The sequence below is a fragment of the Pseudoclavibacter sp. RFBJ3 genome (assembly GCF_002931375.1).
In the GTDB taxonomy this organism is placed as follows: Bacteria; Actinomycetota; Actinomycetes; order Actinomycetales; family Microbacteriaceae; genus Pseudoclavibacter.
Genome location: NZ_PSXZ01000028.1, coordinates 1 through 43,964, shown reverse-complemented (window position 1 = coordinate 43,964; position 43,964 = coordinate 1). Strand labels below are relative to the sequence as shown.

The window sequence follows — 43,964 nt, the reverse complement described above, 5'->3', positions numbered from 1 at the left end:
GGCTTCCACTTCTACACCCGCGAGAAAGCCGTCACCAGCCGCTGGCTCGACCCCGCCAAGCACGGCGGCATCAACCTCGGCTTCCCCGAAAACGACTAGGAGGCGGGGCGCCCGCCCTGCGGGCGCCCCGTGTCCGCTTCGCGCCCGCCCCATGCCCGCTTCCCCGCGCAGGAGTTGTGGCGAGATGCGCTTCGGTACCGCGGCAGCAGCATCAAGCCACACCGCTGTCGCGGACGGGCGAGACGTGCAGGTGCCGCGCGGAGACACGAGGGAGGATGCACACGTGCGAATCCTCCTCAAGCTCGAGCTCGACTGCCCAACCGAACTGCTCGCCGACGCCCTCCAGCGGCCGGAAGCCTTCCGCGCAGTGGCGGGCCCACTCGCGGAAGTGCGCTCGCTCGAACCCGGCGGCTTCCCCGAACGCTGGTCGCCCGAGCGCCCGCACCGCGTCGAGATCCGCCTGCTCGGCGTGGTTCCGCTCGGCACGCAGGTCATCGACGGCCAGTACCGCGACCTGGGAGACGGGATGCACGAGCTCCGCGACCGCGGGTACCCGGAGTCGGGACTCATGGCCGTCATGACGACGTTCGAGCACACGATGGTCGTCTCGCCGCTGCCCGGCGGTCGCACGCTCTACCGCGACCAGCTCAAGCTGGGTGCTGGCCTCCTGACCCCGTTCGTGTGGTTCGGGATGTGGACCTTCTGGCAGAAGCGCGCCTTCAGCATGCGGCAGCTCGCAGACCGGCTCCGGAACGGGCAGTAGCCGCCGCGCGGAGTCAGGCGTCGTCGAGGAGGCGCATCGCCGACCACACCTCGGCCCGCCCGGCGAAGGACTGCAGGTCGATGCCGAGGAGCTGCTCTGCCGTGGTCACGCGGCTGCGAAGCGTGTGCCGGTGGATGCCGAGTGACTTCGCGACCGGGTCCCACGCGCAGTTCCCCTCCGTCCAGGCGGCGAGCGTGTCGAGCAGCAGGCGGCCCTGCTCCCCATGCTCGAGCAGGGGCTGCAGGACGCGGCGCGCGGTGACTCGGCCGTCGGCCGCTTCGAGCGCGCCGAGCATCCCCGTCGTGGCGAGGTCCTCGAACCGCACGGACGGCCGGTTCGGCGTGCTGCGCTCCGCGGCCTTGCGCGCCTCCGCGAGCAGTCGCGGCAGCTCAGGCCAGTCCCCGGGCGCGGAGGCGCCGGCCGAGAAGCCAGCTTCTGTGAGCGCCTCGAGCAGTGCCGCGCCCCCTCGTGCCGGCACGATCGCCACGAGGTCGTGGTCCCGTGCGGCGAAGAAGATCGGCTCAGGACCGGACCCCGCGAGCCGCTCGAGCCGGTCGAGCAGCGCCTGCCCTGGTTCGCCGCCCCGCGCCTGCATGACCCGGATCGGAGCCGCGGGGAGCTTGCCCCACACCGTCTCGGCAGTGCGCGTCGCCACCTCCATCTCGCCGGCGAGGAGCAGCTCCAGGAGGCCGACACGCAGGTGCCCGCGGGCCGCATCCAGCTCCCGATTCTGCTCGAGCGCGATCGACGCGTGACCGATCGCGCTCGCGACGAGGTCGTTGCCCGCCAGATCAAGCGGGGCTCGCCCGCCGACCGCGAGCACCCCGCGGAGCTGGCCGTGCTGGCCGACGGTCTGCAGGGTCACGTCACCGCTCTCGCCGTGCAGGTGCGCCCCCGAGCGACCGCCGCGCGCGAGGAGGCTCTGCACCATCCGCTCGATCTCAGGGGCTTCGCTCTCCGGCACCCGGATGCGCGTCTGCGCGTCCACGCGGAGCCCCGTCGAGTCGTAGAGCGCCACCCAGCTCTCCAGCTGCCGTTCGAGCTCGACGAGGATCGCGCCGAGACCGCCGGGCCTGAGGGCGGCCCTCGCGAGCTTGCGCTGCGCCTGCAGCGACCATTCGAGCCGTGCTCGCTGCTCGAGGGCGCGCTGGTCCGCGAGGTAGCGGATGATGCCGATGAACGGGGTGCGTTCGGCGACCTCGACGAGCGTCAGGCCGTGGCGCTCGCAGGCGGCGACGAGGGCAGCGGGCACCTCCGCGTGGATGACCTCGGTTGCGAAGCCGAGCGCCGCGATGTCGGCCGCCCGCAGTCGGGCGACATACGCGTCGAAGACGTCCTCGCTGGCAAGCGCTTGGAACCGAACGGTCGCGGTCGCGGACACCGGCGAGCGCAGTCCGTTCGCGGCGCTCTGCGGCTGCGCTCCGGGGTCCGGCGCCTCGGACACCGCGAACTGCATGCCGTCGGTGAGCAGGAGCTGGCCGGCTTCGAGCCACGGTGTCGGGTCGCCGAGGTCGGAGCTGTGCGCCCACACGAGCTCGCGGTCCAGTGCGCTCGCGTCCGCGGCGTGCAGCACCCGCAGCTTGAACTCGGTCTCCTCCACGAGCTCGCGCAGCGTGACACTCACGCCAGCCCCCTGTGCGCGGAACCATGCTGACGCTTTTGTCGAGTCATGGCACCCATTCTCACCGATTTGACCACGAACGCGGCGCATGCGGGGCCGCAGAGTGGAGACATGACCGCTCCCACCCTCAGCACCCACCTCAGCAACACGGACGTTCGCGAGCGCGACCTCGCCTCGGTGTTCCACTCCTGGTCAGCTCAGGGGAAGATCTCGCCGCTGCCCATCGCCCGCGGCGAAGGCGCGAGCCTGTGGGACTTCGACGGCAACGAGTACCTCGATTTCTCGAGCCAGCTCGTGAACGTCACGATCGGCTACCAGCACCCGAAGGTCATCGCGGCCATCCAGGAGCAGGCCGCGAAGCTCGTGACGATCGCCCCGGCGCACGCCAACGAGACCAGGGCGAAGGCGGCGGAGCTGATCCTGTCGCACGCACCAGAGAGCTTCTCGAAGGTGTTCTTCACGAACGGCGGTGCGGATGCGGTCGAGAACGCGATTCGCATGGCCCGCCTCTCGACGGGGCGCGACAAGGTCGTGTCCCTGTACCGCAGCTACCACGGCAACACGGGAGCCGCGATCGTCGCGACCGGCGACTGGCGACGCATCCCCAACGAGTACGCGCGCGGCCACGTGCACGCCTTCGGCCCGTACCTGTACCGCTCGGAGTTCTGGGCCGAGACGCCCGAGCAGGAGAGCGCACGGGCACTTCGACACCTCGAGCGCGTCGTCCAGGCGGAGGGCCCCGCGTCCGTCGCGGCCATCCTCATCGAGAGCATCCCAGGAACCGCTGGCGTGCTCGTGCCGCCGCCCGGGTACCTTGCCGGCGTGCGGGAGATCTGCGACCGCTACGGCGTCCTGCTCATCCTCGACGAGGTCATGGCCGGGTTCGGGCGGACCGGCGAGTGGTTCGCATTCGATGCCTACGATGTCCGTCCCGACCTCATCACCTTCGCGAAGGGCGTCAACTCGGGCTACGTGCCGGTCGGCGGGGTCGTCATCTCCGAGGAGATCGCCGCGCGCTTCGACGAGGAGGTCTTCCCAGGCGGGCTCACGTACTCGGGGCATCCACTGGCCGCCGCATCCATCGTCGCGACCCTCGAGACCATGGAGGAGGAGGGCATCGTCGAGAACGCGGCCCGCCTCGGACGCGAGGTCATCGGCCCCGCACTGCACGAGCTTGCCGCACGTCACGACGTCGTCGGCGAGGTGCGCGGCAAGGGCGTCTTCTGGGCGGTCGAGCTGGTCAGCGACCCGCTGACGCGCGCCCCGCTCGCCGCGGCCGACATGGCGACCATCAAGTCGCAGCTCGTGGCCCGCGGCCTGCTGCCGTTCGTCGCCGACAACCGCATCCACGTCGTGCCACCCGCGGTCATCACCGACGCCGATGCGCTCCGCGGCATTGCCATCATCGACGAGGTGCTCGCCGGATTCTGAGCGCTGGGCCTCGGCGCCGCCGCGCTCATGCACGACTGGACTGCTGCGGCAATGGGCGTCGCCGCGAACGGAATCGCGTTTCCTGTCCAACTTCCGTGACGATTCGGCATCGGCGGACCACCGGGGCGTCAGCGCAAGCACGGCGTCACGGAAGTTGGACAGCCGCGGCTTCGCGCCGCAGGGAACGCCCGCGGCCGAGGGCCTACTTGTCCTCGGGCGGCGGAATCAGCGCCATGAGCGCGGTGAGGCCACCGATCACGAGGCCCGTCTTGGTGTGCGCGGCCGTCACCCCGCGGCTGGCGCGACGCTCGCCGAAGCGGTAGATCCACCGCTCGCCGGCGACAGCGGCGAGGATCGCCCCGGCTCCAGCAGCCGTGGCGAGCCCGCCGAGGGCGACCCGGCTCGCCGGAGAGAGCGAGATCCAGAACTGGGAGAAGCTCTGCGGCTTCCCGTCTGCACCGTCTTCACCGTTCGGTCGCTCGACCGACGCCGGGTGTGGCGCATCAGCCTGCTCGCCTGGGCCGCCGATGAGCTCGCCCGGTGCCTGCGCCGCCGGCTGCACGAGCAGCTCGGTGTCTTCGGTGCGGCCTCGCTTGCCGATCTTCAGCTCGTCGTACTCCGACGCCGCGAGCCCGCCGACGCCGAGGGCCAGCATCGTCTTCGCGACTCCGCGACCAGCCCTCGACGAGATCACGTCAGGGGTGGCGTAGTAGAGGGCGGTCAGCGCGCCCTGTCCCGCTGCCAGGATCGCGCGCTTGCGGAGGTCGGTTCTCGGAGAAGTCATGCCCCCATTGTCCCGATTCGGTCTGATCAGAGCCTCAGCGGCGAACCGCAGCGCGGCTAGGCCGCGCCTCCACCTGCGGCCATGCGCATGAGGTCGGAGTTCAGCTGGATGCCGAGCTCGGTTCCGCCTGCGCTGCCGAGCTCGTGCTGGTAGCCGCCCCAGTTGTCGCCGCGGATCGTTTGCTCGACGCCAGCCTCCATCAGAGCGAGGAGCTCGACGGATGCGCGCTCGATGCGGGACCCGAGGCCCGCATCCTGCCAGTCCTCGGTTGAGGCGAAGAGCGACGTGGGCACGGTCATGGTGCGCAGGTACGCGAACATCGACCGCATCTGCTCGTCCACGACAAGCGCGTGACGAGCAGTGCCAGCGGTTGCGGCGAGCACGACGGGCTTGGCGATGAGGAGGTCGTTGTCGAGGGTCTGGAAGAACGACGTGAAGAGTCCGCTCGGCCCGGCCTTGTAGACGGGGGCGGCCGCGACGATGCCGTCGGCGTCGCGGAGCGCCGCGATGGCGCGCTCGAACTGGGGGCCGAAGCTCTGCGAGCCGAGGGCTGCTGGCAGTTCGGGGAGGAGCATCCGCAGATCGATGTGCGTCGATACGACGTCACGGCCTCGTGTCGCCGCGAGCTTGGAGACGCCACGCTCGATGCGGTCTGCGAGCAGCTTCGTCGACGACGGGTCGCTGATACCGGCGTTGACGACGGCGACGCGGTAGGCGCCTTGTGCGTTGGTCATGGAAGTCCTTCCGAACGGGTTGGAGCTGAGGAGAGAGCGAAAAGGAGAGGCGAGGAGCCGAACGGATGCGCGGGGCCGGTCGAATGGGCCGGCCCCGCGCACTCGCTTCGCGGTCGCTAGGCGACGAGCGCGGTGTCCTGGTAGGGCGAGGAGCCGGTGACGTTGTCGCCGCGGTTCTCGTTGGGGCGCGGCTGGCGCGGCGCGGCGTCGCCGTACTTCGCGAGGACAAGCGACTCGTGCGTGGGCGCGTCTGGGACCTCGGCGGGGCGGAGCGCCTCGAGCTCGCGGCGCAGCACGGGAACCACTTCGGAGCCGAGGAGCTCGAGCTGGTCGAGCACCATGCCGAGCGGCAGGCCTGCGTGGTCCATGAGGAACAGCTGGCGCTGGTAGTCGCCGAAGTGCTCGCGGAACGTCAGGGTCTTGTCGATGACCTCCTGCGGGCTGCCGACCGAGAGCGGGGTCTGCTGCATGAAGTCCTCCATCCGCGGCCCGTGGCCGTAGACGGGTGCCTCGTTGAAGTAGGGGCGGAACTGGTCCTTCGCATCCTGCGAGTTCTTGGCGATGAACGCCTGCCCGCCGAGGCCGACGATCGCCTGCGATGCCTTGCCGTGGCCGTAGTGCTCGTAGCGCTGGCGGTAGAAGTCGATGAGGCGCATGTAGTGCTCCTTCGGCCAGAAGATGTTGTTCGCGAAGAACCCGTCGCCGTAGAAGGCGGCCTGCTCGGCGATCTCCGGGGTGCGGATGGATCCGTGCCACACGAACGGTGCCACGTCGTCGAGGGGGCGGGGCGTCGAGGTGAAGCCCTGCAGGGGAGTGCGGAACTTGCCTTCCCAGTCGACGACGTCCTCGCGCCAGAGGCGGTGGAGCAGATTGTAGTTCTCGAGGGCGAGGGGCAGGCCAGAGCGGATGTCCTTGCCGAACCACGGGTAGACGGGGGCGGTGTTGCCGCGGCCGAGCATGAGGTCCATGCGGCCCTTGGAGAGGTGCTGCAGCATCGCGTATTCCTCGGCGATGCGCACGGGGTCGTTGGTCGTGATGAGGGTCGTCGATGTGGAGACGCGCAGCGTCTTCGTGAGTGCCGCGATGTGCGAGAGGAGCACGGCGGGCGAGGAGGAGAAGAAGGGCGGGTTGTGGTGCTCGCCGATGGCGAAGACGTCGAGGCCGACCTCTTCGGTCTTCTGGGCGATCTTGACGATCGCGTCGATGCGCTCGGCCTCGCTCGGCGTCTCGCCGGTGACCGGGTTGCGTGTGATGTCGCTGACGGAGAAGATTCCGAACTGCATGTTCAGCCCTTTCGTTGTGGATGCACGGGCCGGGTCGGTCCTGCTTCTGGATTCCCAACTCCATGCATATGCATACAACGTAGCGCGTACGGATCTATTCCCGCGTGCTCGACTCCACTGGCAGCACACCTTCGACGGGAGCAGCGACAGGGGCGGCGACGGCGGTTCGAGCCCGCATCTCTGGCACGCGCCCCTGGCTCGCGAGCACCCCGACCACAACGATCAGACCGCCGAGCGGCTGGTTCCAGTGCACCGACTCCCCCAGCACCACGACCCCCAGGATGACGCCGACAACTGGCGAGAGATAGGTGACGGTGGATGCGCGGGCCGGACCCCAGTCGCGCAGGATGCGGTTGTACCAGATGTAGGCGAGTCCGGTCCCGAGCACGCCGAGCCCCGCGACGGCCAGGAGCACCGGCAGGTCGATCGCGACCTCGCCCCGCGCGGTGAGGGGCGCGAGGAGCCACACGATGACGGCGGCCAGGCCGATCTGGACGGTCGACAGGGTGATCGTGTCGTATCCCGAGCTCGTGAGGAACCGGCGCATGTAGAGCCCGGCGAATCCGTAGGAGATGGTGGCGCCGAGGCAGGCGAGCTGGGCGGGAAGCAGCTCGGGCACCTGGCCCGTGCCGATGAGCTGCCAGGGACCCGCGAGCACGACGACCCCGCTCAGGCCGACCACGAGGCCGACGATCTGCGTGCGCGTGAGTCGCTCGCCGACGAGCACAAGCGGCATGAGCAGGAGCGTCATGATGGGTGTCGTCGCGTTGTAGATGCTCGAGAGGCTGCTCGGCATGTACTGCCCAGCCCAGGCGAAGAGCGAATAGGGCACAACCGCGAGCGCGAGGGACACGACGAGCATGTGCACCCAGATCTTCCGACCCCTGGGCCAGCGTCGCCGAGTGACCAGCATGATCGCGACGAGTGCCGCGGCCCCCAGCGTGAGCCGTCCCAACACGAGCTGCGCTGGACTGAGCCCCTCGAGCCCGACTTTCATGAAGAGGAAGCTCGCACCCCAGACGAGGGAGAGGACGACAAAGGCGGCGACGGTGCCGCGGGTGTTGCCGGTAGGTCTCATGGGACTTATTGTTGGCGGCACCCCGACATGAGGCAAATGCATCTGCTTCATCCCCACATGAGGAGACCTCATGAGCGTCACCATCGCCCAGCTCCGTGCGCTGGTCACGGTCGTGGATCGCGCGTCCTTCACCGTTGCCGCCACCGAGCTGGGGGTCAGCCAGTCGGCGATCTCGCACTCCGTGACGGGCCTCGAGAAGGCTGTCGGCGGCCGGGTCCTGCGCCGCGACGGCGGGATCACCCTCACCGCGCTCGGCCTCGGCGTGATCGAGCACGCGCGAGCCGCGCTGGCCTCCGTCTCAGCGCTGGAGAGCGCCGTGCGCCGCGACGAGACCCTGTCCGGCACCGTCCGACTCGGGGCCGTCGCGACGGTCTGCCAGGGACTGGTCCCTGACCTGCTGGCCCTGTGGTCCGCGCGGCTGCCCAACATCGCCGTGTCGATCTACGAGGGCGACGACGAGGAGATGCCCGAGTGGCTCGAAGCGGGACTCGTGGACGCCGCGGTCCTCGTCGAGCCATCCCCCGCGCCGCCAGGCGGGCTCCTCGTCGCCACGGACGAGTTCGCCGCGCTTGTGCCTGCCGACCACCCGCTCGCGCAGCAGGACTCAATCCCGCTCGACGAGCTCGACGACGACGGCCTCATCGTGTCGACGGGCGGATGCGAGACGCACGTCAGGAAGATGCACGACGAGCTCGGGCTCCCCTACGTCTTCTCGCACCGCGTCCGCGAGATGAGCACGATGTTCCGCATGGTGCAGCAGGGCATGGGTGTCGCCGTCATCCCGTCCCTGGGGCGCGGGATGCTCCCGGACGACCTCGTGATGCGCCCGCTCACGGCACGCAGGCCGCGGCAGCTCGTGCTGTCCGGGCCCAACACTCGCCCATGGCACCCGCTTGTGGGGGCACTCGTCGATGCGACTGGCGTCGACTTCGCGAGCACGGTGAAGGTCGAGCTCTGACGGCCCCTCAGGCTTCGGAGGGTTCGGCTCCTTCGAGGTACGCGACGATCGCGTCCACGATCTCGGCTGGCGTGCCCGCGACGGGAACCACGACCCCCGCCTCCCAGGGCGCGAGCGGTTCGAGCACCTCGAACTGACTGTCGAGCAGCGTCGTCGGCATGAACTCGTGCTGTCGCGTTGCGAGGCGTGAGGCGACGAGGTCGCGCTGGCCTGACAGGTGGATGAAGCGCAGCTCTGGCACGCTCGAGCGCAGCAGCTCCCGATACCAGCGCTTGAGCGCCGAGCAGGCGACGATCGTCACGCGCCCTTCGGCGGCGTTCGCGGCGATCGTCGCGCCGATGACCTTGAGCCAGGGCACGCGGTCTTCGTCGTCGAGGGGGTTCCCTGCCGCCATCTTCGCCTTGTTGGCGGGCGGGTGCAGGTCGTCGCTGTCGATGAAGGTCACGTCGAGTCGTGCCGCCAGTGCCGAGCCGATCGTGGTCTTGCCCGTGCCCTGCACCCCCATGACGACCATGGGCGGATGCGCAGGAGCGGGACGCGCGGCGCCTTCGGCCTCCGCAGCGCTCACGACGCGGCCCCGTCCACGCGAGCGTCGGCGTCGGCCTCGGCCTCGGCGAACGAGAGCAGCACCTTCGACGACCTGGAGGCATCACCGGCCACGGCAAACGCCTCGAGCGCCTGCTCGACCGGGAACTCGTGCGTGAGCACTGCATCCACGACCAGTGAGCCGTCGGCGAGCGCGCCGATCACGGCGTCGATCTCGTCGGTGAAGCGGAACGAGCCGACGAGGGTCAGCTCGCGAGTGATCGCGAGCGACAGCAGGGCGGGGACCTCACCGCTGCGCTGCAGACCGAGCAGGACGACGCGGCCCGCGCGACCGGCGCCACGGATGGCGCTGGCGAGCCCCGGCACCGTGCCAGACGACTCGATGACGACGTCGGCGTGCACGGCGGCGATCGCCGCCGCATCGCGCGCGTCGATGACGCGATTTGCCCCGAGCTCGGTGGCGACGGCGAGCGGCAGCTCGTGGAGGTCGCTCGCGATGATCTCGGCGGCGCCGTGGTGCTTCAGCACGGCGACGACGAGCGCACCGATCGGGCCGGCGCCGATGACGAGCACGCGCTTGCCTCGCACGTCTCCAGCCTGCCCGACTCCATGCCAGGCGACGGAGGCCGGCTCGGCGAGGGATGCCAGCTTGAGGTCGAGGCCCGCTGGCAGCACGCGGAGCATGCGTGCTGGCAGGGCGACGCGACGCGCGAACGCCCCCTGGGTGTGCGGGATGCGCGCGGCAGAGCCGAGATAGGTGCCGGCAGGAGAGAGGTTCGGTCGCTCGGCCGGGTAGGGCGTCACGCCATCCTCACCCTGCGTGGCGGGGTGGACGGCGACTTGCTGGCCGACCCGAGGGCCGCTCCCGTCAGCCGCTGCCTCGAGCACGGTGCCGACGATCTCGTGGCCGAGGAGGAGCGGGTCACGCAGGATCGACTCCCCCGCGGCCCCGTGCATCCAGTAGTGCAGATCCGATCCGCACACGCCGCCATACGCGATCGCGACGACGGCCTGATCCGGGGTCGGCTCCGGTTCCGGCAGCGCATCGAGCCGCAGGTCGTCCTTGCCGTGGGCGACGACTCCGAGGTTCTCCTGGGTCACTTGCGATCTCCTTGCACGTCGAATGGTTCGTGAGTCAGACGCACGGCGTCACCAGCGGCACGCCCGCGACGGTGATCTCGATGAGGTCCCCGGGTTCGGCTGCGAACCCCGACTTCGGGGCGCCCGTCATGATGATGTCGCCGGGGCCGAGCGGCACCCAGCTCGTGACGTAGGCGACGCACTCGGCGATGCCCGCTGGCAGCTCCTGGCTTCCGGTGAGCACCTTCCGCTCGCCGTTGATGCGCACCTCGAGCTCGGCGGCGGCGAGGTCCGCTCCCGTCTCGATCCAGGGGCCGAGCGGCGTGTAGCCGACGCCGCCCTTGCCCTCGAAGTTCCGGGGGTCGATGCTGCCCCGGTCTGGGTTCGAGATGTCGTTCACGGCGGTGAGACCGAGGATCACGGTGTGCGCGTCCTCCGCAGACACGTCGACCGCGTCACGGCCGATGACGACGCACACCTCGCCCTCGATGACGACCTTGCCGACGCCTCGGCGCAGCGCCACCGGGGTTCCGCTCGGCACGACCGTGCGGGGGCTCTTCAGCCAGGCCTGCACCGGAGAGGGATGCTCTGGGCCGTTCTGCGCGATCCCGACGACGATGCGCGGCTCGCTCGGAGCGAGCAGCGTCGCACCCGCGACATCCTCGCCCTCGCGCGTCGGCTCGACGCCGCGTGCGAACGCCTCGTAGGGGTCGCTGCAGGGCACCCACGAGTCGCCATCGGCGAACGCGTGCGTGACGGTGCCGTCACTGGTCTGGATCCTGGAGATTCGCATCACACAACCGCCGTCATTCCGCCATCGACATAGATCGTCTGGCCGTTCACGAACGCCGAAGCGTCACTGGAGAGGAACACGAGCGTGCCGACGAGCTCGTCGACCTGCCCCCAGCGCCCGGCGGGCGTCCTCTGGGCCACCCAGGCCGAGAACTGGGCGTCGTCGACGAGCGCCTTCGTGAGCTCGGTCGCGAAGTAGCCGGGCGCAAGCGCGTTCACGGTGATCCCCGCCGGCGCGAGGTCGGCGCAGAGCCCCTTCGTGAGCATCACGATGGCGCCCTTCGTCGCACTGTACGGCGCGATCGAGGGGCGGGCGATCTGCGACTGCACGCTCCCGATGTTCACGATCTTGCCGGTGCCGCGCTCGAGCATGCCGCGAGCCACGCGGCGCGAGAGCAGGAAAGCGCTCGTGAGGTTCGTGGCCAGCAGCTCATGCCAGTCGGAGTCGGTGAACTCGGCGATGGGGGCGCGCCGCTGGATGCCCGCGTTGTTGACGAGGATGTCGACCGTTCCGATGCTCGCCTCGAGTTCGCCGATGCCGGCATCGACGGCTGACGCATCCGTCACGTCGAAGGTCGAGACGATCGGCTCGGCCGTCGTTCCCTCGAGGCCGAGGGCCTCGGCGATGGACGCCGCCGCGCGCTCGGCTTTCGCCCGGTCCCGTCCGTGCACCACGACCCTGGCCCCCGCGGCGGCGAGACCGCCCGCGAGTGCCCGGCCGATGCCCTGGCTCGACCCCGTGACGAGGGCTGTCCGACCCGTGAGGTCGAACGCCTTCAGCCCGGCGGGGAGGCTCACGACTTGGCCCCCACCGCGGCGGATGCGCTGCTCGCGGTGCCTGCGGCAGCTGCGGCCTCGTAGATGTCCTGCAGGTCGATCAGGCCGGTGTCCTCCTCGTCGGTGGAGACGCGAATGGCGTCTTCCTTGCGGAGCAGGTCGCGGCCCTTCGTCTCTGGAACGAGGAACGTCGCTGCAGTGGTGATCGCGGCGAGCGTCGCGAGGTAGAGCCCCATGACCACCCAGTTGCCGCCGGTGAGCGTGAGCAGCCACGTGCCGACCACGCCGGCCAGGCCGCCGGCGAGCACGGCAGAGAGCTCTCGGGCCATGGCCACGCCGAGGTAGCGGTGCTTGTTGCCGAACAGCTCAGGGAGCATGGCGCACTGCGGCCCGAGCATCGAGTTGACGGCCACACCGATACCGACGGCGATGACGGCGATCGTGAGGGGTCCGTTGCCGAGCGAGAGCATCCACCATGCGGGGAATGCGAAGAGCAGCATGAAGACGGCGCCGAACCGGTAGACGGCGCGGCGGCCGAGCTTGTCGGAGAGGTGACCTGTGAGCGGCACCGAGAAGATGCCGATGAGCGAGCCGATCGTGACACCCCAGGTCGCGATGCCGCGGTCGACGGGGTTCGCGATGAACGTGCCGGCGACGAACGCCAGCGACACGTTCTGGAAGATGTACGAGCCGCCGTTCTCGGCCATGCGCAGGCCGATGCCCGTGATGACGCCCGGCATGCCGCGGGTGAAGATCTCACGGATCGGGTGGTCGGCGACCTGGTCGCTCTTCTCGAGCTCGACGAACGTCGGGGTCTCACGGAGGCGCATGCGGATGAACAGCGCGACGAGGATGAGGGCGAAGGACCCGAGGAACGGGATCCGCCAGCCCCACGACAGGAACGCCTCATCCGGCATGAGCGTCAGCAGGCTGAAGACCACGGCCGCGAGGAGCGTGCCGGCCTGGATGCCGACGAACGGGAGCGCGGAGAAGAACCCGCGTCGCTTCACGGGCGCGTACTCGGCCATGAGCACCGTGGCACCGGCCTGCTCGGCGCCGGCGCCGAAGCCCTGTGCGAGACGCAGGAGAACGAGCAGCGCCGGGGCCCACAGCCCGATCGTCTCGTAGGTGGGGAGGAGGCCGATGGCGGTGGATGCGCCGCCCATGAGCACGATCGTGATGACAAGCACGCCCTTGCGGCCGAGGCGGTCACCCATCGTGCCGAAGAAGAGCCCGCCGAAGGGTCGGGCGACGAAGCCGACGCCGTAGATGGCGAAGGCCCCGATGACGGCGACGGCCGGGTCGCTCTGGTCGAAGAAGAGCTTGTTGAAGACGAGCGCGGTCATGAGGCCGTAGAGCGCGAAGTCGAAGTACTCGAGGGCGGAGCCGATGCTCGAGGCCAACGTCGCGCGGCGCAGGTTGTCTGCGTACTCCGGGTCGTCGGTCGGCACTGGAGGCCGGGTGTTCTCAGTCACGAAACATCTCCTTTGATGTGCGGTGCACCGAGGCCGTGGTGAGCCCGTCGGTGCATGCTTGCTGACCACAAGCTAACACTCCAGTGGACGACGTTCAACACTTTGAACGCACGAGATGTTGCCGAGGCCTGAGCTACCGCCCTGCCAGCGGGTTCGTGAGCTCCCGCGCAGCCTCGACGAGCGCCGCACCGACGCGAGCGACGTGCTCAGCATCCGCGAGCTCCGTCGGCAGAGCCGCCCCGAGCGCAAACGGGGGATCACTCGGCGACCAGGAGGCGAGCGGCACCGCGACGCCCGTCACTCCCCCGACCGAGCCGTTCGAGTCGATCGAGTAGCCGCGCTCCCGAGCGACGGCGAGGCAGTCGAGCAGCTCCCGCGTCGTCCCGATGCTCTGCGGCGTCAGCTTCGGGAAGGAGGCGGAGGCGCCGACGAGCTCCACGACCTCCTCGTCGTCGAGACGCATGAGCAGCGCACGACCCGAGGCCGTGAGCGCCGCCGGCAGGCGCGAACCCAGCGGCGTGCCCAGCTGGTAGCGCCGTCGACCCTCGTGACGAGCGAGGTAGACCGTGTCCGGGCCGTCCAGCATGACCACCTGCACGAGCTCGCTGCGAAGCACGGGAGACGCATCGCATACCCCGAAGAACTCTCTGATCTGGTTGAACTGCTGCGCGAACGCGCCGCCGAGCTCGGCCGTGCGCCTGCCCAGCTGGTACCCCTGCGGCACACGCTGCAGCATCCGCCCGTCTTCGAGCACGGCGACCAGATTGGCGGTCGACGATTTCGCGATACCGAGCGCCCTGGCGATATCGCTCAGCGTCATGGGCGCGCCATCAGCGTCGGCCAGCAGCGACAGGATGCGCAGCGAGCGCGTCACCGCCGGCGCGAGGTCGCGCTCCGGCGCGTCCTGCGCGCCCGCCTTCGTTGATGCATCCGCAGCTTCTGGCACGGTGCCGCTCCTCGCCTCGTCACTCCTGCTGGCCCGTTGACGTCGCAACGGGCCCACAGGTGGGAAATCAGTAGAACTCGACGATATCGACAACGTTCTTGAGCGGCTCACCGTCGAGGAGCCGGCGCGCGTTCTCGGCGAAGAGCTTCGCTATTCGGGGCTCCTCCGCGCTCGAGAGCGCGGCCGTGTGCGGGCTGACGAGCACGTTCGGGTGCGCCCAGAGCGGGCTCTCGGCTGGCAGCGGCTCCACCTCGAAGACGTCGAGGGCCGCGAACCCGACGCGGCCGTCGTCGAGGGCCGCGAGAAGCGCGGATTCGTCGATGACCGTGCCGCGCCCGACGTTGGAGACGATGACACCCGGCTTCACGTTCGCGAAGACCTCCTCACCGAGGAGTCCCGTCGTTGCATCGGTGCCGGGGAGCGTGACAACGATGGCGTCAGCCTCGGACACGGCCGAGGCGAGCTGGTCGATGGGCACGAGCCTGTCGACACCCTCGACAGCCTCGCCACTGCGCGTCGTGCCGAGCACGGTGGCACCGAGGGCCGAGAACTTCAGCGCCGCCGCCTTGCCGATGCCGCCGAGGCCCACGATGAGCACGGTCATCTCATCGAGCTGGCGCATCTCCCAGCGGCCCGTCCACTGCCGGGCCGACTGCTGCTGCTGCAGGCGCGGAAGATCCTTCGCCCCGGCGAGCACGCCGAAGAGCGCGAACTCGGCGAGGGTCCCGCCGTGGACTCCGGCACTCGTCGTGAAGACGATTCGCTCGAGCGCATCCTGGCCGAGGGCCGCCGCCTTCACCTGCCCTCCACCGCCCGCCGCCGTCGCATGCACCCAGCGGAGTCGCGGGTTGGCCGCGACCGTGCGCGCGAGGGAGGCGGAGTCGACATCCGGGAGCCCGAAGAGGACGTCGGCCGAGTCGATCAGCTCGTCGAACGCGGCCTGCTGCTCGGGAGTTCGAGTCACGCTCGGATCTCCGGACCAGTCGGCGGGCCCTCGCATAGGCCGGTAGAACGTGTGGTCCCGCACGACTTCGAGTCGAGGCTCGAGGCGCTCGACGAGCTGGCAGAGCTCCTCGCTCAGGTCGACGGCGACGACCGCGCGCAGTTTCTGGGGGCTGTCAGTCATGGGATCCTCTTCGATTCGTGGCGACAGGTGCAGTCTCTCGTGGTGAAGTCTACGTCGATTCAACACTGTGGACACTGTCCTACACAATGATCAGCAGGCTAGGGTGTGCTCATGACCACTGCTGCTCACACTCCTCGCGTCGGCGTACTCGGCCTCGGCGCCATGGGTCTCCCGATGGCCGGCCACCTGCTCGCCACGCACGGCACCCTCCAGCTCACGGGGCGCCGCCCCGACCGGGCAACCGCCCTCATCGAAGCGGGCGCCACCTGGCACGAGTCGCCACGCCAACTCGCCGCGGCCAGCGACGCGATCCTCGTCATGCTCCCCGACCTCCCAGAGCTCGAGGCCGTGCTCGCCGGGGACGACGGCCTGCTCGCTGGCGCAGGAGAGCTGCTCATCATGGTCGGCTCCACCGTGTCGCCAACCGGGCTCCGCGAGCTCGCGGAGCGCCTGGCCAGCGAGAGCGAGGGTCGCGTTCGCGTCATCGACTCCCCCGTCTCCGGAGGCGAAGACGGCGCGAAGGCTGGCACGCTCTCGATCATGCTCGGCGGAGGTGACGACGAGGTCGCGACGGCCACGAGCATCCTGAACCCCTGCGGACGCCCCGTGCACCTCGGGCCGCTCGGCGCCGGCGAGGTCGCGAAGGCCTGCAACCAGATGATCGTGTCGTCCACGATCCTGGCACTCGGCGAGGCGAGCGTGCTCGCCGAGCGCAGCGGCATCGATCTCGCCGTGCTCTGGGACCTGCTCGGCGGCGGCTACGCCGGATCCAAGCTGCTCGAGAGCAGGCGCGAGAAGCTCGTCACGGGAGACGACTCCCCCTCCGGCGTCGCCAAGTACATGGTGAAGGACCTCACCTTCGCAGCCGACGTCGCCGACGCGACCGGCACGCACCCAGTGCTGCTCCCCACCCTGCGGGCCGCCTTCGACGAACTCGTGGATGCTGGCCTGGGCGAGCGGGACATCGCCGTCACCAGACGCTTCGTCGCGGAACGCTCCGAGAACTAGACCGCGAGCGACGTCCGCGGCGCGAGGAACTGGATGTCCTCGCGAGGAACGCGCTGCTTCCCGCCGCGCAGGTAGCCGTAGGCGAGCGAGGTGACCACGCCCTCCTCGGCGTTCGGGCCCGCTGAGAACGTGAAGTCGAGGGTGAGCGTCGAGCCGACGGGAACCTCCTGCGTCGTGGTCCACACCTTGCTCGGCGCCGTGGCCCAGCCCTCTTCGTTCAGGAAGCCGGGGCGAGCAGCCCCGTCGATCGCCACCGTGGCGACGTCGAACGCGGTAATGAAGTCGGTCGGCTGGCTCGCGAACGAGTACTCGATGGTCTCGCCGGCAGGGATCGGGTTGGGTCCGGTGGACGTGATCGTGAGCTGCCGCGGGAAGGAGTAGGTGTACTCGCTTCCATCGATCGTGACCGGATGCACTCCCCACACGGTCGAGAGCGTCGCATCCCACGGCTCGATGTCCTCGATCTGGGACGTGTACGTGACGGTGTTGTTGCTCAGGTCCGGGTCTCCGCTGGTGATCACCTCGACCTTCCAGGGCGCGAGGTCGGGGAGCATCTCCGTCAGCGCGCTCGGTTGAGTGGGAAGGACACGGAGCCGACCCTCCGCCCCAGCCGCAATCGGCTCCGGGTGCTCGGCCGACTGGGTCGAGACGTTCCCGACCGTCGTGATCGGCCCCGGAACCGAGCCTTCGGTCCATTCGACTGCCGTCGCCCAGCGGGCGTCCCAGCTCGCGCGCGCCGTGAATCCCGTCGGCGCTGGCGCCGTGCTCAGATTCGTGACGGAGAACATGGTCCCGACCGTGAGCGACTGGAGCTGCAGGCCGTCCTCGCTGTACCAGGAGTCGGTGTAGCCGGCTCCGTTCGTGAGCTGGAGGTCTGCGCCGGTCGCGCCACTCGCGGAGGAGGCCGGGGCGGCACTGGCCAGAGCGATGACCGGAAGAGACCAGGCTGCTCCGGTGAGGATGCTGCGGCGTCCGATCTCGCGTCGCTCGCTGTTCGAGGCGCCGGCGGCGTGTGTGGAGGGTGTGGTGCGGGGCATGGCGGGGGTCCAATCTGCGGAAGCCATCGGGGAGGTCGTACGGCTGCGGCTCTCGCACCGAGGTGCGGAGAAGAGGCGCTTACGATACCCGGATTTCCCCGGTGAATTCCCGCTATCGCCCGGGGAGTTCTCCCCGGGCGAGAGCACTACCAGGAGAACGGCACGGCAGACAGAATGGTGACGCACTGCTGACCGGCCGGTGGCGTGAAGGTCACCGTGCTGCCGACTCGGCTCCCCAGGATGGCCTCCCCGAGGGGCGAGTCCGACGAGTAGACGTCGATCGCGACGCTCGGGTCCAACCCGGCGAGCACCCTGCTTCCGAGCAGGAAGGTCGCCTCGCGCCCGGCGTCGTCGAAGCGCACCGTGACCTGCATACCAGCCTCGACGAGCCCATCGTCGGGCTTGGCGGCGACCTCGGCATGATCGATGAGCTTTCGAATCTCCCTGCCTCGCGCCGACGAGTCGGCGCCCCCGCGCAGCAGCGCCTCGAGCTCGTCCTGCAGGGCACGCAATGCCGTCGGCGTCATCCAGACCGTTTCCACGGGAACCTCCTCTTTCATGTCGCGAGGCGACAAAAGGGTAAACGATCATGATAGCCCAAAAGCCCCCAGAAAAGGCATTTACCCCGAGGATGAGAACGCGCAGGAAATGGACTATGGTCGTCCGGATACCCGCCAGCTGAGAAAAGGGAAGCGAGTAAGAGAATGGCAGACAGAAAGTCCAAGGAAAACGCGAAGAAGGCACCACAGCTCACGCTGAAGGAGCGACGCGCACTCAAGCGAGACAAGACCCAGGCAGAGGACCCGTTCAAGCGAAAGAGCTAGAACGACAGGCCACACGGGACACCTGAGACCACCGGAGGCTCCCATGCGCCTCCTTCGCAGCTCTGAACGAGGTATCAAGCCATGTTTTCGTCGAACCCCGGCGCCTTTTCGGCGCCGGGGCATCGTCACGCAGGAAAAGCAGCCAAGGAGATCGTGCCCAAGCTCATTCTTCGGGGCGACGCCTTACCGTGCCTTGCCGCCCTTGATCCACGTTTTCGGTCAGATGAAAACGGAGCCTCGACATTCGAGGGACTGGCGGATTCTCCTGTCTCCCTGGTTATCGGAAGAGACGCCTCTCGAAGAGAGAATCGCCGAAGCTTGTCCGACCTCCTCCAGGAGGTCATGCACGACTGCGTCGCGCTCTCCTCGAAGCTGCCGAAGCTGCGCCACGTCATCGTGGTGCTCGCGAACCCGGGCCTCAGTGATTCGATCGTTCTCACCGCCTGCGAGCAGGCCGCCTCGCGACTCTGCGAACGGGTCGCGAGAGAACACGGCGACTACCTGGTCACGACATTTCTCCTCGTCGCCGATTGCGACGACCCTGAGTTGCTCGCTCGACGCATCCGCGACCGAGCCGCGCAGCCACCGGCGACCGATTCCGCCTGCGCACTCACCTGGGACGACATCAGGGACGTCTCCATCGAGTTCGCGGCCATGAATCGCTACGTCTGACACCGGCGCAGTCACTCAGGGGCGTCCGCCTCCTCTGGGAGGCCGACGCGCAGCAGCCGGCGACCCCAGGCTCGCAGCGCGTCGACGAGTTCAGGTGGTCCGACGACCTCGCACCGGGCATCGAGCCTGGCGAGCAGGTAGACGACGTAGTCGAGGTCGTCCGTGCGCATCCGCACCTCGCTCCACCCTTCTTCGAGCTCGAGGACCACACCCCACTGACCGACCTCCGCCCGTGCCTGCTCGGCTGGCACCTCGACTCGCACGACCGCCTCGTAGCGGGTGGGCAGGTTGCGGATGCTCGACTGCACGAACGCGTCAGCATCGCCTCCCGGAATGGGCCGCGAGCCGAAGCTCTTCGGCAGGGACTCGACGCCGCGCATCCGGTCGAGGCGGAACGTGCGCCAGCCGCCCGCCCCCTCGTCGAACGCGACGAGGTACCAGCGGCGGGCGACCGGGACGAGCGCGTGCGGCTCGACGAGCCGACTCGAGAGGGCACCATCGCGCTTCTCGTAGTCGAACGCCAGCATCGTGCGGTCCCGGCAGGCCGTCGCGACGCTGGCGAGCACGGCGACCTCGACCTGGGGCGCCCCCTCGCGCGCCTGCCCGGCACCGACCGTCGAGCCGATACCAGCAGCGAGCTTGCGCACGTGCATCGGCAGCACTGGCACGATCTTCGCGAGCGCGCCGACCGCCGCGTCCTGCACCCCTTGGACCCCACTGGCAGTCACGGCCCTGAGTCCGAGCACGATCGCCAGGGCCTCCTCGTCGCTGACCATGAGTGGCGGGAGCGAACCGCCAGCGCTCAGCCGGTACCCGCCCCCGACGCCGCGCGTCGTCTCAACCGGGTAGCCGAGCTCCCGGAGCTGCTCGACGTCACGCCGCAGCGTGCGCGGGCTCACCCGGAGCTTCGCGGAGAGCTCATCGCCGGTCCAGAACCGGTGGTTCTGGAGGAGCGTGAGCAGCGTGAGCATGCGGGATCCGGTGGACATGATCCCATCGTAGGGAGATAGCGGCCAGCATCCGTCCGCAATTACCGTCATCGTGAATCCTGCAAGCATCACCCGACCCGCTTCCGAATGTCGGAGGACAGGTGGATGATGAGAACACCGATTCAGGAAATCAGGGATACGCATGGCCGACACCACACCCCCGTCCACACCTGAAGAACGCTCCTCGGCTCCAGAGGCCTCGCCGCGAGCGCTGCCGCATCAGGACGTGCCGACGCTGGCGACCCTGCGCAGCTTCTACCAGGTGCTCGTCAACACGCTCATCGCCAACGTCACGACGAGTTACCTGTGGTTCGCGCTCACCTTCTGGGCGTACCTCGAAACGGGTTCGGTGCTGGCGACGTCCATCATCGGCGGCAGCTACATGCTGCTCGTGGCGGTCTTCGGCATGATCTTCGGCGCGATCGTCGATCACATGAAGAAGAAGGCCGTCATGCTCATCTCGAGCGCGGTGACCCTCATCACCTACCTGCTCGCCGGCGTGCTCTACCTGAGCTTCCCGGAGGAGGCGCTCGTCGACTGGAACGGCATCTGGTTCTGGCTCTTCGCCGGCGTCATCCTGGTCGGCGGGGTCGTCGAGAACCTGCGCAACATCGCGCTGTCGACCACCGTCACGCTGCTGGTGCCCGCCGACCGGCGCGACCGGGCGAACGGCCTGGTCGGCACGGTGCAGGGCATCGCGTTCATGGTCACCAGCGTGTTCTCCGGCCTGTCGATCGGCCTGCTCGGCATGGGGCCGACCGTGCTCATCGCGATCGTCGCGACCGCAGTCTCGTTCGCTCACCTCCTCTTCGTGTCGATCCCCGAACGCGGCATCGCCCACGACCCAGAAGGAGGCGCTGCGAAGGTCAACTTCCGCGGCGCGATTCCCGCCGTCATGCTCGTGCCCGGCCTGCTCGCGCTCATCCTCTTCACGACGCTCAACAACCTCGTCGGCGGCGTCTTCATGGCGCTCATGGACCCGTATGGCCTCACCCTCTTCTCGGTCGAGATGTGGGGAGTCTGGCTCGGCGTCACGAGCATCGGCTTCATCGTGGGCGGCGGCCTCGTCGCGAAGTTCGGCCTCGGGAAGAACCCCGTCCGCACCCTCCTCATCGTCAACATCGGCGTCGCCCTGCTCGGCGCGACGTTCACCATACGCGAGTACGGCTGGCTGTTCATCGTCGGCATGTTCATCTTCATGGCGATCATGCCCATCGCGGAGGCGGCAGAGCAGACCGTCATCCAACGCGTGGTGCCGTTCGAGAAGCAGGGACGCGTGTTCGGCTTCGCGGCCACCGTCGAGTCGGCCTCGACGCCCATCAGCGCGTTCATGATCGGCCCCATCGCGGAGTTCTGGCTCATCCCATACATGGAGTCCCGCGAGGGCCAGGAGTCGCTGGGGTGGATGCTCGGCGACGGCGATGCCCGCGGGATCGCGCTGGTGTTCCTGGTCGCGAGCGTCCTGCTGCTCGGCCTCGTCATCGTCGCGTTCGCATCCCCGCAGTACCGTCTCCTCTCGAAGTCGTACGCGGAGACTCCGCCGCCGAACTCGGAGGCAGCCGAGGCGGCTGAAGGGGCCGTCGTCGCGGAGGCACCGGAGGAGGCCGAGCGGCAGCGTTAGGCGTCGCGCCAGGTCTTCGCCACGACCCGAAAATCACCGTCGATGTTGGCGAGCGACAGGTGGTCCTCGAAGACCTGGTCGAGGATCCTCAGCCGCACCTTCGCGACGACCAGGTCGGCGGAGAGGAAGTCGAGCGACAGCAGCTCGTCCTCGCGCGCCTGCCCGACCGACTGCGGCGACGGTCGATTGGCGACGATCTCGCGCCACTCGGCGAAGGGCATGGCGGTGAACGTCCCGTCGGTGACGTCGTACAGGCTCGCGGAGCTGTCGAAGACCCGGTCGAGCTTGGTGACATCGCACTCGTGCAGCGCTTGGAAGTAGAGGTCGACGGCGGAGGTCACGGCGGGGACTGCGTGGAGTGACATGAGGGCGGATCCTTCGGTTGTTGGTGTGCCATCCATTCAATCCGGGGCTGCGCGGAGAGTGAAGGCTCACTCAACGGCCCTCCGCTCTCGAGGGAACGGATTCCACGGTAGTTTCGGGCTCATGCCACCCGATCAACGGTCCAGCCTCGACGGCACCGATCATGCGATCCTGGCGCACCTGCAATCGGACGGTCGCGCCAGCATCGCCGACGTCGCCAGGTCGGTCCTGCTGTCGCCCAGCGCGACGGCGGAGCGGGTGCGCCGCCTCACGGACACCGGCGTGATCACCGGCTACGCGGTCACCGTCGACGCGGAGGCGCTCGGGTACACGGTCATGGCGTTCGTGCGACTCGCCTACCCCTCCGGCAACTACAAGCCGTTCCACGACCTCGTCGCGACGACGCCGGAGATCGTGGAAGCCCACCATGTGACCGGGGCGGACTGCTTCATCATCAAGGTGCTCGCCAGGTCGATGCGGGACCTCGAGCGGATCACGAGCCGCCTGGCGATGCTCGGGGGCATCACGACGAACGTCGTCTACTCCAGCCCGCTCCCCGCTCGCCACATCTCACCGGCATAACTCACCCGCTTCGGCGAGAATCGCCGTCATGAGCGATCGAGTCTCCCCCAGACAATTTCGGCAAGCGGACGGCACCGCCGACTGGCGGGTCGTGGGCGACGGCGCCCGCGCGAACTTCACGACCGGCGGCTTCGCGAAAGGTGCCGCGTTCGTTGCTGAGATCGCCCGCGCCGCCGACGAAGCCGATCATCACCCCGACGTGGACCTCCGCTACGGCTCGGTCATGGTGCGCCTCATCAGCCACGACGTGGGCGATATCAGCGAACGAGACACCGCCCTCGCCGCACGCATCTCCGAGATCGCCCGCGGGCTGGGCATCGAGGCGAGCACGGGCGCCGTGCAGAGCATCCAGATCGCGATCGACGTCGTCGACGTCGATGCCGCGCTCCCCTTCTGGGAAGCAGTCCTCGCGTACGAGCGGCGCGGTGGCGAAGACCTCGCCGACCCGATCGCCGTCGGACCGAACGTCTGGCTGCAGCAGATCGACGCGCCCCGCGCCGAGCGGAACACGATGCACGTCGACGTGTACGTTCCACGCGACCAGGCTGACGCTCGCGTCGCAGCGGCGCTCGCCGCCGGCGGGCGCATCGTCGACGACACCAACGCCCCGGAGCACTGGACGCTCGCCGACCCGGAGGGCAACGAAGTCGACGTCGCCCCGTGGCGCGACGACAGCCCATGGAAGCCCGAGTAGCGCGCATCCGCCACCGCAGCGCAGTGCGACGGAAAGTTCAGACCCGAGACGCCCCGAGTCAGCGACCGTTTCGCAGCTGACGACGCCCGCATAGCTTGGCCCGAATACGCCAGGTACCAGCGAGGTGAGGAGTCCCGATGTCCGCGCAACCCAAACCCTCAGCAGTGATGTCGATGGGCACGCTCCGGCTCGTGGAGGCGGGCGAGCAGGTCGAGCCACGAAGGCTCGCGCACGCCAGGACCGACGCGCAGCTCCTCCAAGAGCTGCGCGCACTCCGCCGGGAGAACAGCGACCTCGCCGAGAGACTCCACGAGAGTGAGGCGCGGCTCCGGGGCGTTCAGAAGCGACTCCGAGTCCTCCAGAAGGCCCGGGATGAGGGCGTGCCGAGCATCGACTTCGCCGACCAGGAGGAATGGGCTCGCCACCAGATCCACGTCAGCTGGCTGCAGAACTCCTCCGCGTTCGACCGGGCCGCGCATCCGCTCGGCGAGTACCTCGTGGGCCCCGCCTTCGCCGCCTCGGTCAGATCACTCGCGCCGCAGCTCCAGGCGAAAGCGTGGCGTGCGGCCGTCGACGTCGTGACCGGACGCGGTCGGCACCTGCACTCGAGGGGCGCGCATCCGCTGCGCAGCGGCAATGGCGCGCACGCCCACGACGTCGTCCGCGACGACGGCGCGAGGTGCTTCCGCTACTCCGTCGGCTTCAAGGCGGCGGGTGCCAGACGCCTGCACGCCTGGCACCTGCCGGACGGGCGAGTGGAGCTCTGCCGCGTCGTCGCCCACGGCGACATGTCACCGTGAGCCGTGGCCGACACCCCGGCCCGGCGGCTCAGACGGCAGCCGCGACATCGAGCACCCAGGTCACTCCGAAGCGGTCGCGGAGCATCCCGAAGCCCGCTGACCATGCCGAGGCGGCGAGCGGCTCGATGACGGCGGCCCCCACGGACAGGGCATCCCAGTAGGCGGTGATCTCGTCGAGCGTGTCCCCGCTCGCCGCGAGGAAGAAGGGCTGGGTCGTCACGGTGGCGCCCTGCTCCCGCCGCGTCTCCCCCACCGCGCCCGCGAGCCCCTCGGCAGCTTCGCCGAGGGTGTCGTAGGCGAGCACGCGGAAGCCGTTGGGGGCATCCACTCTGCCGAACACGACATTGGATGCGCCCGGCAGCTCGGCGGGCATCCCGAACTGCGCATAGGTGGCGATCGAGACCTCGCCGCCGAAGACGCCCGCGTAGAACTCGAGTGCCTCGCGCGCGGTGCCGGCGAAGTTGAGGTGGGTCGTCGTGGTGATGCTCATGGTGTTCCCGCTTCCTGACTGGATTCGATGGTGCGCGGCTCGTGCCGCTGCGGCGAGGATGACAGCAGTAGCGGACGGGTTCGGTCCTCTACTCGGGGGACACTGATCGCATGACCTCGGCAACCTCCTCGCGCATCCTCACCCTGCTGTCGCTGTTGCAGACTCGGCGAGAATGGTCGGGCCTGGAGCTCGCCGAGCGTCTCGACGTGACCCCGCGCACCGTTCGCCGCGACATCGACCGGCTGCGCGAGCTCGACTATCGGATCGAGGCATGGAAAGGGCCCGCGGGCGGCTACCGCCTCGCGGCTGGCTCGGAGCTGCCACCGCTGCGGTTCGACGACGAGCAGGCCGTCGCGATCGCGGTGGCACTGCGCGGTGCGCCCGCGCTGGGAGTCGATATCGACGATGCCGCCGCGCGTGCCCTGGAGACGGTGCGACAGGTCATGCCGTCGAGGTTGCGGCACCGGGTCGATGGCATCCGCTTCACGGGGTCGGCCGGCGCGCGGGCCGGGGAGCTCGTCGACCCAGACGTGCTCGAGCTCGTGAGCCGAGCGGCCCAGGAGCACCGCACGCTTGGGTTCGACTATGCGGGCGACTCGTCGCACGCCGCCGTCGGCGCGGCGACCCCGACGCCCCCTCGGCGGTTCGAACCGCACACGGTGCTCGCACGGAACGGGCGCTGGTACCTCGTCGCCTGGAACCTCGACCGGAGTGAGTGGCGCGTCTACCGAGTGGACCGGATCGTGCCGCGGAGCCAGCTGGGCGCCCACTTCGAGGAGCGGCAGCTGCCGAGCGGCGACGCCGCCGCCTTCCTCGCGGCGCGGTTCTCAGGCTCGAGCGCGGAAGACCGGTGGCCGTGCACGGGCGACCTGCTCCTCCGCGTTCCAGCGAGCGAAGCCACGAAGTGGTTACCGGATGCGGTGGTCACCGAAGTCGACGACTCCTCCTGTCGGGTGCTGCTCGGCTCGTGGTCGTGGACCGGCGTCCTCGCGTCGATCACGAGGTTCGATGCCGACTTCACGGTGCTCGGCCCGCAGCAGCTCGTCGAAGCATCCACGGCTCTCGCCGAGCGCCTTGCAGCGGCGAGCCGGCGTCCCTGAGCGTGGTCGGAGGTGGGACCCCGAGAATGATCGGATGCCTACGCTCATCGTGACCGCGCATCCCGACGAAGATTCCCTGACCCACGCCGCGGCGCTGCAGCTGCGCGAACGCCTCGAAGCAGACGGCGTGGAGGTGGAGCTCGCGCACCTCGCGCAGGAGGGCTTCGACCCGCGGTTCACCGCGCGCGACCGCGCAGATTACAAGGACGGGGCGATCACAGGTCCGGACGTGCTCGCCGAGCAGGCGCGACTCGACCGCGCGAGCGATGTCGTCCTTGTGTTCCCCGTCTTCTGGTGGTCGATGCCGGCGCTGCTGAAGGGGTGGATTGACCGCGTCTTCATCACGGGGTGGGCCTTCGAGCTTGGCGACGACGGCCGCGTGCTGGGGAAGCTCGGGCACCTGACGGCGCACCTGCTGCCGGTCTCCGGCTTCTCGGAGGCGTCCTTCGCGCGGCACGGCTACGAGGAGTCGTTCAGCACGCAGATCGAGCACGGCGTCTTCGACTACTGCGGCATGCCGCGCGGGGCGAAGGCCTTCATCCGCGAGTCGGAGGATGCGGCTTCGGTGAAGCTGGGCCTCGAGGCCGCCGTCGCAACGGTAGCCGCGGCGGTCGGCCTTCGACCTTAGAAGCCGGATTCGAATATCCCCGGACGTTGTGGGGATTCGCCTAGGGCTGGTTGCATCTCTTCATGAGCATGAATGAGACGTCCTTTCCCGCCGGTTGGTACCCGGACCCTATTCAGCAGTTCGAACATCGGTACTGGGATGGCGCCCGATGGACGGAACACGTGCAGCGCGGTGGACAGCAAACGACAAGCGCCCTGCATGGTCCGGCAGCGGATACACCTCGGGTCGTCTCGCAACTCGCGGACGCGAAGATCCCGGTCTTGGGGACTCGTCGTCACGCTGAATTGATGCGCGAGGAACTCAAACGACTTGCGGGGCTGGTCGAGCACCATGGCTTACTGGAAGTCGAAGAACGCGCCGCAGCGGTGGATGCGCTCTTGGCAGAGGAAGAGCAGGTAAGATCCCGGATCCGGGGAGCTCAAAACGAACTAGCTCAACGACAACACGAGGCCTCGGCCTTGAACACGAGACTCTTAGATCTTCGGGGAGCAGTCGAGATTCAAGAGAATGGGCTCTACGACTTCGAACATCCCGCCGAGGACTCGATCGTCCTTGCGAGTCGCTTGGAGGCTGTTCGATCACGAATCAAGATCACGGTCCGTGATGGTGGAGCAACCCAGGCCTCCACCAACTTTACGTTCAACAACAGTGAGGCCCAGGGGCGCAAGTTCGTTCGAGACATGTCCAAGCTCATGCTTCGGTCCTACAACGCCGAGGCGGAGAACTGTGTCAAGGCGGTGAGGGCCGGCAATCTCCACACCGCCCAGTCCCGCCTCAGTAAGGCCGTAGAACAGATCGAACGCCTTGGCACGATGATCTCACTCCGCATGTCACCACACTTTCACGCCCTGCGCCTCGAGGAACTTGAGCTCGCCAACCGCCACCTGCGCGCCCAACAGGCTGAAAAAGAGGCGGAGCGCGCGCACAAGGAAGAACTTCGTGAGCAGCGGAAAGCAGAGAAGGAACTGCAAGCAGAGAAGGCGCGCCTAGAGAAGGAGCGCAGCCACTACGCCAATACCATCGCAGCACTTGACGCGAAGGGCGATTTTGCCGGGGCCGAACGAATGCGCGCGCGGCTCGATGACGTTGTCCACGCCATAGAGAACGTGGACTACCGAGCAGCAAACATCCGTGCGGGCTACGTCTACGTGATCAGCAACGTTGGCTCCTTCGGACCTGAAGTCGTCAAGATTGGCCTCACCCGAAGACTCGAGCCCATGGATCGAGTGCACGAACTTGGCGATGCCTCCGTCCCATTTCGCTTCGATGTCCACGCGCTCTTCTTCGCCGACGACGCTGTCACAATCGAGGCTCAGCTCCACAGGCACTTCGCAGATCGAAGGATCAACAAGGTCAACTTCAGACGTGAGTACTTCCGAGCGACACCAACCGAGGTTCGTGATGCTCTGCAAGAACAACGCGTCGAACTCTTGGACTTCAGGTTGGATCCGCAGGCCGAGGAGTTCAACGCCTCGCGGGCACTCGAGGCCAGTGCTTAGGGGGCGTCACCCCACCACGAATGCAAAACGAGCCCGACGACGCGCGCTGACCCACGGAAGTACAAGAGCAGAAGCTACGCTCACCCCATGACCGACAAGCTCGTCTTCAGTGGTGAAATCGTGAATCCGGAATGGATGCCCTCGTGGTCCGTCATCGAGGTGCCCGGCTCCAAGGAGTTCTTTGGCACCGGCAAGTCGGTGAAGGCCGACACGACCGTCGACGGGGTGGCCGTGACCTCCGCGCTCATGCCGACCGGGCAGGGCGACCACTTCATCTCGGTGAGCGCGGCGCTCAGGAAGAAACTCAAGAAGGACGTCGGCGACCGCGTCGACGTGGTGATCGGGCACCTCGCGGCGAAGTAGGCCCCGCTACTTCGATCTCGCCTGGTAGGCGGCGCCGATGATGATGCCGACGAGCATCCCGAGGCCTGCGCCGAGCGCGAGGTTGTCGAGCAGGAGCATCCCGATCGCCGCGCCGAACGGCAGGCCGAGCGCGATCCCGATCCCGACCGCGTTCGCGGACTTCCTGCCTGAGCCTTCCGAGCGTTCCGGTTCCGTCATGCGCCCAGGTTAGGGGCCTCATCTCCACAGACACCGGTTGGGTCGCATTCGGACACCCGGGGAGCGTTCCCGAGGCTGCCGCACTTTACGATGACCACACGGAGCAACGCCGATGACGCACTGCAAGGAGAACTGACGTGCACGAGATCACCTGCCCCCACTGCCACAAGGCGTTCAAGGTCGACGAGGCCGGATACGCGGATATCGCGAAGCAGGTCCGCGACGGCGAATTCGAGAAGGACCTCCACGAGCGGCTCGAGCTCGCCGAGCAGGCGAAGCGCGCCGAGATCGAACTGGCCGAGTCGAGGGTCGTGCAGGAGTTCGAGGCGGCCGCGGCGAAGAAGAACGCCGAGCTGCAGGAGCTGAAGGCGAAGCTCGAGGCGGGTGAGGTCTCGCAGAAGCTGGCGATCGCCGAAGCGCTGCAGAAGATCGAGAAGGAGCGCGACACACTCGCGAACGAACTCGCGACGGCACGACAGGAGCGCGAGGCCGCAGAGCAGCTCGCGGAGGCGCGGCGTGCCAGCGAGCTGCAGCAGGCCGCATCCGCCAAGGAGACCGAGATCCAGGAGCTGAAAGCGAAGCTCGGCGCGCTCGAGACGCAGAAGAAGCTGGCCGTGAACGAAGCCGTGGGACGCGTCGAGAAGGAACGCGACGAGCTGAAGAACGGCCTGCAGCGGGCGGAGCTCGAACGCCAGCTCGTCGAGAACTCCCTCAAGGACAAGTACGAGACGCAGCTGCGCGACCGCGACGACGCCATCGAGCGCCTCAAGGACATGAAGGCACGCCTGTCCACGAAGATGCTCGGGGAGACCCTCGAGCAGCACTGCGAGACGCTCTTCAACCAGCTCCGCGCCACCGCCTTCCCGAACGCGTACTTCGAGAAGGACAACGACGCTCGCAGCGGCAGCAAGGGCGACTACATCTTCCGCGACTCCGACACCGACGGCACGGAGATCGTGTCGATCATGTTCGAGATGAAGAACGAAGCAGACGGCACGGCCACGAAGAAGCGCAACGAGGACTTCCTCAAGGAGCTCGACAAGGACCGCACCGAGAAGGGCTGCGAGTACGCCGTCCTCGTCTCCCTCCTCGAGCCCGACAGCGAGCTGTACAACACGGGCATCGTCGACGTCTCCCACCGCTACCCGAAGATGTACGTCGTTCGGCCGCAGTTCTTCATCCCCCTCATCAGCCTCCTGCGCACGGCTGCAACGGGTGCCCTCAAGTACAAGGCGGAGCTCGCGTCGGTGAAGGCGCAGAACGTCGACGTCACGAACTTCGAGGAGCGACTCGACGAGTTCCAGCACGCCTTCGGCCGCAACTACGAGCTCGCATCCCGCCGCTTCGGGGAGGCGATCGACGAGATCGACAAGGCCATCGCCCGGCTCCAGAAGGTGAAGGATGCGCTCCTCGGCTCCGAACGCAACCTGCGCCTCGCGAACGACAAGGCGCAGGACGTCACCATCAAGAAGCTCACTCGCGGCAACCCGACGATGACGCAGAAGTTCGCGGAGCTGGGCGGCGGCGGCGACAGTTCCCAGGACGCCGCAGAGGCGAGCGCCTAGGCTCGACGCTCCGCGCACCACTTCCGCGAGACCCGCGGAAACCCGCCCCGACCCGCAGGAGACGCCCCCATGGCATCAGCGAAGAGCAGGACGCGAGAGCAGCACATCGCTGTCTTCGGCGGCAGCGGAAGCGGGAAGACGGTGCTCGTCTCCTCGTTCTACGGCCCGACGCAGGAGCCGCAGTTCGCGAAGGACAACCTGTACGAGGTCGTCGCCGACGACACGGGGCAGAGCGACAAGCTGTACCAGAGCTACCTCGGCATGAAGAACGCAGCGAAGGTGCCCGCATCCACTCGCTTCTCGCACACCGCCTACTCGTTCATGGTTCGGCCGAAGGCCTGGTCCCAGCAGCGGGCGAAGCAGTTGAAGCCGTTCGACGCGCTCCGCCTCGTCTGGCACGACTACCCGGGCGAGTGGTTCGAGGAGTCCGCGGTGGGCGCCGAGGAGACCCGTCGGCGAGTGGAGACCTTCACGGCGCTGCTCAGCTCGGACGTCGCGCTGCTGCTCGTCGACGGGCAGCTGCTCCTCGAGAACGAGGGCTCTGAGGAGCTGTACCTGAAGTCGCTCCTCACCAACATCCGCTCCGAGCTGCTCCGCCTCAAGCCCGAGCTCCTCAAGGACGGGAAGCCCCTGACGCAGTTCCCGCGCATCTGGGTGCTGGCGCTGTCCAAGTCCGACCTGCTTCCCGGGATGGATGCGCACAGGTTCAAGGCGCTCCTCGTCGAGAAGGTCAGCGACGAGCTCGATCAGCTGCGCCAGGAGCTGCGCGGCTTCGTGGAAGCACCCGAGGCGATGTCGTTCGCCGAGGACTTCATCCTGCTCTCCTCCGCGAAGTTCGAGCCAGGCAAGATCGAAGTGACCCAGCGGGTCGGAGTCGACGCCGTCCTCCCTCTGGCCGCCATCCTCCCCTTCGAACGCCACGTCAAGTGGGCCAAGACGCTGCACGACGGCGGCAAGGTGGCCGAGAAGATCTTCGGCAAGGCCGGCGACGTGGCCGGCGTCGCGGCGATGGGGGCCTTGTTCGTCATCAAGAAGGTCAAGCTGCCGGGACCGCTCGGCCTGCTCGCCGGGCTCGCCGCATCCTTCGTCTCGAAGGATGCGATCGAGCGCGGAGCCTCGCTCGCGGGCGACAAGCTCAAGGCGGTGAACGCGGAGGCGCTCGCCAAGCGCGACTACCTCACGGCGATGCTCACGCGCTTCAAGCTCGACCTCGAAGACGCCGAACGCAAGGGCATTCTCCTCCGGAGCAAGAAGTGAAGCTCATCTGGGCCACCCGAGGCCGGACCTGGGGGCATCGCTTCCTCCTCGACGGCGGCTACTCCGACCCCCTGCCCGAGTACGACAAGGCGTTCTCGAGCCTCGGTGACGACTCCGAACTCTGGCATCTCGGGGACGACCGGGCGGCGCTGCGCTTCCCCGATCCCGAAGGACGCACCGACCGCGCCGGCCGCCCCATCTCCCACGAGTTCGTGGTCTTCGCCCCGGAGCTGAACAACATCTCGTCGGCGGCGACCGGCCTGTCGCTGATCTGGACCCAGCCAGCGATCGCGGCCCGGTTCGCCGACATCTGGGACCTGCCCACACCGCCCCGCCCCTGACCGCGCTCGCCGCGATCGACCGCAGCTGATCTCGAGAAGCACTCGGGAAGAAGGAGCCACGATGCAGCACCACGCTTTGGAACCCGAAGCGACCGGAACCGTCGGCGCCGGAGCCGAATGGATGCACGATGCGAATGGCGCGCGCTCGCAGGCAGACCCGCTGCGCTGCGAGTTCGCGGGCTGGCTGGGCGACGAGCTCGTCAGCGTGCTCCCCGACTTCGTCGTCACGGGCGCACTCGCCGACGCGTTGCGCGCGTCGGACCTCACTGGGTTCGAGCTGCGCACGGCGACCGTCACGAAGTCGCCGGAGTTCGTCTCGTACGCGGGTGCGCTCCCGGAGCGATGGGAGCGGCTCGCGCCCACCGGCCGTCCGGACACGGACGACGACTTCGCCCAGCGAGATGGGATGCTGTTCGTCAGCGAGCGAGCCCTCTCGCTCCTCAACGGACACCGCATCGTCGAAGCGCAGCTCGCGGCGGCCGGAGAGACCGCCGAGGCGTCGCGGTTCGCGCGGCACCGCGACGAAGCACGAGCAGCCGCGCTGCTTCGCGAGCAAGCCGCACAGGATTCCGAGGCCGAAGACGATGCCCGGGAAGTCGCTCGCCTCACCGCGCTCGTCGACGCGCTCGGCCCAACCGCATCCACGCCGCCGACGATGCGGGTCAACGGCGACGCGAAGCGCACGGTGGCCGGAGACCTCACGCTTGCGGCGGCCGCGCTTGGCAAGAAGATCGAGGATCCCGCGGCCCTCGCGCTGCTCCGGCTCATCGACGGACCGATCGAGATCAACCGCTCGGGCGCGTACCAGTGCGCCTACCGGAGCACCGATCGTTCCCTCATCGTGGGATTGAAGGGCGGCGCGGTGAGATGCGTCGAGCTCGTCTTCCACCCGCACCGGAACGCCCCGGAAGCCAACTACCCGCGCACGTCGTACCTGATCACGGGGCTCTCCCCGTTCACGCGCGAAGGAGTCCTCGAGCACCTCGGTGCCCCGAAGGAGGCCCTCCCTCCGGACGAAGACGAGCGAAGCCGCGACGAGTACCGAATCGGCCGTCAGCGCGTGATGCTGTACTGGAGAGGCCAGGACTACTCGCCGCGGTCGGTGATGGTCGGCCGGAAGGGCTGAGGGCTTTCACCAGAACCAGCTTCGACGTCGTGCCCACTGGCGCCGGGCGGAGCTGCAGCCCGCTACGCACCACGCGCCTCAGCTCTGTGCAGCGCGGCGCGCACTTGGTCCACGAAGCGTGTCGGCGTCGGCCAGAGCTGCGCCGCGGTGGCCCGAATGGTGAACCAGTCGATTTCCTGCAGACGGTTGACGCGCCCGATGTCCTTCCGCCACTGTCGCTTGTCGGTCCGATGATGGTCACCCTCATATTCGATGGCAATTCTCTGCGCCCGATAGGCGAGGTCGACCCGTCCCACGAACTCCGGACCATTCCACACTTCGACGCCGACTTCCGGCTCCGGCAAGCCGGCGGCGACGATCACCAGCCGGGTCCAGGTCTCCATCGGCGATTCCACTCCGCAGCGAATCCGCGCGGCGGCGACCCTCAGCGACGCTCCCCCTTCGCGATTTCCCCAGGCATTCGCGATGCCCGCCAGCTCTTCGAGTGAAGCAAGCGCTGGGGCTGTCCGCGCGCCGTCGGGCGTGACGTCCGGCCGGACCAGCCGCTCGTAGTTCGTGGAGGTCGCGACGAGTGCATCGCCGAGCACGACCAGCTCGGAGACCTCGAGACGTCTCGCGGCCGTCGCCCAGGTCAGCGCCGGCGAGGCGACCGGCGTGCCCTGCAGATCGCGGGCATCCCACAACTGTTCATGGATGCTTCGCGACCGGATTCCGCGCCCCGCCGGCCGGTTCCGGCCCGCCGGGACGAGGACGTGCACCGTGGAGTCGCCGTCGAGGCGACGCGGGACGGGGAGACCCCAGACGCGGGCAGCGCTCACGCCGCCGAGAACACTTCGCTCCCTGAGGCGCGGCACGAACGCCTGCGCGATCTCGAGGGGCGTGGTTGCGATCCCGCGCATCCGCACGCCTCGGTGCGGGCTCGTGAACTCCGCTGAGTTCAGCTGGCCCGCCGTCAGTCCCGCGCGACGCCCGTCCCCGACGCTGAAGGGACCGGCTGCGGCGCCATCCGGCAGATTCTCGGGTCCAGACATGCGGCCAGAGTACGGACGCGCGCCGTCTCCTCCGCGTTATCCACAGCCGGGATACCGCCCGCGTCGCACCGGTGCGCCGGTGGCGCGGGCGCGGTGCCCCGGTCCCCGGTCCCCGGTCCCCGGTGTCCCCGTCCCCGGCGGCTCGGCGGCTCGGCGGCTCGGCGGCTCGGCGGCTTGGTGGTTCGGTGACTCCGTGGCTCGGTGGCTCGGTGCCGGCTCAGGAAAGGCTCGTGCGGGGTTTTCGCGACGCTGATGGGTTTCTCGGATGCACGTGATGGGTTTTAGCGACCGGTGATGGGTAAAAACCCATGAGGGTCACCGAAAGCCATCACGACCCCGGGGCCAGCGGCAGGCGCGGCCCGGGACAAAGGGAGGCGCGGGGCCGGTGCCTCGTGCCGCTGCCTGAGATCCGCCCTTGGCAGCACACGGATGGGTTTTCGCGACACGGATGGGTTTTCGCGACGCTGATGGGTTTCTCGGACGCACGTGATGGGTTTCGGCGACCGGTGATGGTTAAGAACCCATCACGGTCACCGAAAGCCATCACGCACCCGGCGTCAGCGGCAGGCACGGCCCGGGACAAAGGGAGGCGCGGGGCCGGTGCCTCGTCCCGCGGCTCGGTGGCTCCGTGCCGGCCCAGAAAGGTCCGTGCGGGGTTTTCGCGACGCTGATGGGTTTCTCGGATGCACGTGATGGGTTTCGGCGACCGGTGATGGGTAAAAACCCATCACGGTCACCGAAAGCCATCACGGCCAAGGCAGGGCGGCGGAAGCAGAAGCGGCGGCGGAAGCCGAAGCCGCCGCCCCCGCCGCCGCTAGCTGCCGCTCTCCACGAGGTACAGCTTGCGCAGGGGCGCGCCGGTGACGGTCCACCGGGTGCGCATCCCTTCACCGAGTCGCACGATGGAGCCGGGTTCGAGGTCGATCGAGGGCAGTTCCGGCTCGAGGAACTCGACCGTCGCCGTGCCGCTGATGACGAGGAACACCTCGTCGGCCTCGACGTCGAGCATCGACCCGGCAGACATCTCCCACAGCCCGAACTCCGCGCCCGCGAAGGCACCGAGGTTGAGGGCGGCGGTCGTCGGCTCGCCGCTCACCTTCTGCCAGCCCTCGACGGGGTCGTGCGACAGGGATGCACCCCGCGCGTGCACGACCGAACCGGGGAGCATCCCACTCACGGCCGCGGCCTCGGCATCCGCCTCACGAGCACCGTCGCCGCTCACGAGTCGAACCCCAGCCCGACTGCATCCATCGTCTTCAGCCACAGTCCGCGCTTGCCTTCGTTGCGGTCGGCGCGCGCCATCTCGGCGAGCGACACCTTCGCGCCGAACGACGCGAACGGCTCCGGCGGGAACGGCAGCGGCTTCTTCTTCACGAAGTCCATGCGCGTGCGCTCGGTCTCCTCGCCGCTCAGCAGGTCGAGGAGCACGTTCGCCGCGTACCTGGTCGCGCCGACGCCGAGGCCGGTGAAACCGGCGGCGTGCGCGACGCGGCCGTCGTACTCGGTGTCGAAGAACGAGAAGAAGCGCGTGCACGTGTCGATGACCCCGCCCCACTTGTGGGAGAAGCCGAGCCCCTCCAGCTGCGGGTACGTGGCGATGAAGTGCGCCGCGAGCTTCTCGAACGTCTTGGGGCGCTGGTCGTACTCCTTCTTGATGCGCCCGCCGTAGTTGTACACGGCGTCGTATCCGCCGTAGAGGATGCGCGTGCGGCCATCCGCATCCGTCACCAGTCGCGAGTAGTGGAAGCGGTTGTTGAGGTCGGTGATGCCCTGGCGCCGCTTCCAGCCGATCGATTCGAGCTGCTCGTCGCTCAACGGGTTCGTCATGAGCACGTAGTCGTAGACGGGGACCGTGTAGAAGCGGTCGCGCTTGATGAGCGCGGGGAACGCGTTCGTGCCGAGGGCCACGCGCTGCGCGTAGACGCTGCCCTCGTCGGTCCCGACCGTGATCCCGCCCCCGTCGGCGTCGAGCGAACGGACCGGCGTGTTCTCGAAGATCGCGACACCCATGCCGAGCACCACGCGCCGCAGCTCCCACACGAGCTTCGCGGGGTTCACGAGCGACGTGCCCTCGCGTTCGTAGGCTCCCGCCAGGTAAAGGGGCGACGCAGCTTCGGCTTGCACCTGCTGCCGGTCGAAGAACTCGACGCCCGAATCTCCGACGGCCTCGTCCTCGAGTTCCGTGACCTGGTGGGGCTCGGTGGCGACGCGCAGCACCCCGGTCTCCTCGTAGTCGCAGTCCATGCTGTACCGCTTGACGGTGTCGCCGATCTCGCGCAGATTCTCGAGGCCGAGCGCCTGCAGCTTCGCGAACTCATGCGGCAGGCGGTCCTTGCCGTTCGAAGCGCCGTGCGTGAGGCTCGCCTCGCAGAATCCGCCGTTGCGACCGGATGCCGCCCAGCCGACCCGCTGTCCTTCCAGGAGCACGACCTTTCGCTTCGGGTCGCGCTCCTTCGCCAGCAGGGCGGTCCACAGTCCCGTGTATCCGCCACCCACGATCACGAGATCGGCCGTGTGGTTGCCGCGCAGCGGTGGCAGGGCCTCCGGGCGGCCCGGGTCGTCGAGCCAGTAGGTCGTCGCCTTCGCACCGGCGAGGGATGCTGCGACGCGTTCCTCGCTGATCTCGGCTTCTGCTCGATCGAACGTGGTCATGGTGTCCTCCGTTTGGGGGTGATGGCCATCTGTCTGCTGGTGCCTAGTCGTGTCTACCCTGCGTACCTACCGTTTGGGTGGACGCACTGTCGGGTGTTGATGGAAGCTCTCGACGATCCGTCCCCCGCTGCACGAAGACCCAGATGACGACACCGAGCGCCAGCAGACCGAGAGCGATGCCGAGCTCGAGGAAACCGCCGTAGCCGGTGACCGAGAAGCCCGTTGCCCCCACGACCAGGATGATGGCGAGGATCACGGACAGGACGATCGAGAGCGGGACGAAGAACCGGGGAAGCTTGATGGGCCTCTCCGCGTCGGGCCGGTCCTTGCGAAGCAGGAAGAAGCCGGAGACGGCGAGCAGGTGCGTGAGGATGTAGCCGAGGTTGCCCGTGACGATGATGGCGAGCGGGTTCTGCAGCACCACGAGGATCACGACGTTCATGACGAGCATCACGTTGAGCGAGCGGAGTGGCACGCCGCGCTTGTTGAGGACACCCAAGCCGCGGACCGTCACGCCCTCCTTGCCCATGTTGAAGAGAACGCGCGACGCATCCGCCACCGACGTGGTCATGATGAGCAGCAGCGAGGCGATGAGGCACACGACCATGAAGTCGGACGCGCCGCCCACCAGGTCGGCGAAGCTCGCGATGAAGAACGTGGCAGGGTCTTCGGCGATGGCGGCCTCACCGGCGTACCCGCCGAGGGTGAGCGGCACGAGGAAGAACACGCCGAGGCAGAAGAGGACGGACGCCTTGATCGCGCGCGTCGTGTCCTTCACGGAGTCGCGGTACTCGGGCGCGAAGGTGGCGCACACTTCGATGCCGAAGGTCGTCCAGGCCATGATGTACAGCCACACGATGGCCGTGTGGAGGCCTTCGATGCCGTGCAGGTTCCACGTGAGGTCCAAGGGCGCCCAGTCGGACTGGAACAGCGGGAACACGATGAAGACGAAGAGCGGGATCATGAGTATCGCCGCGGTCACGTAGACGAAGGTCATCGTCACGCGCACGCCAATGACGTTGATCAGGTACATGACGCCGATCACGATGAGGCCCACCATGACGGGGAACGTGATCGAGACCGGGCCGAGCTGCAGCACCCAGTCCTGGTCGGGGAACCACTGGGCCATGACGAGAGAGCCCGTTACGGCACCGTAGGTGGCGAGGTTCGTGCCCCACGGCAGCCAGTAGCCGACGCCGGCGAGGGGTGCAACCCAGGGCGCGCGCTTCTTCCAGGCCTCCGCTGCGTAGTGCGCGATACCGCCGGACGAGTCGGGGAACATCGTCGCCAACTCCGTGTAGATCCAGTTGACCCCCATCGCGAGCAGCATCGAGATGGCCCACAGCACGGCGGCACCCCAGCCGCCGAGGCCGGCGATGGATGCGCCGAGCGTGGCGATCAGCGCGGCCGGCATGGTCATCGCCATGGCGAAGCCATCGAACCAGCGCATCCGCTTGGGAAGGTGTTCCGCTTGGACCGCGGCGGTGATCTGTTCTGTCGACATGCGTGACTCCATCGATTCGGGGGCGGCGATGCTCTCGCCGTCGCACTGCGCCCACTCTGGCCCCGACTTCTTCGTCGGCGCAAGATAAAGGCGCTCAAGTTGCTGAAAACGTAACTCTTGCGAAACATAACTGCTTGTTCGTGAGAATGCAACGCCGTAGGGTGAAGGGGATCGTTCACCACACAAGGAGGTGCGGAGTGACAACTCTGCCTGCAGCAACCCGTACCCAGCTCTTTCTCGCTGGAGACTTCGTCGATGGCTCCACCGGGGAGCAGACCGACGTCGTGAGCCCCGTCACCGGTCAGGTCATCGCATCCATCGCCGTACCAGGCCAGGCCGACCTCGACAAGGCCGTCGAGAAGGCCCGGACGGCGCAGAAAGCCTGGCGCAAGCTCGGGGTCTTCGAACGGGCGAAGGTCTGCCACCGCATCGGCGACGCCATCGAACGACGCGTCGACGAGCTCGCGCGACTCCAGACGCTCGAGCAGGGCAAGCCCGTCGCCGAATCGATCGCCGACATCAAGGAAGCCGCGCAGCTCTTCCACCTGCACGCCGAGGATGCGCTGCGCCTCTACGGCGAGACCCTGCCATCGAGCGACATCGACAAGCGCATGTTCACCTACCGGGCACCCGTCGGCACGTGGGGCATCATCACCCCCTGGAACTTCCCCCTCCTCATGTTCACGGAGTTCGTCGCCCCGGGCCTCGCGACCGGGAACGCCTGCATCGTGAAGCCGCCGAGCAACACCCCGCTTGCCGTGCTCGCAGCCATGGACTGCCTCCTCGAGGCCGGCGTCCCCGACGGCCTCGTCAGCGTGCTGCCCGGCGACGGGCCGTTCGGCGCGCAGCTCGTGTCGCATCCCGGCATCGACGCGATCGGCTTCATCGGCTCCTCGGCGACCGGCGCGAAGATCGTGCAGACCGCCGGCCTCAAACGCTCTTTGATGGAGTGCTCCGGCAACGGCCCCATCGTCGTCCTCGAGGACGCGAACATCGAGCGCGCCGCGAAGGCCGCAGTCGATTCCGCCTTCTACTGCGGCGGCCAGGTCTGCTGCGCGACCGAGCGCCTCATCGTGCACCACCGCGTCCACGACGCGTTCGTCGAATCGGCGCTCGCCTACGCGAGCTCGCACGTCGTCCTCGGCGACCCGTTCGACCCGACCGTGAACCTCGGGCCGCTCAACAACGAGGGAGTGGCCGCCAAGATGGACCGGCACCTCGACGAGGCACGCCGCCTCGGCTTCGACGTGATTCTCGGCGGTGGCCGAGCGCCAGGCCACCCCACCGGGCTGTACTACGACTTCACGATCGTCGACGGGGTCAGCGAGGCCAGCCTGCTGTCGCAGGAGGAATCGTTCGGCCCAGTGCTGCCGATCCTCACCGCGAAGGACGATGACGACGCGCTTCGGATCGCGAACGCCGACCGCCTCGGTCTGCAGTCCGCTGTCTTCACGGAGAGCCTCAGCAAGGCCTACCGCTTCATCGAGGAACTCGAGACGGGCCAGGTCATCGTCAACGACTCCAACGGCTGGTGGGACATCAACATGCCGTTCGGCGGCGCAGGCGGCAAGGGCACCGGATGGGGACGCATCGGGGGCATGTACACGCTGCACGACATGACCGATCTCCGCACCGGCGCCATCCACGTCGGCTCCTAGTCCGACCCCACCTCGGTCGGGTCCTGCCTCAGCATGCGCGCTGCGGCAGGACCCGCCCCATCGTGCGAGCATGAAAGCAGGTCAGAACGTGATGACACCGCAGCACAGGAACCGAGGAGCAGCCGTGAACGAACTCGACGACATCGATCGGCAGCTCATCGCGATCCTGCAGAAGGATGGCCGGCGCTCTTTCAAGGACATCGCCGACGAGACCGGGCACCCCGCGTCGTCGGTCAGATACCGAGTCCAGCGACTTGAGGATTCGGGCATCCTGCAGATCGTCGGCATCGCGAACCCGCTCTCGATCGGCTTCGACCACCTGGCCATGGTGGGCATCCACTGCGAACCCGGAGCTGCGCGCAGCGTCTGCGAGTCGCTGTCCGCGCTTCCTGAGACGAGCTACGTCGTGCTCACGAGCGGTGGCTTCGATGTCATGGTCGAGGTGATCTGCCGCGACATGGAGCACTACAAGGAGCTCCTGCTGGAGCGCCTCCAGACGACCGTCGGCGTGCGCCGCACCGAGACCTTCTTCGTACTGGAAGCGCACAAGCTCGCCTACGGGTGGGGCGTCGGATAGTCGGCCGCGTTCTCCAGGTCTCGCGCTCGCACCGCATCCGGATCTTCCGGCGGATCCACCGCCTCCACCGCTACCCTCGGGCTCACGCGGCCCCACGATCGGTGCCGCGCCATCGATCAAGGGGAACTCATGACCGACATCACTGAACTGCTCGCGCTCATCCCGGTGGACGACATCGCCGGCAAGCTCGGCGTCGACAAGCAGACCGCGCAGCAGGGGATCCAGGCAGCGTTGCCGACCCTCATCGGCGGGCTGCAGGCCAACGCGGCCGACCCCGCCGGCGCCGCATCGCTCGAGCATGCGCTGGCGAAGAAGGACACGACCCTCGTCGACGGCCGTGTCTCGCTCGCCGACATCGACACGAACGACGGCCAGAAGATCGTCGACAACGTGTTCGGCAGCAACACCGACCAGGTCGCCGCCGCCCTCGGCTCGGCACCAGGCAGCCAGACCTCCGGCCTCGTGCAGAAGCTGCTCCCGATCCTCGCGCCCATCGTGCTCGCGTGGCTCGCGAAGAAGTTCCTCGGCGGCCAGCAGGGCGCATCCACCACGGCGGGTGCGAGCTCCGGCGGCGGCCTCGAGGACCTCCTCGGTGGGATCCTCGGCGGCGGTTCGGCGTCCGGCAGCAAGGCGGGCGGCGCGGCAGGCGGCGGGCTCGGCGACATCCTGGGCGGAATCCTCGGCGGCGCCGCAGGCGGCTCGGGCGGCGCTGCGGGCGGCGGCGGGCTCGGCGACATTCTCGGCGGGCTGCTGGGCGGCGGCAAGCGCTAGGCGCATCGAGGCGCGGATGCGCGGGAGGGCCCGCGAGCCCGGTTCCCCCCTCCCGCGTGCCCGCAGCCTGACGCCAGGCGCGTTCCGATCCGGCCGCTGCTTCGAAACGAGACCACCATCACCACTGCCAGCACCGAGGACCTGTGGGCAGCGATTGCGTTCGCCGCCTTCCTGATCATCACCGCGTCCGCGATCGCGCTTCTCCTGATGAAATTGCCGATCTCTCCGGGCTCGCGACTGCCGCTGACGCCACTCGCCGCGCAGCACCGTCTGAAACGACTCGACGACGACAGCCGCGGCTGGGAGACAGCCTTCGCTGGCGAGCTCCTCTGGCTGGCGCACCGCGGGATGCTGCGCATCCACGAGGTCGACGACGCGGGTGCCGCGGCGAGAATCACCGACGCGGGCTACCGGCCCCCGGTTGCGACGGGGTGGGAGGTCGAGTTCCTCGGCGACGATCCACTGCTTCCCGCCTGGTCGCAGGCTGTCGTGGACGTCTACTTCCCATCGGGGACACGCCGGCCAGCGGACCGGGCGCGAGTCGACCGCACCGGCAGCGACGATCCCGCCCGCAGAGCCGCGCTGAAATCGAACATCATCGCCGAACTCGACCGCCGCCGCGTCGACACGTCGGCCCGCGGGACCTGGGTGTCGCGGCTCCTCGGGAGCCCGTACAGCCGCGCCTTCACGGGCCTCCTGGTGGTGCCGATCGGCTTGCTGCTCCTGGTTCCTCTGCTCCCCGCCTGGGCGGTGCCCGTCTACCTCGCAGCGCTCGCCGTCGTCGTCGCACTCACCTTCGTGCGGTCTCCCCTGCAACGCCGCTGGTCGAAGCTCTGGGACCGATACCGCGAAGAGAGCCAGTACCTCCACGAGCTGCCGCTCGGCGAGCGCGGCGCGGGACCCACGAGAGTCGTCTACCTCGACACGTTCGCCGATAACCTCGGCTTCGCCGACGTCGTCCTGTACGGCCTATCGGAAGATGTGGCCCGCGGATACGCGCAACAAGCCGACATCATGGTGCGAGAAGGGCTGCTGGAGAGCATCCAGCCAGCCTGGCTGGTCCCTCAGCGCCAACGGGTCACGCCGAGCCAGCTCACCGATCTCGTCGACGGATTCCTCTTCACCGTGCGCTGAGCGCCACCCCCTGCAGAATCCGCACCGCCAGGCCGCGCATCGGCCGACTAGCGGTGCGACGGGATGCTGAACCGCTTGATCTTGTCACCCTCGACAGTCACGAACGCGCGCGAGGTGCCGTTGAAACGGTTGCTGCGCCAGTCGAAGAACAACTCGGTCGTGTCGCCCTCGGTCGTCGCCTCCTTGATGACCATCTGAGCGCTCTGCCCGATGGCGTCACTCTGCGCCCAGCTGCTGACACCCTCTCGCCCTTCGAGCACGCGGCCCCAGTCATCGACGCAGCCGTCTTCGGCGAACGCGTCGACGAACGCCTGCTCATCACCGTCGTTGATCGCATCGACAAGGGCCTGCACCGGCGCAGGCACTGTGATCTCAGTCATGGAACCCCCATCTCGTTGCGGACGATCGCCGCCCGAACGGCCACAATGTAGCAAGCCAGCCTCCGGATTCCCGGGCATAGCCGTAAGCTCAGAATCTCAGGATGCGCGGCGACCAGCCCCACGCATCCGCCCTGCGGCTCCATAAAGGCAAGCCCGGCCCGTCACAAACGGGCCCCGTCAACAAGCAGAAGGTGAACTGAGCATGAGCGACTTCTCGCCCCTTGAAGTATTTGACCGTCGCGAGTCAGAAGTCCGCGGATACATCCGCTCATTCCCCGTGGTGTTCGACCGCGCATCAGGTTCGACCCTCGTGACGGCAGACGGCGACGAATACCTCGACTTCTTCGCGGGAGCGGGCGTGCTCAACTACGGGCACAACAACCCGCTGTTCACGAAGGCGCTCGTCGAGTACATCGAGCACGGCGGCATCCTCCACGGCCTCGACATGGCGACCTCCGCGAAGCGGGCGTTCATCGAGGCGTTCGAGCAGTACGTGCTCGAGCCGCGCGGCTACGACTACAAGATCCAGTTCACGGGTCCCACCGGCGCCAACGCCGTCGAGGCGGCCCTCAAGGTCGCACGCCAGGCGACGGGGCGCACGAACGTGGTCGCGTTCACGAACGGCTTCCACGGCCTCAGCCTCGGCGCGGTCGCCGTCACCGGCAACAAGAAGTACCGCGATGCTGCCGGCACGACCCTCGGCGACGTCACCCGCCTCCCCTTCGAGGGATACCTGGGCGACAAGCTCGACACGCTCGACCTGTTCGAGAAGATGCTCGACGACACCGGCAGCGGCCTCGACCTGCCCGCCGCCGTCATCGTCGAAGCCATCCAGGGCGAGGGCGGCATCAACGTCGCGAGCCCCGAATGGCTGCGGCGCCTCCGCACGATCACGGAAGAGCGCGGCATCCTGCTGATCCTCGACGAGATCCAGGCCGGCATCGGCCGCAGCGGATCCTTCTTCGCGTTCGAGGAGTCTGGCATCGTCCCCGACCTCGTCACGGTGTCGAAGTCGATCTCCGCATCCGGCCTGCCCATGTCGCTGGTCCTCCTCCGCCCTGCAGTGGATGTGTGGAAGCCGGGCGCCCACACGGGAACCTTCCGCGGCAACAACCTCGCATTCGTCACGGCACGCGTCGCGCTCGAGCAGTACTGGGCTGACGACGTGTTCATGACGACGGTCGCGGAGCGTTCCGCCGAACTGCGCGCTGGCCTCGAGAGCATCGCCGCCGACTACCCGCAGCTCGGCCTCACGGTGCGCGGCCGCGGCCTCATGTACGGCATCGTCAGCCTCGACGACCGCGACCTGCCTTCGCGCATCTCCGCCGAGGCGTTCCAGCGTGGACTCGTCATCGAGACCGCGGGCGCTTTCGAAGAGGTCCTCAAGTTCCTCCCGGCGCTCACGCTCACCAGCGATGAACTGCAGACGGGTCTCCGCATCGTGCGCGAGAGCCTCGACGCGGTCCTCTCCGGTGACGACTCCGAAGCCGAGCACGCCGTGGAAGACCACGCCGCCTCGCACGCGTAGCTGCTCGCAGCACTCGACAGACGCGCCCCCGGCCCGACCTTCACGGTCGCCGGGGGCGCGTCTCTGTCTCTGCGCCCCGGGCACAGACAAGTCACCCAGAAACACCCTCCGCGCGCCGGCAACATGCTTCTGGCTCGCTCCTGTGGCTGTGGGGGCGGGGCGGGGGCGGGGGCGGGAG

At 68.3% G+C, this 43,964-nt stretch carries 45 protein-coding genes; 22 read left to right on the top strand and 23 right to left on the bottom strand.

The features are described from left to right. The first annotated feature begins 283 nt into the window (after positions 1-283). On the top strand, positions 284-763 hold the full coding sequence (locus tag C5E07_RS18485) for a hypothetical protein (RefSeq protein ID WP_146080656.1): 480 nt from the start codon (positions 284-286) through the stop codon (positions 761-763). A gap of 13 nt (positions 764-776) precedes the next feature. Here the strand turns inward: C5E07_RS18485 and C5E07_RS18480 are convergent, their stop codons facing one another. After that, entirely contained in the window at positions 777-2,387 is a 1,611-nt protein-coding gene (locus C5E07_RS18480; protein WP_181058180.1) for a PucR family transcriptional regulator, read from the bottom strand. A gap of 108 nt (positions 2,388-2,495) precedes the next feature. Here C5E07_RS18480 and C5E07_RS18475 point away from each other — a divergent pair, with 108 nt between their 5' ends. Beyond that, a complete protein-coding gene (locus tag C5E07_RS18475) occupies positions 2,496-3,815 on the top strand; it encodes an aspartate aminotransferase family protein (RefSeq protein ID WP_104301472.1) in 1,320 nt (439 codons plus the stop codon). 202 nt (positions 3,816-4,017) lie between these two features. Here C5E07_RS18475 and C5E07_RS18470 read toward each other — a convergent pair whose 3' ends face one another. The 4 genes from C5E07_RS18470 to C5E07_RS18455 all read right to left on the bottom strand — a co-directional run bounded on the left by C5E07_RS18470 (position 4,018) and on the right by C5E07_RS18455 (position 7,694). Continuing rightward, complete coding sequence (locus tag C5E07_RS18470) at positions 4,018-4,599, bottom strand: hypothetical protein (protein ID WP_104301470.1); 582 nt, start codon at positions 4,597-4,599, stop codon at positions 4,018-4,020. Between the two features lie 56 nt (positions 4,600-4,655). Further along, positions 4,656-5,333, bottom strand: a complete 678-nt coding sequence (locus C5E07_RS18465) for a CE1759 family FMN reductase (protein WP_104301468.1) — start codon at positions 5,331-5,333, stop codon at positions 4,656-4,658. A 116-nt stretch (positions 5,334-5,449) separates the two neighbouring features. Beyond that, positions 5,450-6,616 carry an LLM class flavin-dependent oxidoreductase gene (locus C5E07_RS18460; protein ID WP_104244763.1) on the bottom strand — a complete coding sequence of 389 codons (1,167 nt, stop codon included), beginning with the start codon at positions 6,614-6,616 and terminating at the stop codon, positions 5,450-5,452. A 94-nt stretch (positions 6,617-6,710) separates the two neighbouring features. Then, entirely contained in the window at positions 6,711-7,694 is a 984-nt protein-coding gene (locus tag C5E07_RS18455; RefSeq protein ID WP_104301466.1) for a DMT family transporter, read from the bottom strand. A 70-nt stretch (positions 7,695-7,764) separates the two neighbouring features. Here C5E07_RS18455 and C5E07_RS18450 point away from each other — a divergent pair, with 70 nt between their 5' ends. Continuing rightward, the gene (locus tag C5E07_RS18450; protein WP_104244759.1) at positions 7,765-8,652 is read left to right on the top strand and encodes a LysR family transcriptional regulator; all 888 of its coding nucleotides are present in this window, start codon (positions 7,765-7,767) and stop codon (positions 8,650-8,652) included. Positions 8,653-8,659: 7 nt separating this feature from the next. On the opposite strand, the gene C5E07_RS18445 is transcribed toward C5E07_RS18450, so the two are convergent. The 7 genes from C5E07_RS18445 to C5E07_RS18415 form a co-directional block, all read right to left on the bottom strand. Then, positions 8,660-9,220 carry a gluconokinase gene (locus C5E07_RS18445; RefSeq protein ID WP_308471389.1) on the bottom strand — a complete coding sequence of 187 codons (561 nt, stop codon included), beginning with the start codon at positions 9,218-9,220 and terminating at the stop codon, positions 8,660-8,662. After that, on the bottom strand, positions 9,217-10,299 hold the full coding sequence (locus C5E07_RS18440) for an L-idonate 5-dehydrogenase (RefSeq protein ID WP_219820130.1): 1,083 nt from the start codon (positions 10,297-10,299) through the stop codon (positions 9,217-9,219). The genes C5E07_RS18445 and C5E07_RS18440 overlap by 4 nt, the downstream gene beginning before the upstream one ends. Before the next feature lie 34 nt (positions 10,300-10,333). Further along, on the bottom strand, positions 10,334-11,071 hold the full coding sequence (locus tag C5E07_RS18435; RefSeq protein ID WP_104301462.1) for a fumarylacetoacetate hydrolase family protein: 738 nt from the start codon (positions 11,069-11,071) through the stop codon (positions 10,334-10,336). Continuing rightward, on the bottom strand, positions 11,071-11,868 hold the full coding sequence (locus tag C5E07_RS18430) for an SDR family oxidoreductase (protein ID WP_258063559.1): 798 nt from the start codon (positions 11,866-11,868) through the stop codon (positions 11,071-11,073). Before C5E07_RS18430 ends, C5E07_RS18435 begins: the two co-directional genes overlap by 1 nt. Beyond that, complete coding sequence (locus C5E07_RS18425) at positions 11,865-13,322, bottom strand: MFS transporter (protein WP_104301460.1); 1,458 nt, start codon at positions 13,320-13,322, stop codon at positions 11,865-11,867. Before C5E07_RS18425 ends, C5E07_RS18430 begins: the two co-directional genes overlap by 4 nt. Before the next feature lie 133 nt (positions 13,323-13,455). Beyond that, the gene (locus C5E07_RS18420) at positions 13,456-14,268 is read right to left on the bottom strand and encodes an IclR family transcriptional regulator (RefSeq protein ID WP_258064050.1); all 813 of its coding nucleotides are present in this window, start codon (positions 14,266-14,268) and stop codon (positions 13,456-13,458) included. A 67-nt stretch (positions 14,269-14,335) separates the two neighbouring features. Beyond that, positions 14,336-15,394 (bottom strand): D-2-hydroxyacid dehydrogenase, encoded by a 1,059-nt coding sequence (locus tag C5E07_RS18415; protein WP_104301458.1) that lies wholly within the window; start codon positions 15,392-15,394, stop codon positions 14,336-14,338. A 111-nt stretch (positions 15,395-15,505) separates the two neighbouring features. On the opposite strand from C5E07_RS18415, the gene C5E07_RS18410 reads away from it, so the two are divergent. Beyond that, entirely contained in the window at positions 15,506-16,402 is an 897-nt protein-coding gene (locus C5E07_RS18410; protein WP_104301478.1) for an NAD(P)-dependent oxidoreductase, read from the top strand. Here C5E07_RS18410 and C5E07_RS18405 read toward each other — a convergent pair. Both C5E07_RS18405 and C5E07_RS18400 read right to left on the bottom strand, forming a co-directional pair. Beyond that, on the bottom strand, positions 16,399-17,466 hold the full coding sequence (locus C5E07_RS18405; protein ID WP_146080655.1) for a hypothetical protein: 1,068 nt from the start codon (positions 17,464-17,466) through the stop codon (positions 16,399-16,401). The genes C5E07_RS18410 and C5E07_RS18405 overlap by 4 nt on opposite strands. A gap of 119 nt (positions 17,467-17,585) precedes the next feature. Continuing rightward, on the bottom strand, positions 17,586-17,981 hold the full coding sequence (locus C5E07_RS18400; protein WP_219820129.1) for a GreA/GreB family elongation factor: 396 nt from the start codon (positions 17,979-17,981) through the stop codon (positions 17,586-17,588). A gap of 600 nt (positions 17,982-18,581) precedes the next feature. Between C5E07_RS18400 and C5E07_RS18395 the strand changes: the two genes are divergently transcribed. Continuing rightward, the gene (locus tag C5E07_RS18395; RefSeq protein WP_104301452.1) at positions 18,582-18,935 is read left to right on the top strand and encodes a hypothetical protein; all 354 of its coding nucleotides are present in this window, start codon (positions 18,582-18,584) and stop codon (positions 18,933-18,935) included. Between the two features lie 11 nt (positions 18,936-18,946). On the opposite strand, the gene C5E07_RS18390 is transcribed toward C5E07_RS18395, so the two are convergent. Beyond that, complete coding sequence (locus C5E07_RS18390) at positions 18,947-19,924, bottom strand: YafY family protein (RefSeq protein ID WP_181058178.1); 978 nt, start codon at positions 19,922-19,924, stop codon at positions 18,947-18,949. A 142-nt stretch (positions 19,925-20,066) separates the two neighbouring features. Between C5E07_RS18390 and C5E07_RS18385 the strand changes: the two genes are divergently transcribed. Beyond that, positions 20,067-21,545 (top strand): MFS transporter, encoded by a 1,479-nt coding sequence (locus tag C5E07_RS18385; RefSeq protein ID WP_104301448.1) that lies wholly within the window; start codon positions 20,067-20,069, stop codon positions 21,543-21,545. Here C5E07_RS18385 and C5E07_RS18380 read toward each other — a convergent pair. After that, entirely contained in the window at positions 21,542-21,910 is a 369-nt protein-coding gene (locus tag C5E07_RS18380) for a nuclear transport factor 2 family protein (RefSeq protein ID WP_104301446.1), read from the bottom strand. The two genes, C5E07_RS18385 and C5E07_RS18380, sit on opposite strands and share 4 nt — an antisense overlap. 121 nt (positions 21,911-22,031) lie before the next feature. Between C5E07_RS18380 and C5E07_RS18375 the strand changes: the two genes are divergently transcribed. The 3 genes from C5E07_RS18375 (at position 22,032) to C5E07_RS18365 (ending at position 23,984) form a co-directional block, all read left to right on the top strand. After that, complete coding sequence (locus C5E07_RS18375; protein ID WP_104301444.1) at positions 22,032-22,490, top strand: Lrp/AsnC family transcriptional regulator; 459 nt, start codon at positions 22,032-22,034, stop codon at positions 22,488-22,490. A 28-nt stretch (positions 22,491-22,518) separates the two neighbouring features. After that, positions 22,519-23,184: a VOC family protein gene (locus C5E07_RS18370; RefSeq protein WP_104301442.1), complete on the top strand. Its 666-nt coding sequence runs from the start codon at positions 22,519-22,521 to the stop codon at positions 23,182-23,184. A 137-nt stretch (positions 23,185-23,321) separates the two neighbouring features. Further along, positions 23,322-23,984: a hypothetical protein gene (locus tag C5E07_RS18365; RefSeq protein ID WP_146080654.1), complete on the top strand. Its 663-nt coding sequence runs from the start codon at positions 23,322-23,324 to the stop codon at positions 23,982-23,984. 28 nt (positions 23,985-24,012) lie between these two features. On the opposite strand, the gene C5E07_RS18360 is transcribed toward C5E07_RS18365, so the two are convergent. Then, positions 24,013-24,474 carry a VOC family protein gene (locus C5E07_RS18360; RefSeq protein WP_104244729.1) on the bottom strand — a complete coding sequence of 154 codons (462 nt, stop codon included), beginning with the start codon at positions 24,472-24,474 and terminating at the stop codon, positions 24,013-24,015. Positions 24,475-24,584: 110 nt separating this feature from the next. On the opposite strand from C5E07_RS18360, the gene C5E07_RS18355 reads away from it, so the two are divergent. The 4 genes from C5E07_RS18355 (at position 24,585) to C5E07_RS18340 (ending at position 28,064) form a co-directional block, all read left to right on the top strand. Further along, on the top strand, positions 24,585-25,574 hold the full coding sequence (locus tag C5E07_RS18355; protein ID WP_104301438.1) for a YafY family protein: 990 nt from the start codon (positions 24,585-24,587) through the stop codon (positions 25,572-25,574). 34 nt (positions 25,575-25,608) lie between these two features. Continuing rightward, the gene (locus C5E07_RS18350; protein WP_104301436.1) at positions 25,609-26,202 is read left to right on the top strand and encodes an NAD(P)H-dependent oxidoreductase; all 594 of its coding nucleotides are present in this window, start codon (positions 25,609-25,611) and stop codon (positions 26,200-26,202) included. A gap of 62 nt (positions 26,203-26,264) precedes the next feature. Beyond that, entirely contained in the window at positions 26,265-27,701 is a 1,437-nt protein-coding gene (locus tag C5E07_RS18345) for a DUF4041 domain-containing protein (protein ID WP_104301434.1), read from the top strand. Positions 27,702-27,788: 87 nt separating this feature from the next. Continuing rightward, positions 27,789-28,064, top strand: coding sequence for a DUF1905 domain-containing protein (locus C5E07_RS18340; protein WP_104244723.1), 276 nt, complete (start codon positions 27,789-27,791; stop codon positions 28,062-28,064). Positions 28,065-28,070: 6 nt separating this feature from the next. On the opposite strand, the gene C5E07_RS18335 is transcribed toward C5E07_RS18340, so the two are convergent. Beyond that, positions 28,071-28,262 (bottom strand): glycine zipper family protein, encoded by a 192-nt coding sequence (locus C5E07_RS18335; protein WP_104301432.1) that lies wholly within the window; start codon positions 28,260-28,262, stop codon positions 28,071-28,073. A 137-nt stretch (positions 28,263-28,399) separates the two neighbouring features. On the opposite strand from C5E07_RS18335, the gene C5E07_RS18330 reads away from it, so the two are divergent. The 4 genes from C5E07_RS18330 (at position 28,400) to C5E07_RS18315 (ending at position 32,551) form a co-directional block, all read left to right on the top strand. Beyond that, complete coding sequence (locus C5E07_RS18330; RefSeq protein WP_104301430.1) at positions 28,400-29,827, top strand: DUF2130 domain-containing protein; 1,428 nt, start codon at positions 28,400-28,402, stop codon at positions 29,825-29,827. Positions 29,828-29,896: 69 nt separating this feature from the next. Then, the gene (locus C5E07_RS18325; RefSeq protein ID WP_104301428.1) at positions 29,897-31,084 is read left to right on the top strand and encodes an ATP/GTP-binding protein; all 1,188 of its coding nucleotides are present in this window, start codon (positions 29,897-29,899) and stop codon (positions 31,082-31,084) included. Then, positions 31,081-31,425 (top strand): hypothetical protein, encoded by a 345-nt coding sequence (locus C5E07_RS18320; RefSeq protein ID WP_104301426.1) that lies wholly within the window; start codon positions 31,081-31,083, stop codon positions 31,423-31,425. Before C5E07_RS18325 ends, C5E07_RS18320 begins: the two co-directional genes overlap by 4 nt. A gap of 61 nt (positions 31,426-31,486) precedes the next feature. Continuing rightward, positions 31,487-32,551, top strand: coding sequence for a hypothetical protein (locus C5E07_RS18315; protein ID WP_104301424.1), 1,065 nt, complete (start codon positions 31,487-31,489; stop codon positions 32,549-32,551). Between the two features lie 62 nt (positions 32,552-32,613). Here the strand turns inward: C5E07_RS18315 and C5E07_RS18310 are convergent, their stop codons facing one another. The 4 genes from C5E07_RS18310 to C5E07_RS18295 all read right to left on the bottom strand — a co-directional run bounded on the left by C5E07_RS18310 (position 32,614) and on the right by C5E07_RS18295 (position 37,738). Continuing rightward, positions 32,614-33,450, bottom strand: a complete 837-nt coding sequence (locus C5E07_RS18310; protein WP_146080653.1) for a hypothetical protein — start codon at positions 33,448-33,450, stop codon at positions 32,614-32,616. Between the two features lie 946 nt (positions 33,451-34,396). Then, a complete protein-coding gene (locus tag C5E07_RS18305; RefSeq protein ID WP_258064049.1) occupies positions 34,397-34,804 on the bottom strand; it encodes a cupin domain-containing protein in 408 nt (135 codons plus the stop codon). Next, complete coding sequence (locus tag C5E07_RS18300; RefSeq protein ID WP_104301419.1) at positions 34,801-36,234, bottom strand: FAD-binding oxidoreductase; 1,434 nt, start codon at positions 36,232-36,234, stop codon at positions 34,801-34,803. Before C5E07_RS18300 ends, C5E07_RS18305 begins: the two co-directional genes overlap by 4 nt. A gap of 43 nt (positions 36,235-36,277) precedes the next feature. Beyond that, the gene (locus tag C5E07_RS18295; protein ID WP_258064048.1) at positions 36,278-37,738 is read right to left on the bottom strand and encodes an APC family permease; all 1,461 of its coding nucleotides are present in this window, start codon (positions 37,736-37,738) and stop codon (positions 36,278-36,280) included. A gap of 197 nt (positions 37,739-37,935) precedes the next feature. Between C5E07_RS18295 and C5E07_RS18290 the strand changes: the two genes are divergently transcribed. The 4 genes from C5E07_RS18290 to C5E07_RS18275 all read left to right on the top strand — a co-directional run bounded on the left by C5E07_RS18290 (position 37,936) and on the right by C5E07_RS18275 (position 41,878). After that, positions 37,936-39,396: an aldehyde dehydrogenase gene (locus C5E07_RS18290; protein ID WP_258064047.1), complete on the top strand. Its 1,461-nt coding sequence runs from the start codon at positions 37,936-37,938 to the stop codon at positions 39,394-39,396. 124 nt (positions 39,397-39,520) lie between these two features. Next, positions 39,521-39,973 (top strand): Lrp/AsnC family transcriptional regulator, encoded by a 453-nt coding sequence (locus C5E07_RS18285; protein WP_258064046.1) that lies wholly within the window; start codon positions 39,521-39,523, stop codon positions 39,971-39,973. A 129-nt stretch (positions 39,974-40,102) separates the two neighbouring features. Next, a complete protein-coding gene (locus C5E07_RS18280; protein WP_104301409.1) occupies positions 40,103-40,744 on the top strand; it encodes a DUF937 domain-containing protein in 642 nt (213 codons plus the stop codon). Positions 40,745-40,951: 207 nt separating this feature from the next. Next, positions 40,952-41,878 (top strand): hypothetical protein, encoded by a 927-nt coding sequence (locus tag C5E07_RS18275; RefSeq protein ID WP_146080652.1) that lies wholly within the window; start codon positions 40,952-40,954, stop codon positions 41,876-41,878. A 47-nt stretch (positions 41,879-41,925) separates the two neighbouring features. On the opposite strand, the gene C5E07_RS18270 is transcribed toward C5E07_RS18275, so the two are convergent. After that, on the bottom strand, positions 41,926-42,258 hold the full coding sequence (locus C5E07_RS18270; protein ID WP_104301405.1) for a nuclear transport factor 2 family protein: 333 nt from the start codon (positions 42,256-42,258) through the stop codon (positions 41,926-41,928). Between the two features lie 202 nt (positions 42,259-42,460). On the opposite strand from C5E07_RS18270, the gene ectB reads away from it, so the two are divergent. After that, a complete protein-coding gene (ectB, locus tag C5E07_RS18265; protein WP_104244701.1) occupies positions 42,461-43,786 on the top strand; it encodes a diaminobutyrate--2-oxoglutarate transaminase in 1,326 nt (441 codons plus the stop codon). Positions 43,787-43,964 lie beyond the last annotated feature (178 nt).

Bases quoted from the DNA above. Each gene is read 5' to 3' on its own strand.
- C5E07_RS18360 (WP_104244729.1), bottom strand. From the start codon at position 24,474: ATGAGCATCACCACGACGACCCACCTCAACTTCGCCGGCACCGCGCGC.
- C5E07_RS18375 (WP_104301444.1), top strand. From the start codon at position 22,032: ATGCCACCCGATCAACGGTCCAGCCTCGACGGCACCGATCATGCGATC.
- C5E07_RS18470 (WP_104301470.1), bottom strand. From the start codon at position 4,599: ATGACTTCTCCGAGAACCGACCTCCGCAAGCGCGCGATCCTGGCAGCG.
- C5E07_RS18335 (WP_104301432.1), bottom strand. From the start codon at position 28,262: ATGACGGAACCGGAACGCTCGGAAGGCTCAGGCAGGAAGTCCGCGAAC.
- C5E07_RS18455 (WP_104301466.1), bottom strand. From the start codon at position 7,694: ATGAGACCTACCGGCAACACCCGCGGCACCGTCGCCGCCTTTGTCGTC.
- C5E07_RS18345 (WP_104301434.1), top strand. From the start codon at position 26,265: ATGAGCATGAATGAGACGTCCTTTCCCGCCGGTTGGTACCCGGACCCT.
- C5E07_RS18325 (WP_104301428.1), top strand. From the start codon at position 29,897: ATGGCATCAGCGAAGAGCAGGACGCGAGAGCAGCACATCGCTGTCTTC.
- C5E07_RS18410 (WP_104301478.1), top strand. From the start codon at position 15,506: ATGACCACTGCTGCTCACACTCCTCGCGTCGGCGTACTCGGCCTCGGC.
- C5E07_RS18465 (WP_104301468.1), bottom strand. From the start codon at position 5,333: ATGACCAACGCACAAGGCGCCTACCGCGTCGCCGTCGTCAACGCCGGT.
- C5E07_RS18415 (WP_104301458.1), bottom strand. From the start codon at position 15,394: ATGACTGACAGCCCCCAGAAACTGCGCGCGGTCGTCGCCGTCGACCTG.
- C5E07_RS18390 (WP_181058178.1), bottom strand. From the start codon at position 19,924: ATGTCCACCGGATCCCGCATGCTCACGCTGCTCACGCTCCTCCAGAAC.
- C5E07_RS18310 (WP_146080653.1), bottom strand. From the start codon at position 33,450: ATGCGCGGGATCGCAACCACGCCCCTCGAGATCGCGCAGGCGTTCGTG.
- C5E07_RS18350 (WP_104301436.1), top strand. From the start codon at position 25,609: ATGCCTACGCTCATCGTGACCGCGCATCCCGACGAAGATTCCCTGACC.
- C5E07_RS18380 (WP_104301446.1), bottom strand. From the start codon at position 21,910: ATGTCACTCCACGCAGTCCCCGCCGTGACCTCCGCCGTCGACCTCTAC.
- C5E07_RS18460 (WP_104244763.1), bottom strand. From the start codon at position 6,616: ATGCAGTTCGGAATCTTCTCCGTCAGCGACATCACACGCAACCCGGTC.
- C5E07_RS18270 (WP_104301405.1), bottom strand. From the start codon at position 42,258: ATGACTGAGATCACAGTGCCTGCGCCGGTGCAGGCCCTTGTCGATGCG.
- C5E07_RS18405 (WP_146080655.1), bottom strand. From the start codon at position 17,466: ATGGCTTCCGCAGATTGGACCCCCGCCATGCCCCGCACCACACCCTCC.
- C5E07_RS18295 (WP_258064048.1), bottom strand. From the start codon at position 37,738: ATGTCGACAGAACAGATCACCGCCGCGGTCCAAGCGGAACACCTTCCC.
- C5E07_RS18340 (WP_104244723.1), top strand. From the start codon at position 27,789: ATGACCGACAAGCTCGTCTTCAGTGGTGAAATCGTGAATCCGGAATGG.
- C5E07_RS18450 (WP_104244759.1), top strand. From the start codon at position 7,765: ATGAGCGTCACCATCGCCCAGCTCCGTGCGCTGGTCACGGTCGTGGAT.
- C5E07_RS18365 (WP_146080654.1), top strand. From the start codon at position 23,322: ATGTCCGCGCAACCCAAACCCTCAGCAGTGATGTCGATGGGCACGCTC.
- C5E07_RS18315 (WP_104301424.1), top strand. From the start codon at position 31,487: ATGCAGCACCACGCTTTGGAACCCGAAGCGACCGGAACCGTCGGCGCC.
- C5E07_RS18475 (WP_104301472.1), top strand. From the start codon at position 2,496: ATGACCGCTCCCACCCTCAGCACCCACCTCAGCAACACGGACGTTCGC.
- C5E07_RS18370 (WP_104301442.1), top strand. From the start codon at position 22,519: ATGAGCGATCGAGTCTCCCCCAGACAATTTCGGCAAGCGGACGGCACC.
- C5E07_RS18275 (WP_146080652.1), top strand. From the start codon at position 40,952: ATGAAATTGCCGATCTCTCCGGGCTCGCGACTGCCGCTGACGCCACTC.
- ectB (WP_104244701.1), top strand. From the start codon at position 42,461: ATGAGCGACTTCTCGCCCCTTGAAGTATTTGACCGTCGCGAGTCAGAA.
- C5E07_RS18280 (WP_104301409.1), top strand. From the start codon at position 40,103: ATGACCGACATCACTGAACTGCTCGCGCTCATCCCGGTGGACGACATC.
- C5E07_RS18385 (WP_104301448.1), top strand. From the start codon at position 20,067: ATGGCCGACACCACACCCCCGTCCACACCTGAAGAACGCTCCTCGGCT.
- C5E07_RS18435 (WP_104301462.1), bottom strand. From the start codon at position 11,071: ATGCGAATCTCCAGGATCCAGACCAGTGACGGCACCGTCACGCACGCG.
- C5E07_RS18300 (WP_104301419.1), bottom strand. From the start codon at position 36,234: ATGACCACGTTCGATCGAGCAGAAGCCGAGATCAGCGAGGAACGCGTC.
- C5E07_RS18355 (WP_104301438.1), top strand. From the start codon at position 24,585: ATGACCTCGGCAACCTCCTCGCGCATCCTCACCCTGCTGTCGCTGTTG.